Source organism: Micromonospora sp. NPDC023956 (assembly GCF_040639195.1).
In the GTDB taxonomy this organism is placed as follows: Bacteria; Actinomycetota; Actinomycetes; order Mycobacteriales; family Micromonosporaceae; genus Micromonospora.
This window is the reverse complement of record NZ_JBEZZN010000011.1, coordinates 1-57671: the sequence shown is the minus strand read 5'-3', so window position 1 is coordinate 57671 and position 57671 is coordinate 1. Positions and strand designations below refer to the sequence as shown.

At 74.0% G+C, this 57671-nt stretch carries 42 protein-coding genes (1 of these 42 running past the window's edge); 32 read left to right on the top strand and 10 right to left on the bottom strand.

Annotation, left to right across the window (positions count from 1 at the left end; translation table 11 throughout):
• From AB0F58_RS21090 to AB0F58_RS21030, 13 genes are all read left to right on the top strand, one after another.
• A protein-coding gene (locus tag AB0F58_RS21090) for a hypothetical protein (protein ID WP_357145348.1) crosses the window boundary here: on the top strand, nt 1-1019 show its 3' portion. Its footprint begins 2305 nt before the window's first position; the window shows 1019 of its 3324 coding nt (coding positions 2306-3324); its start codon lies off the left edge, out of view; the stop codon is at nt 1017-1019.
• Between the two features lie 29 nt (nt 1020-1048).
• Complete coding sequence (locus AB0F58_RS21085) at nt 1049-2311, top strand: Gfo/Idh/MocA family oxidoreductase (protein WP_357145345.1); 1263 nt, start codon at nt 1049-1051, stop codon at nt 2309-2311.
• A gap of 21 nt (nt 2312-2332) precedes the next feature.
• Entirely contained in the window at nt 2333-3571 is a 1239-nt protein-coding gene (locus AB0F58_RS21080) for a sugar ABC transporter substrate-binding protein (protein ID WP_357145342.1), read from the top strand.
• Between the two features lie 95 nt (nt 3572-3666).
• Entirely contained in the window at nt 3667-4569 is a 903-nt protein-coding gene (locus tag AB0F58_RS21075) for a sugar ABC transporter permease (RefSeq protein ID WP_357145339.1), read from the top strand.
• Nucleotides 4566-5465: a carbohydrate ABC transporter permease gene (locus tag AB0F58_RS21070; protein ID WP_357145336.1), complete on the top strand. Its 900-nt coding sequence runs from the start codon at nt 4566-4568 to the stop codon at nt 5463-5465. Before AB0F58_RS21075 ends, AB0F58_RS21070 begins: the two co-directional genes overlap by 4 nt.
• 5 nt (nt 5466-5470) lie before the next feature.
• On the top strand, nt 5471-6493 hold the full coding sequence (locus AB0F58_RS21065) for an NAD-dependent epimerase/dehydratase family protein (RefSeq protein WP_357145332.1): 1023 nt from the start codon (nt 5471-5473) through the stop codon (nt 6491-6493).
• Between the two features lies 1 nt (nt 6494).
• Nucleotides 6495-7502, top strand: a complete 1008-nt coding sequence (locus tag AB0F58_RS21060; RefSeq protein WP_357145329.1) for a dihydrodipicolinate synthase family protein — start codon at nt 6495-6497, stop codon at nt 7500-7502.
• Nucleotides 7486-8526: a hydroxyacid dehydrogenase gene (locus tag AB0F58_RS21055; protein ID WP_357145326.1), complete on the top strand. Its 1041-nt coding sequence runs from the start codon at nt 7486-7488 to the stop codon at nt 8524-8526. Before AB0F58_RS21060 ends, AB0F58_RS21055 begins: the two co-directional genes overlap by 17 nt.
• 23 nt (nt 8527-8549) lie before the next feature.
• On the top strand, nt 8550-9389 hold the full coding sequence (locus tag AB0F58_RS21050) for a fumarylacetoacetate hydrolase family protein (protein ID WP_357145322.1): 840 nt from the start codon (nt 8550-8552) through the stop codon (nt 9387-9389).
• Entirely contained in the window at nt 9386-10315 is a 930-nt protein-coding gene (locus AB0F58_RS21045; RefSeq protein WP_357145320.1) for a GNAT family N-acetyltransferase, read from the top strand. The genes AB0F58_RS21050 and AB0F58_RS21045 overlap by 4 nt, the downstream gene beginning before the upstream one ends.
• A complete protein-coding gene (locus tag AB0F58_RS21040) occupies nt 10312-11181 on the top strand; it encodes an SMP-30/gluconolactonase/LRE family protein (RefSeq protein WP_357145317.1) in 870 nt (289 codons plus the stop codon). The genes AB0F58_RS21045 and AB0F58_RS21040 overlap by 4 nt, the downstream gene beginning before the upstream one ends.
• Nucleotides 11182-11279: 98 nt before the next feature.
• Nucleotides 11280-12074, top strand: coding sequence for an alpha/beta hydrolase family protein (locus AB0F58_RS21035; protein ID WP_357145314.1), 795 nt, complete (start codon nt 11280-11282; stop codon nt 12072-12074).
• Between the two features lie 137 nt (nt 12075-12211).
• Complete coding sequence (locus tag AB0F58_RS21030; RefSeq protein ID WP_357145310.1) at nt 12212-13039, top strand: SAM-dependent methyltransferase; 828 nt, start codon at nt 12212-12214, stop codon at nt 13037-13039.
• Nucleotides 13040-13095: 56 nt separating this feature from the next.
• Here AB0F58_RS21030 and AB0F58_RS21025 read toward each other — a convergent pair whose 3' ends face one another.
• From AB0F58_RS21025 to AB0F58_RS20995, 7 genes are all read right to left on the bottom strand, one after another.
• Nucleotides 13096-13962 (bottom strand): MauE/DoxX family redox-associated membrane protein, encoded by an 867-nt coding sequence (locus AB0F58_RS21025; protein WP_357145307.1) that lies wholly within the window; start codon nt 13960-13962, stop codon nt 13096-13098.
• Nucleotides 13963-14029: 67 nt separating this feature from the next.
• Entirely contained in the window at nt 14030-14626 is a 597-nt protein-coding gene (locus tag AB0F58_RS21020; protein WP_357145304.1) for a cell wall protein, read from the bottom strand.
• Between the two features lie 13 nt (nt 14627-14639).
• On the bottom strand, nt 14640-15053 hold the full coding sequence (locus tag AB0F58_RS21015; RefSeq protein WP_357145301.1) for a hypothetical protein: 414 nt from the start codon (nt 15051-15053) through the stop codon (nt 14640-14642).
• Nucleotides 15054-15369: 316 nt separating this feature from the next.
• The gene (locus AB0F58_RS21010; protein ID WP_357145298.1) at nt 15370-16392 is read right to left on the bottom strand and encodes a LacI family DNA-binding transcriptional regulator; all 1023 of its coding nucleotides are present in this window, start codon (nt 16390-16392) and stop codon (nt 15370-15372) included.
• A gap of 62 nt (nt 16393-16454) precedes the next feature.
• Entirely contained in the window at nt 16455-17294 is an 840-nt protein-coding gene (locus AB0F58_RS21005) for a carbohydrate ABC transporter permease (protein ID WP_357145295.1), read from the bottom strand.
• Nucleotides 17291-18217, bottom strand: a complete 927-nt coding sequence (locus AB0F58_RS21000) for a sugar ABC transporter permease (RefSeq protein ID WP_357145292.1) — start codon at nt 18215-18217, stop codon at nt 17291-17293. The genes AB0F58_RS21005 and AB0F58_RS21000 overlap by 4 nt, the downstream gene beginning before the upstream one ends.
• Before the next feature lie 125 nt (nt 18218-18342).
• On the bottom strand, nt 18343-19635 hold the full coding sequence (locus tag AB0F58_RS20995) for an extracellular solute-binding protein (RefSeq protein ID WP_357145289.1): 1293 nt from the start codon (nt 19633-19635) through the stop codon (nt 18343-18345).
• Between the two features lie 251 nt (nt 19636-19886).
• Here AB0F58_RS20995 and AB0F58_RS20990 point away from each other — a divergent pair, with 251 nt between their 5' ends.
• The 3 genes from AB0F58_RS20990 (at nt 19887) to AB0F58_RS20980 (ending at nt 23651) form a co-directional block, all read left to right on the top strand.
• Nucleotides 19887-21512: a glycoside hydrolase family 43 protein gene (locus AB0F58_RS20990; RefSeq protein WP_357145286.1), complete on the top strand. Its 1626-nt coding sequence runs from the start codon at nt 19887-19889 to the stop codon at nt 21510-21512.
• Between the two features lie 68 nt (nt 21513-21580).
• Complete coding sequence (locus AB0F58_RS20985) at nt 21581-22282, top strand: polysaccharide deacetylase family protein (protein WP_357145283.1); 702 nt, start codon at nt 21581-21583, stop codon at nt 22280-22282.
• Between the two features lie 52 nt (nt 22283-22334).
• Entirely contained in the window at nt 22335-23651 is a 1317-nt protein-coding gene (locus AB0F58_RS20980; RefSeq protein WP_357145280.1) for a family 43 glycosylhydrolase, read from the top strand.
• A gap of 166 nt (nt 23652-23817) precedes the next feature.
• Here the strand turns inward: AB0F58_RS20980 and AB0F58_RS20975 are convergent, their stop codons facing one another.
• From AB0F58_RS20975 to AB0F58_RS20965, 3 genes are read right to left on the bottom strand one after another with little or no spacing between them, the layout of a single operon-like run.
• Nucleotides 23818-25500 (bottom strand): condensation domain-containing protein, encoded by a 1683-nt coding sequence (locus AB0F58_RS20975; protein ID WP_357145277.1) that lies wholly within the window; start codon nt 25498-25500, stop codon nt 23818-23820.
• Nucleotides 25497-39083: a MupA/Atu3671 family FMN-dependent luciferase-like monooxygenase gene (locus AB0F58_RS20970; protein ID WP_357145274.1), complete on the bottom strand. Its 13587-nt coding sequence runs from the start codon at nt 39081-39083 to the stop codon at nt 25497-25499. The genes AB0F58_RS20975 and AB0F58_RS20970 overlap by 4 nt, the downstream gene beginning before the upstream one ends.
• Nucleotides 39080-40420: an MFS transporter gene (locus AB0F58_RS20965; RefSeq protein WP_357145271.1), complete on the bottom strand. Its 1341-nt coding sequence runs from the start codon at nt 40418-40420 to the stop codon at nt 39080-39082. Before AB0F58_RS20965 ends, AB0F58_RS20970 begins: the two co-directional genes overlap by 4 nt.
• A 410-nt stretch (nt 40421-40830) precedes the next feature.
• Between AB0F58_RS20965 and AB0F58_RS20960 the strand changes: the two genes are divergently transcribed.
• The 16 genes from AB0F58_RS20960 (at nt 40831) to AB0F58_RS20885 (ending at nt 57562) form a co-directional block, all read left to right on the top strand.
• Nucleotides 40831-41178: a hypothetical protein gene (locus AB0F58_RS20960; protein WP_357145269.1), complete on the top strand. Its 348-nt coding sequence runs from the start codon at nt 40831-40833 to the stop codon at nt 41176-41178.
• Nucleotides 41179-41352: 174 nt separating this feature from the next.
• Complete coding sequence (locus tag AB0F58_RS20955; RefSeq protein ID WP_357145266.1) at nt 41353-42153, top strand: helix-turn-helix domain-containing protein; 801 nt, start codon at nt 41353-41355, stop codon at nt 42151-42153.
• 602 nt (nt 42154-42755) lie between these two features.
• Nucleotides 42756-43757 (top strand): glycosyltransferase family A protein, encoded by a 1002-nt coding sequence (locus AB0F58_RS20950; protein ID WP_357145263.1) that lies wholly within the window; start codon nt 42756-42758, stop codon nt 43755-43757.
• Nucleotides 43754-45013, top strand: coding sequence for a glycosyltransferase 87 family protein (locus tag AB0F58_RS20945; RefSeq protein WP_357145260.1), 1260 nt, complete (start codon nt 43754-43756; stop codon nt 45011-45013). The genes AB0F58_RS20950 and AB0F58_RS20945 overlap by 4 nt, the downstream gene beginning before the upstream one ends.
• Nucleotides 45013-46017, top strand: coding sequence for a glycosyltransferase (locus AB0F58_RS20940; RefSeq protein ID WP_357145258.1), 1005 nt, complete (start codon nt 45013-45015; stop codon nt 46015-46017). Before AB0F58_RS20945 ends, AB0F58_RS20940 begins: the two co-directional genes overlap by 1 nt.
• The gene (locus tag AB0F58_RS20935) at nt 46014-47072 is read left to right on the top strand and encodes a glycosyltransferase family A protein (protein WP_357145255.1); all 1059 of its coding nucleotides are present in this window, start codon (nt 46014-46016) and stop codon (nt 47070-47072) included. Before AB0F58_RS20940 ends, AB0F58_RS20935 begins: the two co-directional genes overlap by 4 nt.
• On the top strand, nt 47069-48127 hold the full coding sequence (locus AB0F58_RS20930; RefSeq protein ID WP_357145252.1) for a lysylphosphatidylglycerol synthase domain-containing protein: 1059 nt from the start codon (nt 47069-47071) through the stop codon (nt 48125-48127). Before AB0F58_RS20935 ends, AB0F58_RS20930 begins: the two co-directional genes overlap by 4 nt.
• Nucleotides 48128-48203: 76 nt before the next feature.
• Nucleotides 48204-49526 (top strand): aminotransferase class III-fold pyridoxal phosphate-dependent enzyme, encoded by a 1323-nt coding sequence (locus tag AB0F58_RS20925; RefSeq protein ID WP_357145776.1) that lies wholly within the window; start codon nt 48204-48206, stop codon nt 49524-49526.
• On the top strand, nt 49520-50560 hold the full coding sequence (locus AB0F58_RS20920) for an NAD-dependent epimerase/dehydratase family protein (protein ID WP_357145250.1): 1041 nt from the start codon (nt 49520-49522) through the stop codon (nt 50558-50560). Before AB0F58_RS20925 ends, AB0F58_RS20920 begins: the two co-directional genes overlap by 7 nt.
• Nucleotides 50560-51567 carry a UbiA prenyltransferase family protein gene (locus tag AB0F58_RS20915; RefSeq protein WP_357145247.1) on the top strand — a complete coding sequence of 336 codons (1008 nt, stop codon included), beginning with the start codon at nt 50560-50562 and terminating at the stop codon, nt 51565-51567. The genes AB0F58_RS20920 and AB0F58_RS20915 overlap by 1 nt, the downstream gene beginning before the upstream one ends.
• A complete protein-coding gene (locus AB0F58_RS20910) occupies nt 51564-52712 on the top strand; it encodes an endonuclease/exonuclease/phosphatase family protein (protein WP_357145244.1) in 1149 nt (382 codons plus the stop codon). Before AB0F58_RS20915 ends, AB0F58_RS20910 begins: the two co-directional genes overlap by 4 nt.
• A 35-nt stretch (nt 52713-52747) precedes the next feature.
• The gene (locus AB0F58_RS20905; RefSeq protein ID WP_357145243.1) at nt 52748-53896 is read left to right on the top strand and encodes a glycosyltransferase family 4 protein; all 1149 of its coding nucleotides are present in this window, start codon (nt 52748-52750) and stop codon (nt 53894-53896) included.
• A 104-nt stretch (nt 53897-54000) separates the two neighbouring features.
• Entirely contained in the window at nt 54001-54303 is a 303-nt protein-coding gene (locus AB0F58_RS20900; RefSeq protein WP_357145241.1) for a DUF6403 family protein, read from the top strand.
• Nucleotides 54296-55660, top strand: a complete 1365-nt coding sequence (locus tag AB0F58_RS20895) for a hypothetical protein (protein ID WP_357145238.1) — start codon at nt 54296-54298, stop codon at nt 55658-55660. The genes AB0F58_RS20900 and AB0F58_RS20895 overlap by 8 nt, the downstream gene beginning before the upstream one ends.
• Nucleotides 55657-56739, top strand: coding sequence for a hypothetical protein (locus AB0F58_RS20890; RefSeq protein WP_357145236.1), 1083 nt, complete (start codon nt 55657-55659; stop codon nt 56737-56739). Before AB0F58_RS20895 ends, AB0F58_RS20890 begins: the two co-directional genes overlap by 4 nt.
• A gap of 118 nt (nt 56740-56857) precedes the next feature.
• Nucleotides 56858-57562 (top strand): carbonic anhydrase, encoded by a 705-nt coding sequence (locus tag AB0F58_RS20885; RefSeq protein ID WP_357145233.1) that lies wholly within the window; start codon nt 56858-56860, stop codon nt 57560-57562.
• Nucleotides 57563-57671 lie beyond the last annotated feature (109 nt).

The following is a 57671-nucleotide window of genomic DNA, read 5'->3' as shown; positions in this document are numbered from 1 at the left end:
AGGACTGCCGCACCTCCAACGCCCGGCACCTCAACGACTGGACCGCCTCGGCGTACTGCTACGTCACCAACTGCCACGGCGACGGCGACGACCAGGGACCGTTCGTCACCCACGGCCAGTACGAGCACGACCTGGTCTACACCGGCAACTCCGGGCTGATGACCTTCGCCAACTCCGGCGCGGCCTGGGGCTCGGCGGCCAAGCGGATCACCGTCCGCAAGCACGTCTGCTCCTGGTTCGTGGCCCGGGTGAAGGTCACCGACCTGACCCTGGAGGACGTCCAGGTGATCCGCAAGGACGGCCTGGCCGGTTCCGGCATGATCTGGGTCAACGCCGACGGGATCCAGATGCGCGGCTGCTCCGCCGACGACACATTGATCATCTCGCAGGCGTCCAGCCGGTCCGGACGGCCCAACACCATCGAGGGCTGCACGTTCCGGCTCGCCGCCCGGGCCACCTCGGTGGTGCAGGCGAACGTCACCGTGCCCGTGCACCTGGTGCGGACCACGATCACCGGGCTGGACGGGCACACCTTCGACGGCACCGGCGCGCTGCACCTGACCGACGTGACCCTGACCGGCGCGGCCGGGGCCGCCCCGATCGTGGTCAAGGCCGCCGAGACGCGGGTCTCCGGCGGCACGCTGACCGACACCGGGATCCGACTGGCCGGCACTGCCGACCAGCGACTCACCGTCGGCGGCGGGGCGGTGCTACGCGGCACCAACGCCGCGAAGGCGCTGCTCAGCCGGGGTGCGGCCGGCGGTACGGTGCGCTGGGAGCTGGGCGGATACCTCAGCGTGGCCGCCGACGCGGACACCGCGCACGTGGTGGTCGAGTCCGGGCGGAACCGGTACTCGGCGGTCGGTACGCAGTTCAGCGGCGGGCGGCTGCGGCTGACCGACGCCGGCTTCGGTGAGGGTTCCCACCTGCACCACACCGGCTGCGTCGAGGAGGACGTCGACCGGACGCTGCCCGCCGCCGGGCCGCGGATCCGCGACGCCGGCAACCTGACCGTCTGACCAGCCGACCCGCAACGAGGAGAAGCGACGTGCCGCAGCAGGACCGACCGGTGACCATGGCGCTGGTGGGCGCCGGCAACCGGGGCCAGACGTACGCACACTGGGTGGCCGCCCACCCGGAGCGGGTGCGGCTGGTCGCGGTCGCCGACCCGCGTGCGCACCAGCGGTCCCTGGTCACCGCCGCGCACGCGGACGCCGTCGGGTTCACCGACTGGCGGGACCTGCTGGCGGCCGGGGTGGCCGCGGACGCGGTGATCGTCGCCACCCAGGACCGGGCACACGTGGAGCCGGCGGTCGCGTTCGCCGCCGCCGGCCACCACCTGCTGGTGGAGAAGCCCCTCGCCCCGACGGCCGACGAGTGCCGGCGGATCGTCGACGCGGTCCGCGCCACCGGGGTGCTCTTCGCGGTCTGCCACGTGCTGCGCTACACCCCCTACACCGACCTGGTGAAAAGGGTGGCCGACAGCGGGGTGCTCGGCGAGATCGTCAGCGTGCAGCACCTGGAGCCGGTCGGCTGGTGGCACTTCGCCCATTCGTACGTGCGCGGACCCTGGCGGCGGGAGGACCTGGCCACGCCGATGCTGCTGGCCAAGTCCAGCCACGACCTGGACTGGCTGAGCTACGTCACCGGCCGCCGGATCGAGCGGGTGTCCAGCTTCGGCGGCCTGCGGCACTTCCGCCCCGGCCGGCGCCCGGCCGGCGCCACCGACCGTTGTCTGACCTGCCCGGTGGAGCCGACCTGCCCGTACTCGGCACCGAAGCTCTACCTGCCGACGCTGCGCGAACGCGGGCCGATCTGGCCGGTCAGCGTGGTCACCGACGGCACCGACGAGCCGGCGCTGCTCGACGCGCTGCGCACCGGCCCGTACGGGCGGTGCGTCTACTCCTGCGACAACGACGTCGTCGACCACCAGGTGGTGGCGATGGAGCTGACCGGCGGGCTGACCGCCACCTTCACCGTCACCGCCTTCACCGAACAGACCCACCGGCAGACCCGGCTGTTCGGCACCCACGGCACGCTCACCGGCGACGGCGAGCGGGTCCGGGTGCACGACTTCCGCACCGACCGGATCGAGCAGCTCGACGCCGGCACGGTCGGCGGCGCCACCGCCGCCGACGATCACGGCGGCGGCGACAGCGGCGTGATGGACGCGTTCGTCCGCGCCGTCGCCACCGGCGACCGCCACCACATCCGGTCCGGACTGGACGAGTCCCTCGCCAGTCACCTCGCGGTCTTCGCCGCCGAGACGGCCCGGCACACCGGCACGGTCGTGACCGTGCCCGCGCACTGAACCACTGAGAGGACGAGACAGATGCGAGTACGCAGGTTCGCGCCGGTCGCGGTCGCCGCACTGCTGACCGGGCTGGTCGCCGCGTGCGGCGGCGGCGACGGCGCCGGGAGCGACGAGAAGCAGACCGTCACCATGTGGATCTACCCGGTCATCCCCGACGAGGCCACCCACCGGGGCTTCTGGGACCAGCAGGTCTCCGCATTCCGGGACAAGCATCCGAACGTCGACGTGAAGGTGGAGATCTTCCCGTGGGCGAAGCGGGAGGAGTCGCTGACCACGGCGATCGCGGGCGGCAAGGGGCCGGACGTGGTGTACCTGATCCCGGACCAACTCGGGAAGTTCCACAACGTGATCGAGCCGGTCGACGGGCACCTGCCCGACGACGCCAAGGCCGACTACCTGGACAACGTCCGCGCCGCCGTCACCCTCGACGGCAAGATGCTCGGCGCGCCGATCCTGACCAGCAGCAACCCGCTGATGTGCAACGCGAAGGTGTTCACCGCGGCCGGGGTCACCGCGTACCCGAAGACCTGGGCCGACCTGCTCGCCCTCGCGCCCACCTTCAAGGCCAAGGGCTTCGACGTCACCAACTACTACGCCGACCCGAGTGCCACCCTGAACCAGTCGTTCTACCCCCTGCTCTGGCAGGCCGGTGGGGACGTGTTCAGCGCCGACGGGAAGTCCGTGGCCTTCGACGGGCCGGAGGGGGTCCGGGCGCTGACCTTCCTCAAGCAGCTCGTCGACGGCGGGTACGTGCAGAAGGACCTGATCACCAGCATCCCGGCCTTCGAGCAGACCAACGTCGCCAAGAACAAGGTCGCCTGCACCTGGCAACACGTCCCGGCCGACGTCGAGCAGTTCTGGGGCAAGGAGAACATCAAGATCTTTCCGCCGCTGGCCGAGGCGAAGAGCGTCGGGTACGGCACCGTCGGCAGCCTGTCGATCCTCAGGGCCAGCAAGGCCAAGAAGGCCGCCGGCGAGTGGGTCGGCTTCGTCACCGACCCCACGGTGTCCACCGCCTACGACAAGCAGGCCAACTACTTCTCGGCGAAGAAGTCCGCCGGCCCGCTCTACGCCGACGACCCGGTGCGCAGCGCGATGGAGCAGACCCTGACCAGCACCACCGTCGGCACGCTGCACGAGTCCAGTCGTGAGGTGATGGGCGTGCTGGCCCCGGAGATCCAGGCCGCGCTGATCGGCAAGAAGACCCCCGAGCAGGCACTCACCGACGCGGCCAAGGCCGCCGACGCGCTGCTCTGACCCGTCGACACGGTCCGCCGCCGGTTCTCACCGGCGGCGGGCCACACGGCACCGGCCGGGCCGGTCGGTGCCGTACCCGAGACAAGGAGGACGAGATGGCCGTACCGGCACAGGTGGTGGCCCGACGGTCCCGGCGGGTGGTCGCGCGGCGCGAGGCCCGCTGGGGCCTGCTCTTCGTCCTGCCCGCGTTCCTGCTCTTTCTGGCCTTCCGCTTCGGCCCGGCCATCGCCGGCCTGGTACTCGGCTTCATGGAGTACACCATCGGCGGCGAGGCCGAGTGGACCGGCCTGGAGAACGCCCGCCGACTGGCCGACGACCCGGTGTTCTGGCAGTCGCTGCGGGTGACCGTCGTCTACACCCTGCTCTACGTACCGCTGACCATGGTCACCTCGGTCGGACTCGCGCTGCTGGTCCGTCGGGGCTTCCGGGGCGTGGGGTTCTTCCGGTCGGTGTTCTTCCTGCCGGTGGTCACGAGTCTGGTGCTGGTCGCGACGATCTTCGCCTGGGTGTTCTCCGCCGAGGGACCGTGGTCGCGGATCCTGGGCTGGCTGGGCCTGCCCGACGAGTCCTGGCTCGCCTCCAGCACGCTGGTGCTTCCGGCGCTGGCGCTGGTGGGGGTCTGGTCGCACTTCGGCTACGGCATGCTGATCGTGCTGGCGCGCCTCCAGGACCTGCCCCGCGAGCAGGAGGAGGCGGCGCTGACCGACGGCGCCGGTCCGTGGCAACGGTTTCGCTGGATCGTGCTGCCGCAGCTCAAGCCGGTGCTGTTCTTCCTGCTGGTGATCGAGACCACCGCCTCGTTCCAGGTCTTCGACCTGGTCTACGCGATGACCGGCGGCGGTCCCGCCCGGGGCAGCTACACCCTCGTCATGGCCCTCTACGACCAGGGCTTCAAGTACTTCGACCTCGGCTACGCCAGTGCGATCGGGGTGGCCCTGTTCGTGATGACCCTGGTCGTCGCGCTGATCCAACGGCTCGCCCTCGGGAGGGACAAGTGACCGCCACGACCACCACCCCCGCGCCGACCACCCCGACGCCCACCCCACCCGGTCGACGTCGCCGCGCCTACCGGGCGCTGGAGCCCGGACCCGCCGGCCGGGTGGTGCGGTACGCGCTGCTCGCCGTGGCCAGCGTGGTCACCCTCTTCCCGTTCTACGCGATGGTGGTGCTGAGCCTGAAGCCGGCCGCCGCGATCGAGTTCCCGGCCAGCCTGCTCCCCTGGCCGGTCGACGTCGGCGCGTACCAGGAGGTGCTGGCGTCGCGGAGCATCCTGCGCTGGCTGCTGAACACGACCATCTACTCGGTGGTCAGCGTGGTCGCGGTGCTGCTGCTCGCCGCGATGGCCGGGTACGCCTTCGCCAAGAAGCGGTTCCCCGGCCGGGAGACCATGTTCTGGTCGTTCCTGGCCATGGTGATGGTGCCCTACCACGTCACGCTGATCCCCACGTTCATCCTGATCGCGAAGGCCGGCGGGGTGGACACCTACTGGGGGCTGATCCTGCCCACCCTGGCCAACGCGCAGGCGGTGTTCCTGATGCGGCAGTTCATCGGGGGCCTGCCGGACGAACTGTTCGAGGCCGCCAAGATCGACGGTGCCTCGGAGTGGCGGACCTTCGTCCGGATCGTGCTGCCGCTGTGCAAGCCGATCCTGGCCACCCTCGGGGTGTTCGTCTTCCTGTGGCACTGGAACGACCTGCTCTGGCCGCTGATCATCGGGCAGAGCGGAGACATGCGCACGCTCACCGTCGGCATCGCCTCCCTCCAGCAGGAGCAGGTGCCGCTCAACGTCATGCTGGCCGGTTCGGTGGTCGCCTTCGTGCCCATCTTCGCCGCGTACCTGGTCGGTCAGCGCTACTTCACCGAGGGCGTCACGATGTCCGGAATCAAGGGTTGAGACGAGTGTTCACGAACGAGAGTGAGTTGGAGGAGCGGCTGGCCCGCCCGTCGACGGCCCTGGTCGCCGATCTGGCCGGTGGTCGTGGCGACCTGGTGGTGCTCGGTGCCGGCGGCAAGATGGGACCGTCGCTGTGCCGGCTGGCCCGCCGAGGGCTGGACGCCGCCGGTCGCACCGGCGACCGGGTGTACGCGGTGTCCCGCTGGACGGACCGGGCCGCCGCCGAGGCGCTGGCCGGCGACCGCGTCGAGCCGGTGCCGTTCGACCTGCTCGGCGACGCCGACCTGGGCGGGCTGCCGGACGCCACCGACGTGGTCTTCATGGTCGGTGCGAAGTTCGGCACCTCGGCCGCACCCTACCTGGCCTGGGTGGTCAACGCGGTGCTGCCGGCCGCCGTGGCCCGCCGCTACCCGGCCGCGCGGATCGCCGCGTTCTCCACCGGCAACGTCTACCCGATGGCGCCGGTCGGCTCCGGCGGCTCCGTGGAGACCGACCCGCCCGGCCCGGTCGGCGACTACGCGATGAGCTGCCTCGGCCGGGAGCAGGTCTTCGCGCACGCCGCCGCCACCCGGGGCACCCCGGTCGCGGTGCTCCGGCTCAACTACGCCGTCGACCTGCGCTACGGGGTGCTCGCCGACATCGGGCACGCGGTGCTGGCCGGCGAGCCGGTCGACGTGACCACCGGGCACGTCAACGTGGTCTGGCAGGGATACGCCAACGAGGTGGCGCTGCGGTCGCTGCGGCACGCCACGCCGGAGGTGTTCACCCTCAACCTGACCGGCCCGGAGACCGCGCCGGTGCGGCGGATCGCCGCCCGGATGGGCGAGCGGCTGGGCCGACCGGTCACCCTCACCGGCACCGAGGCGCCCACCGCGCTGCTCAACGACGCCACCCGCTGCCACGCGCTGTTCGGCTACCCGGACGTGCCGCTGGGCGCCCTGGTCGACTGGCAGGCCGACTGGCTCGCCGCCGGACTGCCCACCTCCGGCAAGCCGACGAGGTTCGCCGTCCGGGACGGGAGGTTCTGACATGTCCCTGGACCTGCTGCGCGACGGCACGGTGATCCCCGCCCACCCGCTGGCCCTGACCGCCGACCGCCGGCTCGACGAGCGCCGCCAGCGAGCGCTGACCCGCTACTACCTGACCGCCGGGGCGGGCGGGCTCGCCGTCGGGGTGCACACCACCCAGTTCGCCATCCGGTCGGCCGGGCTGCTGGAGCCGGTGCTCGCCCTGGCCGCCGAGGTGGTCGACGGCGAGGCCGGACGCCCGGTGGTCAAGGTCGCCGGGGCCTGCGGGGACACCGCGCAGGCGGTCGCCGAGGCGGAACTCGCCGCCGGACTGGGCTACCACGCGGTGCTGCTGTCCCCGGTGGTGCCCGGCGCGGACGAGGTCGCCCTGCTGGAGCGGGCGAAGGCGGTCGGCGAGGTGCTGCCGGTGATCGGCTTCTACCTCCAGCCGGCGATCGGCGGGCCCCGGCTGTCGACGGCGTTCTGGCGGGCCTTCGCCGACCTGCCCCCGGTGGTGGCGGTCAAGCTCGCCCCGTTCGACCGGTACCGGACCCTGGAGGCGGTGCGCGGCATCGCCGCCGCCGACCGGGGTGCCGAGGTGGCCCTCTACACCGGCAACGACGACCACATCGTCGGCGACCTGCTCGGCGAGTTCGCCGGCCGGCGGTTCGTCGGCGGGCTGCTCGGCCAGTGGGCGGTCTGGACCCGGGCGGCGGTGGAGCTGTTCGGGCAGGTGCGGGCGGCCCGCGCCGGGGACACGGCGGCGCTGGCGCTGCTCACCGACCGGGCGGCGGCGGTCACCGACGCCAACGCGGCCGTCTTCGACGCCGCGCACGACTTCCACGGCTGCATCGCCGGGGTGCACGAGGTGCTGCGCCGGCAGGGGCTGCTCGGCGGGGTGTGGTGCCTCGACCCGGCCGAGGGGCTCTCCCCCGGCCAGGCCGAGGAGCTGACCCGGGTCGCCGCCGCCCACCCGTGGCTGACCGACGACGAGTTCGTCGCCGCGCACCGCGATGACTGGCTCCGCTGACCGGCCGGGCGGCGCCACCCGCCGTCCGGTCGCCGTGGTGAGCGTGCCGCCGCCGCTGCGCGCCCAGTTCTTCCCGGACCGGGTCGGCGAGCGGCTGGCCGCCGTCGCCGAGTGCACGCTGCTCGACGGGCACACCGTGCTCACCCACCCCGGGCTCGCCCCGGTGCTGGCCCGGGCCGAGGTGCTGGTGACCTCCTGGGGCGTCCCCCGGCTCGACGCGAACCTGCTGGACCGGGCCCCGGCGCTGCGGCTGGTCGCGCACACCGGCGCGTCGGTCAAGCCGTTCGTCACCGACGAGGTCTTCGCCCGGGGCGTCGCGGTCACCCAGGCCGGGCAGGGCATGGCCCGCCCGGTGGCCGAGGTGGCGCTGGCGTTCACCCTGGCACTGCTGCACCGGCTGCCCCGCTTCGACCACGCCCTGCACACCGGCGCCGAATGGCACGCCGCCGAGGCCGCCCCGCCCCGGCACGAGCTGCTCGGCTGCCCGGTCGGGGTGGTCGGGGCGTCCCGCACCGGGCGGGCGTACCTGGAACTGGTGCGGCTGCTGGGCGCGGAGGTCACGGTGGCCGACCCGACCCTGACCTCGGCGGACGCCGCCGCCCTCGGTGCCCGACTGGTCGGGCTGGACGAACTGCTGGCCGGCAGCCGGATCGTGGCGCTGCACGCGCCGACCCTGCCGGAGACCCGGCACCTGATCGGGGCCCGGGAGCTGGCCCTGCTGCCCGACGGTGCGGGGCTGGTCAACACCGCCCGGTCCTGGCTGGTCGACGAGGCGGCGCTGGTCGACGAGCTGACCTCCGGCCGGATCGACGCGGCGCTGGACGTGTTCGACGACGAACCGCTGCCGGTCGGGCACCCGCTGCGTTCGCTGCCGAACGTGCTGCTCACCCCGCACCAGGCGGCCGGCACGGTGCAGGGCCGCCGCCGGCAGGGCGAGATCGTGGTGGACGAGATCGTCCGGTACGCCACGGGCCAGCCCCTCGCCCACGCGGTGACGCCCGACCTGCTCGCCCGGATGGGCTGAGAAACACGAGGAGGAACACCATCATGCGGTTCATGCGGATCGGGCCGGCCGGGGCCGAACGTCCGGTGCTCGTCGACGGCGCCGACCACTTCGACCTGAGCGGGGTCACCGCCGACATCGACGCGGCGTTCCTCGCCGCCGACCCGGTCGCCCGGGTGCGGGCGGCCGGGCCACTGCCCCGCGTCGACGTGACCGGTCAGCGGGTCGGCGCGCCGGTCGCCCGACCCGGGGCGGTGCTCTGCATCGGGCAGAACTACGCCGCGCACGCCGCCGAGAGCGGTGTCGCGCCACCGGCCGCGCCGATCCTGTTCCACAAGTCGCCGAACACCGTGGTCGGGCCGTACGACGAGGTCCGGGTCCCCCGCGGGTCGACGCGGACGGACTGGGAGGTCGAGCTGGCGGTGGTGATCGGTTCCCGGGTGCGCTACCTGGACTCGCCGGCCGAGGCGCTGGCCCACGTCGCCGGGTACGCGGTCACCAACGACGTGACGGAGCGGGAATACCAGTTCGCCGACCCGGGTGGGCAGTGGGCCAAGGGCAAGTCGTGCGAGACGTTCAACCCGCTCGGCCCGTGGCTGGTCACCCCGGACGAGGTGGGCGACCCGCAGGCGCTGCGACTGCGGTCCTGGGTCAACGGCGAGCCCCGGCAGGACTCCCGCACCGCCGACATGATCTTCGACGTGGCGTTCCTGATCTGGCACCTCTCCCAGTTCACCGTCCTCGAACCCGGGGACGTGCTGAACACCGGCACCCCGCAGGGCGTGGCGCTGTCCGGCCGGTTCCCGTACCTGTGCGCGGGGGACGTGATGGAGGTGGAGATCGAGGGACTGGGCCGGCAGCGCAACCTCCTCGTTGCGGCGTGAGCGCGCCGGTCGGCTACCGCACGGCCACCCCGGAGGACCTGCCGTCGCTGCGGTCGACCTGGGCGGAGGCGTTCCCCGCCACGGACGTCACCACGCTCTGGGCGACGGATCCGGGGCGGTTCGCGCGGACCTTCGTCGCGGTACGCGACGGCCGGGTGGTGGCCGCCGTGCACTACCTGCCGCGTCGGCTGCGCGCCGCCGACGGGACGGTCGACCGGGTGGGCGGGGTGGCCAACGTGGCCACCCGGTCGGCGGAACGGGGACAGGGGCACGTGCGACGGCTGCTGGAGCAGGCCCTCGCGGCGATGGACGTCGACGGGTGCGCCTGGGCACTGCTGTTCACCGGCACACCGGCCGTCTACCTCGGCAGCGGTTTCCGGACCTTCCGCCTCGGCTACCCCAGCGGCCGGCCGGCACCGCCGACCGTGCCGCCGCCAGGCTGGACGGTGCGGCCGGGTTCCTGGGCGGACTGGCCGGACCTCGCGCCGCTGCACCGGGCGTTCAACGCGCACCGCCCACTCAGCACCGTCCGCGACGACCACGACTGGCGGCACCGGGTACCGGCCTGGTACGCCCCGCCCGCCGAACTGCTGGTCGCGCACCGGCACGGCGAGCCGGTGGGGTACCTAGTGCGGGAACGTTCCGCCGGGCTGGTCCGGGTGGTCGAGGTGGCCGGCGGGGTGGACGCGCTGCGGGCGCTGTTCGGCACCGTCGCCACGACCGCGCACGCCGACCGGACGGTGCGGTGTGTGGCCCGGCTGCCCGCCGACCCGGTGGTCGGGGCGGCGTTGCCGTGGCTGCTGCGCGACCCGGTGCCCGAGGTCGACGAGACCGGCATGGTCCGCCCGGTGCGCGCCGACGCCGACCGGCTCGCCGCGACCACCGGCGCGCCGGGTGCGTTCCACTGGCCGGGGGACTACCTGTGAGGGCTCCCGGGCGGCTGGTCGCCGAGCAGGTCACCCCGGTGGTCGCCGACCACGGCGAGGGACCGGTGTGGTGCCCGGACGACGACCGGCTGCGGTGGGTGGATCTGCTGGCCGGGGACGTGCTGGCCCTCGACCCGGTGGCCGGCGTGGTCACCCGCCGGCACGTCGCCGGGGTGGTCGCCGCCATCCGGCCCCGGTCCGGCGGCGGTCTGGTCGCCGCCGTCGAACGGGGCTTCGCGCTGCTCACCGACGACACGGTGGAGCTGCTGCCGGAGATCTGGTCGGATCCGACGGTCCGGATGAACGACGGGGCCTGCGACCCGCTGGGCCGGTTCCACTGCGGGTCGATGGCGTACGACGCCGCGCCCGGTCGGGCCGCGCTGTACCGGCTCGACCCGGACGGCACGGTGACCACCGTGCTGACCGGGGTAACGGTCTCCAACGGGCTCGCCTGGACCGCCGACGGCGGCACCGCCTACTACGTCGACTCGGCCCTGGGACGGGTGGACGCGTTCGACGTCGACCGCGCCTCCGGGGAGCTCACCGGTCGGCGGCCGGTCGTGGCGGTGCCGCCGGAACAGGGGGTGCCCGACGGGATCTGCGTCGACGTGGCCGGTGGGATCTGGTTGGCGCTCTGGGACGGCGGGGCGGTGCGCCGCTACACCCCGGACGGCGAACTGTCCGCCGTGGTCGACGTGCCGACCCGCCGGCCGACCGCCTGCGCCTTCGGCGGCCCGGAGCACACCGACCTCTACGTCACCACGTCCCGCCAGGGGTCACCGCCGGGCGACCGGTCCCCGGCGGGGGCACTGTTCCGCCTCCGCCCACCGGTGCCCGGCTTCGCCGCCCACCCGTTCGCCGGGTGACCCCGCCCGGGAGGCCACGGGGGCGGAGGTCCCCGGCTGCGGCGGGGCGGAGTCCGGCCGCGGCGTCGCCGGCCGGGCGGGCACTATCGTTGCCGGTCATGGCCCTCATCCACTGCGACTTCCACTCCGAGACGCTCGGCATGGGCACCTCGATGACGGTGCTCCTGCCGCAGCGGACGACGTCCCAGATCGGGCTGGCCGGCACCGCACCGGCCGGTGACCCGCCGGTGCTGTACCTGCTGCACGGACTCAGCGACGACCACACCATCTGGCTGCGGCGTACCTCCATCGAGCGGTACGTCGCCCCGCTGGGCCTCGCGGTGGTCATGCCCCGGGTCGACCGCAGCTTCTACACCGACGAGGAGCACGGCAACCGGTACTGGACCTTCCTCAGCGAGGAACTCCCCGAGGTCTGCCGGTCGTTCTTCCGGCTGTCCGACCGGCCCGCCGACACCTTCGTGGCCGGGCTCTCCATGGGCGGGTACGGCGCAGTCAAGTGGGCGCTGCGCCACCCGGACCGGTTCGCGGCCGCGGCCAGCCTGTCCGGGGCACTGGACATCGCCCGCCGCTCCCCCGGCACCGACGGCCACCCGGTCGACGCCCGGCTCTGGCACACCCTCTTCGGTGACCGGCCGGTGGTCGGCTCCCCGGACGACGTGCTGCACCTGCTGGACGCCGCGGCGGACCGGGCACGGCCACTGCCCCGGCTCTACGTCGCCTGCGGCACCGAGGACTTCCTCCACGACGACAGCGTGCGCTTCGTCGAGGCGGCCCGGCGGCGGGACGTGCCGGTGACCGTCCGGTTCGGACCGGGCGGTCACGACTGGGCCTACTGGGACGAGTGGATCCGGGACGTCCTCGCCTGGCTGCCGTTGTCCCGACACGCCGGCTGACCACCGTCGGTGCCCGCAGGCGACCTGCCGGTTCACGGTCGCCCAACCGGACGTCCGTACGGTGGACACCGGCACGGTGATCACCGCCCGCTACCCTGTCGGTGGGGGAAACATCGACAGTGGACAGGAGTTCCCAGGTGCCGCAGACGGGTGACCACGTCGTACCGGAGCCGGCGGCGAGACCGCCACGGGTGGACCCGTCCGTGGCGCACAACGCCCGGGTGTGGAACTACTGGCTGGGCGGCAAGGACAACTTCGAGGCCGACCGCCGGGTCGGCGACCACGTCCGCCGGGCGTTCCCGGTGATCGGGGAGGTGGCGCGCGCCGACCGGCGGTTCCTCGCCCGAGCGGTCGGGTTCCTGGCCGGCACGGCCGGCGTCCGGCAGTTCCTCGACATCGGCACCGGGCTGCCGAGTGCCGACAACACCCACGACCTCGCCCAGGCCATCGCGCCCGAGTGCCGGATCGTCTACGTCGACAACGACCCGATGGTGCTGGTGCACGCGCGGGCGCTGCTGACCAGCCGGCCCGAGGGTGCGACCCGCTACGTCGAGGCCGACATCCACCGGCCGGAGGCGATCCGCACCGCCGCCGCCGAGACGCTCGACCTCGGTCAGCCGGTGGCGGTCATGATGCTGGGCATCCTCAACTTCGTCCTCGACACCGACGAGGCGTACGCGATAGTGCGCCGGCTGATGGACGCGTTGCCGTCGGGCAGCTACCTGGCCGTCACCCATCCCACCGTGGAGCTGGGCGGCGAGGCGAACGTGGCGGCGATGGCGTTCTGGAACGAGAACGCCGCCCCACCGATCCGGTCCCGCACCGGCGCGGAGATCGCCGGCTTCTTCACCGGGCTGGAGCTGGTCGCACCGGGTCTGGTCTCGTGTTCCCGCTGGCGGCCCGGGCCGGACGAGGCCGACGCCGCGCCGGTGCCGCAGTACGGCGGGGTGGCCCGCAAGCCCTGACCGGGCCCGGGTCGTGCGGTCGGGCGATACCGCCGACGTGCCGCCGCGGGCCGGCTTCAGGCCGGGACGACGGTGAGCCGGCCACCGGTGGCCGGGGGCGTGCCGGCCAGGCTCAGCAGGGTCTGTCCGGTGACGTCGTCGACCAGGGCGACGCGTACCGCAGCCGGTTCCGGGTCGGCCAGCGGGACGGCGAACACGGCGGTCGCCGGCCGGCCCTGGTAGCGCGCGGCGTGCGCGGCGAAGCGCCAGCCGGCCTCGTCCCAGTGCTCGCGGACGTCGGAGCGCAGCAGCGGGGCCACCCGCCGGTAGGCGTCGCTGAGCTGGAGCTGCTGCACGGTGGCGAGCAGTGGCACCCCGGAGCCGCCGCGCAGTGGATGGGTCAGCCGGGCGCGCAGCCGACGCAGCGGCAGCAGCCAGGTCGCGTCCAGCTCGGGCGAGAGCGCCACCACCGCCGCCGTCTCGACGAGCAGCACGACGGCACCGGCCGCCGGGCGGTCGGCGAGCGCGTCGAACCAGCCGGCGGTGCCGGTGACGGCCAGCGCGCCGGCGACCACGAGCAACCCGGCCCGGACCAGGCTCCGCCCGGAGACGGGCGTCGGCTGGGCGCTGAGGCAACCGCAGGAGGCCGTCGGCGCCACCCGGCGGGTGTAGCCGAGGTAGGCGAGGAAGCCGACGGCCAGCACGGTCGCGGCCACCGCCTCCAGCCGCGCCACCGGGGGCAGCAGGAGCAGCGCGCCGAGGGTCAGCTCGACGGCGCCGAGCAGCCGGTACGCGGGCAGTGCCCGACGTTCGCCGAGCAGCACGACGAGCGCCGACCGGTGGGCGGCGGCGGTGGCGTGCCGGCTGAACAGCTTGACGCGGGCGGACCAGACCAGTACCGCACCGACGACCAGCGGTTGCAGCGCCGCGGTCATGTCGATCATGGGTTCTCCCCTCAGGTGATCCGGCGGGTGGCGCCCCGGGTGGTGGGCCTCACCCGGGGCGGGGTGGTCAGGCCGCGGCGTAGACGGTGGCGATGTCGATCTCGTTGGTGCCCGGGTGCCAGGCGCCGAGCACCTGGACGTGGCGGCCGACCCGCAGCAGCGACAGGTCGCTGACCGCCGGGGTGCCGTTGTAGACCGCCGCGGAGCGGTCGGGCACCACGTGCGCGACGATCCGGCGGCCCTTGTGGTCCAGGTGCACGACGTTGCGGCCGACCGCGGCGATGTGCCCGTGCAGGTTGACGATGTTGACCCAGACGGAGTCGGCGGCGAGGGTGCCGTCGGGCAGCCGGACGCCACGGGCGTAGAGGCCGTCGCCGACCGCGACCCGGTCGAAGGTGGTCGGGTGCAGCTTCCAGATGCTCGTGCCGTCGGTGATCCGGATCGAGTGCAGCACGGTGTCCGAGCCGGTCACCAGGAGCATGCTGCCGGAGATCGAGCTGATCAGCCCCTCGGCGAAGTTCGGGTCGGGCGCGCCGGGCTCAACGCCGACGGCTTCGGCGGCGAAGGCGGCCTCGGGGGCGAGCGAGCCCAGTCCGGTCGCGCCGACGACGCCCCCGAGGGCGGCGGTGGCGAGCAGCCGACGACGGTTCACTGTCTGGTTCATCCTGACCCTCCCGTCAGACCGAGTCGACCGAGCAGGGCCGCAGCCCGGTGGAGAGACTGGCGATCACGCTGTACGCCGCGGGCGTCAGGTCGATGATCCGGTTGCTGCCGCAGGCCGACCCGCAACAGGTGCGCTCGCCGCACCACAGGTCGGTCTGCGGGCCGCAGTCGGCGATGGTGGTGCCGATCCGCGCGCCGTTGCAGAGGTTGGTGGTGTAGTGCCGGTAGCCGCAGCCGCGGCGGCTCATTCCGGTGATCCCGCAGACGTGCGGCCGGGTGATCGCCAGACACGCGTCCGAGGCGTTCGGCCACGCGTGCTGGTAGTTGCCGGAGCTGCACGTGCCGCAGGCCCCGAACCCGGTCGATCCGCACGGCCCCCAGGCGTTGCCGCAACAGAACCAGGACACCTCGCCGGTGAGTGCTGCCACGGGCGTCTCCCTCCTCGTCCGCGATCGACATCTATCGATCGCGCTCGATATTGAGGCAGATTTTTATGTCGAGATTCGTCGGAGTCAACGGTCAAGGGGAAGGTTTCCTACACGACGGGGAAACTCGACCGACGCGGCAGAACCCCGACCACCACCCCGCGCCACCGCATTTACATATTGACGCCCGACGATTACCATCGGCGGCGGACGCACCGCCGGGCGGCGCCCGGTGCCCACCGGGGCCCGGCGACGCCGGCCGCCGCCTCCGGGTTCGGGCTGTCCCGCCGAGCGATCCGGGGCCCCTGCGACGGACGCCCTACCGACCGGCCGGCGGGGCGGCGCTGTCCCGGACGACGAGTTCGGTGGCGAGTTCCACTCGCGGGCTCTCGATCTTCTCGCCGTTGGCCAGCCGCAGCACGGTCCGTGCGGCGAGCATGCCCATCTCGGCCAGCGGCTGACGGATGGTGGTCAACGGTGGCGAGCACCAGCGGACCTCGGGCAGGTCGTCGAAGCCGACCACGCTGACGTCGTCGGCCACCCGCAGCCCGCGTTTGCGCACCGCCTCGTAGACGCCGAGCGCCATCTGGTCGCTGGAGGCGAAGATGGCCGTCGGCGGATCGGGCAACGCCAGCAGCTGCGCGCCGCCGGCGTACCCGGCCTCGTGGTAGAAGTTGCCGGGACGCACGAGCGCGTCGTCGAAGGCGATGCCGGCGGCCTCGAGGGCGGCGCGGTAGCCGTCGAGCCGCGCCCGGCTGCACATCAGCTGCGGCGGACCGGCGATGAACCCGATCCGCCGGTGGCCGAGGCCGAGCAGGTACTGGTTGGCCCGCAGACTGCCGGTCCAGTTGGTGGCCCCGATCGTGGGCGCCTCCTGCGGGGCCACCCCGGCCGGGTCGACGATGACCACGGGGACGTTGAGGCGGCGCAGCTCGGCCTGCAACGGTGGGGCCACCATCGAGGTCACGAAGATGACCCCCTCGGTGGAGCGGGTCCGCATGTTGTCGAGCCACTGCTTGGCCGACGAGGTGCGCCGGTGGATCGCCGACACGACGGTGCCGACACCGCTGCCGTGCGCGACGTCCTCCACCCCACGGATGATCTCCACCGCCCACGGGCTGTCCAGGTCGTTGAAGACCAGGTCGACCAGGCCGGAACGGGGCCGGCGGCTCGGTGGACGGCGGCGGTAGCCGTGCTTGGTGAGCAGTCCCTCGACCCGTTCGCGGGTCTGCGGGGCGACGTCGGACCGGCCGTTGATGACCCGGGAGACGGTGGGCACGGAAACGCCGGCCAGGCGCGCGATCATCGCGATGGTGACGTTCCGGTCGTTGTCGGCGCCCACAATCCGCCCTTTCCTCGTGCCTGGAGCTTACGGTCGGTGAAGGCTACCGGAGCCGCCCCGGCTCAGCCCTTCACGCTGCCCGACAGCCCACCGATCAGCTGGCGTTCGGCCACGGCGTAGAAGCCCAGGGCCGGAAGCATGGAGAGCACCACGTAGGCGAGTACCCGGGCGGTGTCGTCGGCGTACTGCCCCTGGAAGGCCTGCACCCCGACCGGGAGGGTCCACCAGCTCTGGTCGGTGAAGACCACCAGCGGCAGCATGAAGTTGTTCCAGCTCGACACCACGGCCAGCACCGAGACGGTGGCCAGGGCGGGACGGGCCATCGGCAGCAGCACCCGCCAGAAGAATCCGAACGGGGTGCACCCGTCGAGGACGGCGGCCTCCTCGACCTCGCCCGGGATGGTGCGGAAGAACTGCCGCAGGATGATGATGGTGACCGGCAGCCCGAAGGCGGCCTGCGGCAGGATCACCCCGAGCGGGTTGTCCAGCAGGCCCATGCCGCGCAGGAGGACGAACAGCGGCAGGATGGCCACCGCGAACGGGAACATCAACCCGATCGCGAACAGGGTGACGAACAGCTCCCGGCCCCGGAAGGCGTAGCGGGCCAGGACGAACGCCGCCATCGCCGCCGCGCCGACCACGATCACCGTGCTGGCCACCGCGATGAGGACGCTGTTGCCGAGCTGACGCCAGAACACCTCGGAGGCGAGGATGCCGGTGTAGTTCTCGGTCACCCACGGGTCGGGCCAGCCGAGCGGGTTGGTGGAGAGCTGGCCGTTGTCCTTGAACCCGCCGAGCACCCCGAACAGGACCGGCACGACGATCAGCGCGCCGACCGCGACGGAGACGAGGTGCAGCACGAGCCGGCGGGCCCGGACCGGGGGGTTCGTCGTGGTGCTCATCGCTGGTCTCCCTGGGTGGTGAGCGCGCCCTCGGTGTCGCGGCGCATGACGATCCGCTGGTAGAACAGGGCGAAGACCATGCTCAGCAGGAACATCACGATGCTGATCGCGCTGGCGTAGCCGACCTCGAAGCGGCGGAACCCGTACTGGTACATGGTCACGGCCAGAGTCTCCGACGCGTGGACCGGACCGCCGCCGGTGAGCACCCACACCATGTCGAACAACTGGATGGTGCCGATGACCGACAGGAAGACGCTGATCCGGATGGTCGGGCCGAGCAACGGCAGGGTGACGTGCCGGAATGCCTGCCAGGAGCCGGCCCCGTCGACCGTGGCCGCCTCGTGGATCTCCTGAGGAATGCTCTGCCGGCCGGCCAGGAAGAGGATCATGTAGAAGCCGAAGTACTTCCAGGAGATCACCAGGAAGACGGCCATCAGCACGGTGTCCGGATCGGCGAAGATCGTGCCGGCGTCCGCGCCGAGCAGGCGGGTCAGTGTGTCACCCAGCCCCCGGTTGGGGGAGAACACCAGGGTGAACAGGACGGCGGTGGTGACCTCGGAGAGCACGTACGGGGCGAAGAAGATCAGCCGGTAGCCGCTCCGGCCCCGCAGCGGCTGGTTGAGCAGCATGGCCAGGCCGAGGGCGACCGGTAGCTGGACCAGCAGCGACAGGACGATCAGCACGAGCCCGCGCCACAGGTCCCCCCGGAAGGTGGGATCGCGGAAGGCGCGGGTGTAGTTGTCCAGCCCGACGAAGTTCTCCGGCAGGCCGAAGCCGTTCCACTTGTACAGGCTGGCGTAGCCCGCCACCACGATCGGGGTGATGACCAGCAGGAGGAACAGCACCAGCGCCGGGGCCAGGAAGACGGTGAGGGTGCCCAGTCGGCCCGGCCGGAACCGGCGGCCACGCGGTCGCGTGGCCACCGGTCGCGGTGTCGGCGGTCTGGCCACCGCACCGTCCCGCACACCCGACGTCGTCGGCGGCCTGGTCATGCCTGCTCCACTCGGTTGTTGTCGCGGACGGGTACGGGTCGGTGGTGGGCCATGGCCTACTGGCTCTTCGCCACCGCGGTGATGTCCTTGACGATCTGCTCGGCGCGCTTGTCACCGGCGACCAGCGCGGCGACGCTGTCGTTGACCTGCTGGCCGACGGCCGGCGGGTACGCCTGGTCCAGGTAGAGCTGGAAGCCGGTCGCGCTGGCCAGCGTCTGTGCCACCGCCTTGTTGTTCACGTCGGTGATCGCCGAGGTGGCGTCGGTGACCGTCGGCAGCACCGCGCCGGTCGCGGCGGACCTGCGCTGGCTGTCCGCGCTGAGCAGCGTCTTGAGGAAGTCGACGGTGGCAGCGGGGGCGTCCTTGCCGACGGCGAAACCGTTGCCGCCCCCGAACACCTCCGTGGCCGAGCCCTTGCCACCGTCGACGGCCGGGAACGGGAAGAAGCCGAGCTTGTCGCCGATGCCCTTCTTGCTGGTGGAGGAGGACGCCTGCACCGACGGCGCCCACTGGCCCATCAGCTCCAGGGCCGCGCCGCCGTTGCCCATCGTGGCGGCCTGCCCGTCCGGGGAGCCGTACTCGGCGCCGAGGAACCCCTTCTGGAAGGGCTGGAGGTCGACCAGCTCCTTGAACCGCTGGCCGGCGGCGACGAAGTCGGGGGTGTCGAAGTTCTTGTCCTTGGCGGCCTGCTGCAACGCGCCGAGACCACCGATCCGCATCGCCAGGTAGGCCCAGTAGAAGTGGGCCGGCCACTTGTCCTTGCCGGCCAGGGCCACCGGGACGACGCCGGTCGCCTTGATCTTGGTCACCGCGTCGAGGAGCTGGGCCCAGGTGGTGGGCGCGGCGGTGATCCCGGCCCTGGCGAAGTGGTCCTTGTTGTACCAGAAACCGACCATCCCGAGGTCGAACGGAACGCCGTAGATCCGGCCGTCGATGGTGTACGGCTCCAACGCGAGGGGCAGCAGGGTGCCGATCCAGGGCTTCACGTCGTCGGTGAGGTCCTTGACCAGGCCCGCGTCGACCTGCTGCCGGAGCACGCCGCCGCCCCAGGACTGGAAGAGGTCGGGCGGGGAGCCGGCCTGGGTGGCGGTGGTCAGCTTGGCCTTGAACGCCTCGTTCTCCAGGGGCTGGATCTTGACGGTGACGTCGGTGTGCGCGGTCTGGTACTCCTTCGCCATCGCCGCCCAGACCGGCAGCATCGGCTCGGTGTTCTGGATGTGCCACCAGTTGATCGTCTGCGGGCCGTCCGGGTCGCCGGAGTCCCCGCCGCCGCAGGCGCTGAGCAGGTAGGCGCCGGCGCCGGCGCCGGCGAGGCCGAACAGCGTTCTGCGGGAGAGGTGCGCTGCCATGGTCCATCCCTTCGGGGACTCACGAGGTGCTCGGATATCGATCTGACCGCCGAGAAGCGACTGTGGGTTTTCCGGAACTTTCGGCGCGCCACCGGTATTACCGAGTGTTTGCGGGGACGCTACGACGTGGTTGCACACCGGGTCAAGGGGTCTGTCCTATCACGATCGGACCCGCTACCGTGGTCGATAGTTCCAGAGCTTCCGGTGAGAGGTTCCGGAAGTTTGTCGAAAGCCGCACCAGAGGAGTCGAGATGTCGACCGAGACCGCTGACGTGGCGACCGCCGCCCGGTCGATCCGCAATCCCGTCCTGACGGGATTCCACCCGGACCCCTCGATCGTGCGGGTGGGCGCCGACTACTACCTGGCCACCTCGACCTTCGAGTGGTATCCGGGGGTGCGGCTGCACCACTCCCGCGACCTGGTGCACTGGCGGGCACTGGGCGGGGTCATCACCGAGCGCCGCCTGCTCGACCTGCGCGGTTGCGGAGACTCCAACGGCGTGTGGGCGCCGGACCTGTCCCACCATGACGGTGAGTTCCTGCTGGTGTACAGCGACGTGGCCAGCTTCGCCAGCGGCTACTGGGACCCGCAGAACTACCTGGTCACCGCACCCGACATCGACGGCCCCTGGTCGGATCCGGTGAAGCTGCACGGACGGGGTTTCGACGCCTCGCTGTTCCACGACGACGACGGCGACACCTGGTTGCTGAGCATGAGCGCCGACTGGCGGCCCGGCCGGGACCGCTTCGCCGGCATCGAGATCCAGCGCTACGACCGGAGGCGACGCCGGCTGGTCGGCCGCCCTCGGACGATCTTCACCGGTACCCCGGTCGGGCTCACCGAGGGCCCGCGCCTCTACCGCCACGACGGCTGGTACTGGCTGGTCACCGCGGAAGGGGGCACCAGCTGGGAGCACCAGGTCACCGTCGCGCGTTCGCGGGAGCTGTTCGGACCGTACGAGGTGGACCCGGCGGGGCCGACGCTGACCTCGGTCGGCCGACCGGACCTGCGGTTGCAGAAGGCCGGCCACGGCAGCCTGGTCCGCACCCCGGACGGCGACTGGTACCTGGCGCACCTGGTCGGGCGACCGTACACGCCGCGGGGCAACTGCGTGCTGGGCCGGGAGACCGCGATCCAGCGGGTCGAGTGGGCGCCGGGGGGCTGGCCGCGCGTTCCCGGGGGCGTACCGGCCGACGAGGTCACCGCGCCGGATCTGCCCCCGCACCCGTGGCCGGCGGAGCCGGCCACCGACCACTTCGACGACGACCGGCTCGGCCCGTGCTGGTCGACGCTCCGCCGGCCGGCCGGCCCGGACTGGATCGACCTGCGGTCCCGCCCGTCGCACCTGCGGATCCACGGGGGACAGTCCCCCGTGGGCCGGCAGACGCCCAGCCTGGTCGCGCGTCGAGTCGGAGCGACCCACTGTTCGCTGGAGACCGTGGTGGAGTTCGACCCGCGCGACCATCGGCACCTGGCCGGGATCACCGCGTACTACAACACCCTCAACTGGCACCACCTCTACCTCACCCGGGCCGACGACGGGCAGGTGGTGCTGGAACTGCTCAGCGCGGACAGCGGACGGCGGACGGCGTATCCGGACCTCACGGTCGAGGTCGGCGACGTCGGTCGGGTCGGGCTACGGGCGGTGTTCGACGGTCCGGTCGTCCGGTTCGGGTACGACCTCGGTGCCGGCTGGCGGGAGCTTCCGGTCAAGCTCGACGCGACCATCCTCTCCGACGAGCACGCCGCGCTGGTCATCGACGGGGAACCCGCGGCGTGGGGCTTCACCGGAGCGTTCCTCGGTCTGTGGGTGCAGGACCTGGGCAACGACGGCGTGCACGCCGACTTCGACCACGCCACCTACCTCGAACACTGACCACGACGGACGGGCCGCCTCGTCGGGCGGGATCCCCGGCGGCGGCCCCGGTACGGACAGGACAGCCGATGAGATCCTCCGCCGTGACCGGCCGGGCGCCCCGCCCGGCCGGCGTGACCGCCCCGGTCCGCCCGGTCAGCGCCGACGTCGTCGACACCGCCCGGGGCGGTGGCCGCACGCTCAGCCTCACCTTCGACGACGGCCCGAACCCCACCGACACCCCGCGGCTGCTGGGCGTCCTGCGCCGGCACCGGATCGCCGCCGTGTTCTGCCTCTGGGGCGAGCACGTCGACGACCACCCCGACGTGGTCCGGCGGATCGTCGCCGACGGGCACGCCCTGTGCAACCACGGCATGCGCCACGACGACATGGGCTCCTGGCCGCCCGCGCGGATCGCCGCGGACCTCCGGGAGACCAACGACGCCATCCGGCGGGCCGTCCCGGGTGCCCGGATCCGGTACTTCCGCGCCCCCTACGGCGCCTGGGGACAGACGCCGGCCGTGGCCGCGTCCCTGGGCATGCGACCGCTCGGCTGGCGGCTGGCCGTCGGCGACTGGGAACCGCCCGGCACCGACGAACTCGTCCGGCGACTGCTCGACGGGGTCACGCCCGGTGCCGTGGTGCTGATGCACGACGGCGGCGGCGACCGGCGCCAGACCGTCGACGCGGTCGACCGGGTCGTGCCCGTACTGCGGGCGTGGCGCTGGCGGTTCACGCTGCCCGCACGGGACCGCCCCCAACCGGCACGGCGGACCCACACCCCGAGGTAGCGGACGAGCCGAACCTCTATCTTTACATCGATGTACGTGGTTCCATTTCGTCATGCGCCGACTTCTCGCCTGCCTGGTCGCCGCCCTCGCGGCCAGCCCTCTCGTCCTCAGTGCAACGCCGGCCGCCGCCGCAACCGCGGCACCGGCGCTGGTCATCGGAAGCGACTTCCCCGATCCCGACATCCTGAAGGTCGGCGACACCTACCACGCCTACTCGACCAACAACGGCCACGGCAACGTCCCGGTGGCCACGGCGACCTCGCTGACCGGCCCCTGGACGCGGCGGCCCGACGTCCTGCCCACCCTCGGTGCCTGGGCCAGCGGCGGACGCACCTGGGCTCCCGAGGTGACCCGCCGCGCCGACGGCCGGTACGTGCTCTACTACACCGCGCTCAGCCGCAGCGTGGGCCGGCAGTGCATCGGCGCGGCCACGGCCACCTCGCCGCTGGGCCCGTTCGCCCCGGTCGGCACCGGGCCGCTGATCTGCAACGGCGGTGAGGGCGGCGACATCGACGCGTCCAGCTTCGTCGACAGCACCGGCCTGCGGTACCTGCTCTACAAGGACGACGGCAACGCGATCGGTCAGCCCACCAGTCTCTGGCTCCAGCAGGTCGCCGCCGACGGGGTGACGTTGCAGGGTTCCCGGGTGGAGCTGCTGCGCAGCGGTCGCCCGGAGGAGGCCGGGGTCATCGAGGCACCCGTGCTGACCAAGGTCGGCAGCCAGTACGTGCTGTTCTACTCGCTCGGCGGGTACGGCGGCGACGCCTACCAGACCAGCTACGCGACCTCGACGTCGCTGACCGGCCCGTACACCAAGGCGTACCGTTCCCTGCTCACCACGGCCTCGCTGGACAACGCCGTCCGGGGTCCGGGCGGCGCGGACGTCGTCCGGGAGGCCGGCGGCGACCGGATCGTCTTCCACGGCTGGATCAACAACAACACCGCCCGGGGCATGTACGTGGCCGACCTCGGCTGGTCCGGCGGGTACCCCGTCGTCCGGGGCAGCCGGGTGCGCTACGAGACCGAGCGGGGCCAGCTCCACAACTGCGGGGTGCGGAACACCACGACGGCCTCCCAGGGTCAGGCGGTGGCGTACATCGACCACGCCGACAGCTGGGTGGAGGTCACCGTCTTCGCTCCGCGGGCGGGCGGCTACACCGCGCACATCGCCTACGCCGCCGGCTACGGCGACGCCCAGCACACGTTGACCGTCAACGGCGGGGCGGCGCAGGCCGTCACCTACCCGAACACGGGTTGGGAGACCTGGCGGCAGGTCCGTGCCGACGTCACACTCAACGCCGGCTACAACACGCTCCGGCTGACCCACCGCAGCCGCTGGGCGGAACTGGACTTCGTCGAGATCTCCTAGCCTCCGGCCCACGCGCCGCACGGCACCCCGCCCCGGTCTGGCCTTCGGCCGGCCGGGGCGGCGGCCCGCCCGGACGGGCCGCCGCATCCGCTCCCGGGTCACCCGCACCCCGCTCGTCCGTGGCCCGGCGCCCAATGCGCTCAGGACGGAGCGGACCGCCCGCCGGTCACGCCACCCCGGCGGCCCCGTCCCGGGGCAACGGGGCGTCCGGTGCGGCCAGCAACCCGGACAGCAGCCGCTGGTACCGACCGAGCCAACCGGCGACCGTGTCGACGTCGAACAGGTTCGTCGCGTACTCGATGAGCAGCGCCATCCCACCCTCCGGCAGCGGGCGGAGCTGCCAGGTCAGGTCGCCCCGGGAGCCGGCCAGCACGACGTCCCGGGCCGGCGCCGGGGCCAGACCGGTCAGGTGCAGCACCGGATCGGCCATGTCGAGCAGGTCGAAGTAGACCCGGCAGGGAAAGTTCGTGAACGCCTCGCCGAGCGCCGCGATCTGCACCGACGAGGGCACCGACTGGCGCGCCAGGGCCTGCCAGGTCACCCGGGCGGTCCGCTGCACCAGCTCGTCGAAGGAGGCCACCCCGGCGACCGGGACGAGCAGCAGGGCCGCCTGGGCGAAGACCCCCACCACCCGGTCGTACCGGGGGTCGGTGCGGTTGGCCACCGAGGCGACCAGGTTCACGGTCGGCGCGCCGGTCAGGTCGTGCAGCAACCAGGTGAAGGCCGCCGCGAGCACCGCGTACGGGGTGGCGCCACGGCTCACGGCGTAGGACGTCACCGCCGCCACCAGGTCGGGCGGGAAGGTGTGGTGGAGCACCCCGCCCGGATCGGTGGTGAGGGGGACGCGCGGCCGGTCGGTGGGCAGCCGCAGCGGGACGGTCCCGGCGGGAAGCCCGTCGACCCACTCCCGGAGCATCTGCCGGGTCTCCGGTCGGGACAGGTACTCGGCCTCCCACCGGCAGAAGTCGACGAACTCCCCGGGCAGTGGCGGCAGCTCGGCGGGGCGGCCGGTGACCGCCGCCCGGTAGAACTCCGCCAGGTCGTCCAGGAGCGGCTGAACCGACCAGCCGTCGACGAACCCGTGGTGGATGGCGATGGTCAGCTCGTGCCGGTGGTCGTCCGGCCCGGCCGGGCCGTCCGGCTGGAACAGCGCCGCCCGGAACGCCGGCTCCCGCTCCAGGTCGAACGGGATCGAGGCCCACTCGTCGACCGCGCGGTCGAGGTCGTCCGCCGGGACCGTCCGCACCGGCAGCGGCACCGGCCGGGGCGCGAGCACCTGCTGCCACACCCCGTCCTCCCCTACCGCCAGCCGGGTCCGCAGGGCCGACTGCCGGACGGTCAGGTCGGTCAGCGCCCGGCGTAGCGCCGTCCGGTCGAGCGGGCCGTCCAGCGTCAGCCGGAAGGCCACGGTCAGCACCTGCGGGAAGGTGGTCTCCCGGGTGATCTGGTACTGCCGGGCCTGGCCGATGCTGGTCGGTCCGGTCGCCAGCACCCGCCAGTCCCCGCCGCCGTCCCCGTCCCCAGCGGTCACGGTGGCGGTGGGGGCGGGCGCGGCGGGCACGGTGGGGGCGGGCGCGGCGGGCACGGTGGGGGCGGGCGCGGCGGGCACGGTGGGGGCGGGCGCGGCGGGGGCGGGCGTCGCGCCGGGCGTCGCCGTCGGGCCGCCGGCTCGGCCGAGTCGGTCCAGCAGCGCCGGCTTGAGTCGACGCATGGTCGCGAGCAGCTCCGGGTCGAGCGCGTCGGCGGGCGCGTCGTAGTCGAGCTGACCTGCGCGTACGGTCAGCCGCACGTCCCGGCGGCGCAACTCGCCCAGCAGGTCGTCCAGCTCGGCCGACTCGGGTGCGGTCACAGCGTCCCCCTGACCCGGGTCGGCGCTCCGGCGGCGTCGGCCGGCTCCGGTCCCGTTCCGCGCAGCTGTCGCGCCATCGCCCGTACCGTGGGTTCCCGCAGGAAGTCCAGCACCCCGACGGTGCCGCCGGTTTCCGCGCGGACCCGGTTGAGCAGCCGCATCGCGGTCAGCGAGGTGCCGCCCAGCGCGAAGAAGGTGGTCTCCACCCCGACCGCGGGCAGCCCCAGTTCGGCACACCAGAGATCGTGCAGCCGGTGTTCCAGGTCGTCGGCGGGCGGAGTGCCGGTGCCGGCCCACCGGGGGGTGGTCCGGTCCGGCTCCGGCAGGGCCGCCCTGTCGATCTTGCCGCTCTCCGTGGCGGGCAGCTCGGACAGGATCGTCCACGCGGTCGGCACGAGGTACTCCGGCAGCCGGCTGGCGAGTTGGCGGGCCAGCTCCGCCGGGTCCACCCCGGGACGGTCGGGGACCACGTACCCGGCCAGGTAGTACCCGCCCTCGGGGTCGGTCCAGCCGCGCACCGCCGCGTCCCGCACCCCGTCGAGGCGGCGCAGGTGGTGCTCGGGCTCGCCCGGCTCCACCCGGAAGCCGCGGATCTGCACCTGGGCGTCGACGCGGTGCAGGAACTCCAGCTGCCCGTCGGATCGCCACCGGAGCACGTCACCGGTGCGGAAGAGCGGACCGTACTCGGGGTGGTGGAGGAAACGGGCGGCCGTCTCCTCCGGCAGGTCCAGGTAGCCCCGGCCCAGCTGCCGACCGCCGAGGTAGGCCTCCCCCGGCACGCCGACCGGGGTCGGCCGGCCCTCGTCGTCGAGCACCCGGACGACGGTGCCCGGCACCGGACGACCGATCGGCGGCGGCTCGGCGGCGACAGCGGTGGCGTCGAGGTGCACCCAGGTGGAGACGACGGTCGCCTCGGTGGGGCCGTACACGTTGGTGAGCCTGAACGGCAGGTCCGGCGTGGGTCCCCGGCGGAGCCGGTCCCCGCCGACGACGAGGTGCCGCAGCGCCGGCCGGGGCCCCGCGGACCAGTCCAGGTCGAGCAGCAGCTCCCCGACCGGGGTGGGCAGGAAGGCCACCGTGACGCCGGTGGCGACCAGCCAGTCGCGCAGCCGGACGGGGTCGAGTCGGGCCTCGTCGGGAACCACGTGCAGGGTGGCGCCCGCGCGCAGCGCCGGCCAGACCTCGATGCACGAGGCGTCGAAGCCGGGACTACAGAACCAGCTCAGCCGGTCCTCGGCGGTGATGCCGAGGTCGCGGGTGTACCAGGCGACGGTGTTGCTGATCGCCCGGTGCGGGATCACGCAGCCCTTGGGCCGGCCGGTGGAGCCGGAGGTGAACAGCACGTACGCCGGATCGTCCAGTCCGACCACCGGGTCGCCGTCACCGTGCTCACCACCGTCGGTCCGGGCGGCCCGGCCGGTGCCGTCGGGGTCGGCGTGATCGGCGTAGGTCAGCCGGTCCAGGTGCAGGGTGGCCGCCGCGCCGGGCAGCGGTGGCAGGGCCGAGCGGGACACCACCGCCCGCAGCCCGCCCTGGTCGACGACGTCGGCCAGCCGGGCGGTGGGCTGCTCGGGTGCCAGCGGCACGTAGGCCGCACCGGCGCGCAGCGCACCGAGCATCGCGGCGACCGCGTCGGCGCCGCGCGGCAGGTGGATCCCGACGAGGTCGCCCGGACCGACGCCCGCCGCACGCAACGCCTCGGTCACCACCTCCGCCCGGCGGCACAGTTGCGGGCCGGTCAGCCGCCCGTCCGGGCCGACCACGGTGGCCCGGTCGGGGTGCAGCAGGGCGGGCAGCGGCGCGTCGGCACCGGCTGCCGGCGGCCCGCCGTCCTGCCACGCCGGATCCGGCGGGGTCGCCCCGGGCGGGGCGACCGTCCCCGGGTGGGCCCGACCGTTCGAGGCGGCCGGGTCGGCGTCCGCCCGGTGCGCCCGACCGTTCGAGGCGGCGGCGTCGCTGCCGGGACGGACCAGTACGGCGACCGGTTCGTCCGGGCGCTGCGTGCCGGCCCGCAGCACCGCCACCAGCCGGTCCAGGACGCGCCGCGCGGTCCCGGGGTCGAACAGGTCGGTGGCGTAGTTGAGCTGGCAGCGCAGCGTGTCCCCGAGGTCGGTGACGAAGAGGGTGAGGTCGAACGGCGCCCGGCGGACGGCCGCGTCCAGCAGGGTGGCCCGGACGTCGGGCAGGTCGAACGCGAAGGCCGGCTGGTTGTCGTACTCGATGACCACGTCGAACAGCGGATGCCGGCCGACCTCGGGTTCGGTGCCCAGGGCCCGCGCGACCCGGCCCACCGGCACGTCGCGGTGATCGTGCGCGTCGAGCAGCGCGGTGCGGGCCGCCCGGACGACGTCGGCGAAACTCGCGTCGGGGGCCACCGACAGCCGCAGCGGCAGCGTGGTGACGAACAGCCCGACGGCCTCCTGCGCGGCGGCGGGGCGGTGCGCGACCGGGGTGCCGAGCAGCACGTCCGGCTGGCGACCGTCGTCGGCGAGGACCGCCGCGAACCCGGCCAGCAGCACCATGAAGGGGGTGGCCCGGTGCCGTCGGGCGGCGTCGCGCACCGCACGGGTGAGGTGCGCGTCGAGCTCGACCCCGGCGACCGCCCCCGCCCCGCTGGGAATCTCCGGACGCGGCCGGTCGGTCGGCAGGCCGAGCCCCGGCCGCGATCCGAGACGGTCCCGCCAGTAGGTCAGCTGGGCGTCGACCACCTCCGGCGCCGGCTGGTCGGTCGGGATCGGCCAGGGTGGCGGTGCCGGCAGCTCGGCCGGCCGGCCGAGCTGCGCCGCCCGGTAGCCGGCGGCCACCTCCCGGGCGAGCACCTGGGCCGAGAGGGTGTCGATCACGAGATGGTGCATGCGGAGCACGAGCAGGTGCAGCCGCTCGTGCACCCGGACCAGCCGGGGCGCGAACAGCGGGCCGGTGTCCAGGTCGAACCGGTGCCGGGTCTCCTCCTCGGCGATCTCGTCGGCGAGGGTGGCGACGTCCCGCCCGGCCGCGTCGTGTACCGGCAGCTCGACCGGGGCCGGTGGCCGCGCCACCTGCCACGGCTCGCCGTCGACCTCCCGGATGGTGGATCGCAGCGCCGGGTGCCGCCGTACGACGAGCGTCAGGGCGTCGCGCAGGGCGGTCACGTCGAGCGGCCCGTCCAGCCGGACGACCTGCGACTCGGTGTAGGTGGGTCGGCCGGGCAGCACCCGCTCGGCGAACCAGATCTCGCGTTGCGCCTCGGTCAGCGGGCTGGCGTCCTCCACCGGAACCCCGCCCCCGTCGGACGCCGCCGATCGGCCGGGCGTCGCCGGCCCGTCGGCCGGTCCAGGGGCCGGTTGCGCCGGCTGGTTGAGGAGCCTGTGCAGCCGGTCGATCCCGGGCAGGCCGGCCAGCATCCGGCTCGACGAGAGACCGAAGTCGACGAAGCAGCCGATCTCGTCCACGCCCAGCGCGGTGAGGTTCTCCACCAGGGGCCGGGCCTCCTCCGGGCTGCCGATCAACGCCCGGTCCGAGGTGTACCGGTCGTAGGCACGGCGGAGCAGGTAGTCGACGTCCTCCGGGGTGGTCGAGTCCAGGTCGATGGTGACCCCGAGACTGTTGGTCACCTGGCCGAAGAGGGCCAGCGACGACCGCAGGTAGTCGCAGAACGGGCCGAACGCCTCCTCGCGCGCCCGGTCGCCGTCCTCGCCGAGGTAGGTGTGCAGCAGCAGGACGATCCGACCGGCGTCCGGGTCCAGCCCGTGCTCGGCCCGGGTCTGCCGGTACAGGGTGATGTTGCGGGCCAGTTGCGTGACGTCCTGGGACATCAGGTTGGTGATCACGCCGAGCCCGGCCGCCGCCGCCCGGCGGTAGCTGTCCGGGTTGCCGACGACGGCGGTGAACAGCGGCGGCATCGACTGGACGGGGGGCGGGAAGAGCCGTACCTCGACGGGTTCGCCGTTGCCGGCGGTCCGGCTGACCGCCTCCCCGCGCCAGAGCCGGCGGATCTGGTCGAGGGACTCGTACATCGCCTCCCGGTGCCGGCCGTACGTCTGCGGGGCGAGGACGAAGTCACGGGCGTGCCAGCCGCTGGCGCAGCCGATGCCCACCCGGCCGCGCGAGAGGTTGTCCACCACCGACCACTCCTCGGCGACCCGGATCGGATCGTGCAGCGGCAGCACGGCGCAGCCGGCGTGGATGCGGACCCGGTCGGTGCGCGCGGCGACGGCGGCGGCCAGCACGGACGGGTTGGGGAAGATGCCGCCGAACGAGTCGAAGTGCCGTTCGGGCAGCCACACCGCGTACAGGCCGTGGGTGTCGGCGAAGGCCGCCGCGTCGAGCACCGCGTCGTAGCGGTCCTGGACGCTCTGCTGCGGGTAGTCGCCGAAGAAGTACAGGCTGACGTCGACCCGTCCCGCGGTGGCGGGCACCACCGCCGGCGTCCGTTCGCCGCCCGGAGGCGGCACGACCACCGGGGACGGCACGCTGACGGGCTCTCGACGCTCGGCGGCAACCGGCCCGGGGACGGACGGCGTGCCCGCAGCGGCGGCCGGACCGGGCAGGAACCCACCGGCCCGCAGGGCGAGCAGGCTGTCCCGGACGGCGTCGACGATCCGGTCGACGTCGGCGTCGGTGTGCGCGTCGGAGAGGAAGAAGTTGCGCCACTCCCAGACGTGCACCCCGGCCAGCACCAGGTGGTGGAAGAGCAGGTCGAGGTTGACGTCGGAGGCGAAGCGGAACAGCGACCCGAAGCGGTGCACCCGCAGCGGGAAGTCCTGCTCGGCGCAGAACGCGTTCACCGCCGTGGCGAGCCGCTCGGTGCGCCGGTTCAGCCCGTCCTGGAGCGCCGGTCCCCGGTCGCGCAGCTCGGTCAGCACCGCCCGCGCCGCCACCATGGAGAGCGGGTGCTGGATGTACGTGCCGCCGAAGAAGGTGGTGTCCTGCGGCGGGTAGCTGTCGTCGCCGTAGCGCCAGAAACCGCCGTCGACCCAGTCCATGATGTCCGCGCGACCGGCCACCGCGCCGACCGGGTACCCGCCGCCGATCACCTTGCCGTACGTGGCGAGGTCGGCGCGGACACCGAAGACGCCCTGCGCTCCCTGCGGGTGCGGGCGGAACCCGGTGAGCATCTCGTCGAAGAGCAGGACCATGCCGTGCCGGTCACAGGCGGCCCGCAGGGCGTGGAGGAACTCCGCCGGCTGCCGGTCCGGGTGCCGGCTCTGCACCGGTTCGACCACCACGGCGGCGATCCGGCCGGCGGACCGCTCGATCACGTCCAGGCTCTGCGGGTCGTCGTAGGGCAGCACCATGACGTCGGTGACCGCCGAGTCCGGGATGCCGGCGGAGACCGGCACGGTGCGCCAGGTGTCACCGTCGCGCACCCCGCTCCCGAGCACCGGGTCGATGTGACCGTGGTACGACCCGGTGAACATGACGATCAGCGGACGGCCGGTGTACGCGCGGGCCAGCCGGAAGGCCGCCGAGTTGGCCTCGGTGCCGGTGGTGGCGAAGGCTGCCCGGTCCATGCCGGTCAGGTCACAGAGCAGTTCGGCCGCCTCACCGGTCTCCGCGCCCCGGGGCCCGAGCCGCAGCCCGTCGCCGAGGTGTTCGGCGATCGCCCGGGTGAGGAAGTCCGGCTCGTGGCCGAAGAGCAGCGACCCGAAGCCCATGGTGATGTCGACGTAGGTGTTGCCGTCGACGTCCTCCAGGTAGGCGCCCCGGGCCCGTCGGGCGGCCAGCGGGTAGAGCAGTTCCTTGGTGGCACGGCGGAAGCCGACCACGGCCCGGCTGTCGGCCAGCCGCCGGCGGTGCCGTTGGGCGAGTTCCTTGGAGGTCGGGGTCCGCGCGGTGTAGCGGCGGACCAGGTCGGCGAAGTGCTCCTGCTGGCGGGGGTCGAGGCGGCCACCGCCCAGTCCGGTGCCGACCCGGGTGGGTCGGGGGCCGACCTGGGCCGGAACGGTCGCCGGATCGGTCCTCGCCGACGCGGCTGCCGGAAGCGTGGCCGACGGTGCACCGGAGGCTGCCGGTGCGACGGCTCCCGCCGGCGGTGCGGCACTCGCGGCCGGTGGTGGGGCGGCGGCCGGCGGCAGGGCGGTGACGACCGGCGGTGGGGCGACGACCGGCGGCGCAGGGGTGACGGTGGTCGCGGAGGGCGGGACGGCCGCCAGGGCGGAGAGCTGGCGGGCCATCAGGTCGGTGAACTGCCCCATCAGCGCGAGTTGCCCCCGGAGCAGCTCACCGGCGACGGAGTCGTCGGCCACCGGGGCACCCACCGGAAGCGGGAGCGGCTGGGCCGGCGCACCGGCCACCGTCGACGTCGGACCGGCGGTTGGTTCCCCGGTGGGCCCGGCCGGCACGGCGGCGAGAGCGGACGGGACGGTCGCCAGCGGCGCGGCACCACCGAGGGCCGGAACGGCGGCTGGGACGTCCGGCGTGGCCGGCTGGGCGCCCGCCGTCGCCGGAGATACGTCCGTTGTGGCCGACTGTGCGTCCGCTGTGGCCGGTCGGACGTCCATCGTGGCCGGTGCAGCGGCCGGTGTGGTGGGCGCGGCGTCGACCGGGGCGGGCGCGCCCAGCGCGGCGAGGCGCTCCGGTGCGGCCCGCTCGACGATCGCCGCCGTCAGCCGGCTCGGACTGTCGAGTTCCTCGAACAGTTCCCGCATCGGGACCCGGATCCCGAAGGTCGTCTCCAGTTCCCGCAAGAGGTTGATCATCAACAACGAGTCGGCGCCGAGATCGAAGAAGGGCGTCTCCTCGGGCACCCGGTCGACGTCGGTGCCGAGCTGGTGGGCGGTCAGTTCCCGCACCCGGCGCAGGACGAGCGGCGTGGCGGTGGGTGCCGGAGTGGCGGCCGGGGACATGACAGGACCTCCTGCGACCGGGGGGTCGGACGGGACGGGGGGCACCGGACGGGGCACGGTCGCCCAGTGCCGGGTCCGCTGGAACGGGTACGTGGGCAGGGGTACGCGGCGGCCGGTCGGCGTCAGCGCCGCCCAGTCGACCTCGACGCCCCGGCAGAACACCTCGGCCAGGGCGGCCAGCACCTCGGCGGCCCGGTCGGCGCGTCCCCGTTGCACGGGAATCCACCGGGTCTGCGGCCACTGCCGGCCGAGCATGGTGAGCAGCGCCTCCGGGCCCAGCTCCAGGAAGGTGGTGCAGCCGTCGGCGACCAGCCCGGCGACCCCGGCACCGAAGTCCGACCGTTCCCGGGTCTGGCGACGGACGTGCGTGGCGTCCGGCCGCGTTCCGGGCGCCAGGCGTACGCCACCGATTCCGGTGACCAGCGGAATCCGCAACGGTCGCCAGTCGAGGGTGGCGGCGTGGGCGGTGAGGTCGTCGAGGATCGGGTCCAGCAGCGCGGAGTGGAACGCCCGGTCGGTCGGCAGCGGCCGGTGCCGGAGGCCGGCGGCGTCGAACTGCCGCCCGAGGTGGCGTACCGCCGACGGGGGTCCGGCCACCACGTGCCGGCGCGGCCCGTTGGACACGGTCAGCTCGACCTCGGGTGCCCGGCGCAGCAGCGGCTCCAGTTCGGCCTCGTCGGCCAGGACGGCGAGCGCCGCGCCCGGGGGCGTACCGCGCTGCATCAGCTCGCCACGGACCGCGGCCAGGTGCAGGCCGTCCTCCACGGAGAGCGCACCGGCCAGGCAGAGCGCGGCGTACTCCCCCGCGCTCTGTCCGATGACGACGTCCGGGCGGACGCCGACCGACTCCAGCAGTCGGGCCTGCGCGACCTGGAGGGCGAACAGGGCCGGCTGCACGGTGGCGGTGCTCCACTCGTGCGCCGCGCCGCGCAGCGCTGCCAGCAGGTCGATGCCCCAGTCCTGCCGGTACCGGGCGGCGCAGGTCTCCAGCACCTCCCGGGCCGGCTCGTACGCCAGCAGGCCGACCGCCGCCGCGCGCAGGTTGACGCCCTGCCCGGTGCAGGCGAGGACGACCGGCCCGGGGCCCGCGTCGGCGACCGCGCCGGTGACCGAACCGGCCGGGTCGCCCGCCTCGTCCGGTCGGCCCCGGAGCACCGCCGCCGCCTCGGTGGGCCCGGCGGCCCAGGCCACCAGCCGGTGTCGTCGCCGCTGCCGGCCCGCGCCGAGGGTGACCAGCAGGTCCTCGGGGCGCGGCGGGTCGGTGGCGAGCCGGTCGGCCATCCGCTCGGCCAGCGCGGCCAACGCGGCGGGCGTCTGCGCGGTCAGCGGCACGACCGTGGGCGTGCCCGGGGTGGTCGACGACGCGGGGGCGGCCGGGGGTTCCTCCACGACCACGTGGGCGTTGGTGCCGCCGACGCCGAGGGACGAGACCCCGGCCCGGCGGGGACCGGTCACCGGCCACGGCTGGACCGACGTGGGCAGGTCGAACGGCCCGTCGGCCAGGCGGAGTTCCGGGTTGGGCCGGCGCAGGTTGGCCACCGGCGGGATCCGGCCGTGCCGGACCGCCAGCGCGGCCTTGATCAGCCCGGCCATCCCGGCGGCGGTGTCGAGGTGGCCGATGTTGGCCTTCACCGCGCCCAGCGGCAGCGGGGCGGGACGGTCGGCGAAGACCGTCCGCAGGGCGGCCATCTCGATCGGGTCGCCGACCCGGGTGCCGGTGCCGTGGGTCTCCAGGTAGCCGATCGACGCGGCGGGCACGCCCGCCACCGCCAGGGCGTCCCGGATCACGCCGGCATGGCCGTCGGCGGTGGGCGCGGTGTAGCCGCTCTTGGCGGCCCCGTCGTTGTTGACCGCCGAGCCGAGGATCACCGCGTGCACGGTGTCGCCGTCGGCGAGCGCGTCGTCGAGGCGTTTCAGCAGCACGGCCGCGACTCCGTTGCCGCCGACCGTGCCGTCGGCGTCGGCGTCGAAGGCCCGGCAGACGCCGGTGCGGGAGAGGATCGAGCCCTCCGCGTGCCGGTAGCCGGCCACCCGGGGCACGTGCAGCGCGGCGGCGCCGGCCAGCGCCAGGTCGGACTCCCCGGCCAGCAGCGACCGTACGGCCAGGTGCACCGCGACCAGCGAGGTGGAGCAGGCGGTCTGCACGCTCAACGCCGGTCCGGTCAGCCCCAGCCGGTACGCCACCCGGGTGGCCAGGAAGTCGGGCTGGTTGCCGATGGTCACCTGCAACGCGGTGAGGTGGTCGACCGGATCGGTACCGGCGAGCTGTTCCAGCAGGTAGGAGCGGAGCGAGTACAGGTGCATGCCGGAGCCGGCGAAGACCCCGACCCGTCGGCGGGTGCCGGCGTACCCGGCGTCCTCCAGCGCCTCCTGGCAGACCTCGAGGAAGAGCCGCTGCTGCGGATCGGTCAGCGTCGCCTCGCGCGGGGCGATGCCGAACGCCTCGGCGTCGAAGCTCTCGATGTCCTCGAGCGCGCCGCTGACCGGGACGAACGCCTCGTCGTCGACGAGCGTGGCGGGCCAGCCTGCGGCGAGCAGGTCGGCGCGGTCGAACCGGCGCACGTCGACCTGCCCGGCGAGCAGGTTGCGCCAGTACCGCGCGGCGGTGTCGGCGCCGGGCAGCCGCAACGCCATGCCGACGATCGCGATCCGCCCGTCGCCCGCCGCCCGGGTGCCGGCGGTGCCGGCGGTCCGGTCCGCCGGTCCGGCCAGCAGGTCCACCAGGTACGCCACCAGCGCGGCCGGTGTGCCGTGGGTGAACAGGGCGGTCTGCGGGAACCGCGCGTCCAGGGCCTGTTGCAGCAGGGTGTGCAGGCGGAGCAGGTGCACCGAGCCGAGACCGGCGTCGTGGAACGCGGTGCGGTCCTCGATCCCGGCGGGCAGGGCCCCGCGCAGCACCTCCCGGACGGTGCGCGCCACGGTCAGCGGATCCCGCAGCGGCGCGCCGGACGCGGTGGGTGGCCGGGGCACGGACCCGGACGGCGACGTCGGGGCGACGGTCGGTGCCGGCGGTACGGCGCGGACGACCGGGGCGGGCGGCGGCTCGTCCGGTACCGGTGACGCCCCCTGCCGTGCCGCCGGCGGGTCCGGGGACTCGTCCGGTGCCGCCGGCGGGTCCGGGGACTCGTCCGGTGCCGCCAGCGCGGCGGTGCCGAAGGCGTCCACCGGGTCCGGCCCGGCTCCGCCGACCGCCTCGAGCGGCCGGACCGGCCGCACCAGGTGCCGGACGCGCGCCGCGTCCGGGTCGACGCCGGCGAGGAGGTGCCCCGGGGGCAGGCGCAGCGCCGCCCGGGTCAGCGCGAGCCCCTCGGTGGCGGTGAGGGTACGCAGGTGGCGGCGGGTGGCCTCCTCGACGCCGTTGCGGTCGGCACTCATCCCGACGCCGCGCCACATCCCCCAGCTCACGCACTGCACGGGTCGGTCGGCGCCCAGGTGTGCGCAGAGCGCCTCCAGGAAGGCGTTGCCGGCCGCGTAGCCACCGGTGCCGACCACCGGCACCAGGGCAAGCAGGGACGAGAACGCCACCAGTCGGCTGCCCGGACGGCGCGACAGCAGCCGGGCCACCTGCACCGAGCCGTCCACCTTGGCCGCCGTCGCGGCCCGCCACCGTCGGGGATCGGTCTCGGTCAGCGGGGCCTGCCGGTAGTCGCCGGCGACGTGCAGGACCCCGTCCAGCGACGCCTGCCACTGCTGCTCGGCCGCGTCCACCGCGGCCCGGAGGGCGGCGCCGTCGGTGACGTCGGCGGCGGCGTACCGCACCCGTCCGGTGCCGCCGTCCAGCTCCGCCAGGGCGGCGGGGACCTGCGTGGCCGGCGTCCGACCGACCACGAGCAGGTGCAGGTCGAGGTCGACGGCGAGCCGGCCCAGCACGGCGCGGGACACGCCGCCGAGGCCGCCGGTGACCAGCCAGCGGGTGCCCGACGGGACCACCGGCCCCGCGCCGGTGGTGGCGTCGGGGGCACCGACCCGGTGCAGGGTGCGCACGAGCGCCCCGTCCCGCCAGGCCACCACGTTCTCCCGGTGTCGCCAGCCGGTCGCCGCCGCGAGGACGGTGGCGTCGGTGGCCGCGTCCGGGCCGGGCAGGTCGAGGTGCCAGGTGCGGACGTCGGGGTGCTCGACGCCGAAGGTCTCGCCGAGGCTGGCGGTGAGCGCGGCCGGGTAGCAGCCGGCTTCGTCGCCCCGGACCCGGTACAGGCCCCGGCTGACGGTCAGCAGGGTGCCGGTCCAGCCGACCTCGGCCAGCGTCCGGAGCAGGCGCAGGGCGTGGGTACCGCACGTCTCGACGGCCGCGTCGACGGCCGCCACGTCGTCCGGGTCGGGGGTCGGCAGGTAGCTGGGGGCGAAGACGACGAGCGCGGGCGTGCGGCCCGGTGCGGCGAGCGCGTCGCGCAGGGTGGGTCCGTCGACCGCCGGGTCCGCGCCGTCCCCGGCCACCGTGGGGTCGTCGACGAGCACGACGTCGGGTAGGGCGGCGCGCAGCGCGGTGGCGAGGCCGAGCCGGTCGGTGACCACGAGCACCGGCCCGGGTGGTGGGTCGCCGCTCATGGTCCGGGGTTCCCACCCGGGGCGGTAGAGACAGTCGGTGATGGTGTCCGGGCCCGCCTCCAGCAGGTCGGCGCGGCGTTCGGCGGCGGCGTACCCGCCGTCGAGCAGGCGGGCCCGCATGCCGCTGCGCTGGATCTTGCCACTGGTGGTCTTGTCGAACCGGTCCCGCTCCACCGGCACCAGGCGGACCGTGGCGACCTGGAGCCGGTCGGCGAGGCGGCGACGGATCCGGCTCAGCAGCGCGGCGTCCGGGTCGTGTTCGGCGACGAAGAGCACCACGATCTGCTCGGCGCCCTCCGCGTCCGGCGCGCCGACCGCGGCGACGAAGCTCGCCGCGACGCCGTCGACGTCGCCCACCACGTCCTCGATGTCGTGGCAGAAGTAGTGGACCCCGTTGACGATGATGACCTCTTTGCCGCGCCCGGTGATGGTGAGCCGGCCGTCGGTGAGCATTGCGAGGTCGCCGGTGTCGAACCAGTCGCCGTCGGGGAAGGCGGCCCGGTTGGCCTCGTCGTTGCCGAGGTAGCCCGGAGTGACCCGCACGGACCGCACCTGGAGCCGGCCGATGTGCCGGTCCGGCAGGGCGGTGGCGCCGTCCGGGGCGGTGATCCGGAACCGCGCGCCGGGGGCCGCCGGGCCCATGCTGAGGAAGTCGGTGACGCCGGGGCCCGGGGCGTCGCGCAGGGTCACCCGGGTGCCGTCGGCGGCGAGTTCCACGTGCTGCACCGCCGTGGCGTCGGCCGGCTGGTAGCTGATCGCCGTGCAGGTCTCGGCCATCCCCCAGGCCAGCAGCAGGGTCGCGGGCTCGATGCCGAAGCCGCGCACGTCCGCCAGGAACTGCCGCACCACCGGCACGGTGCACTGTTCCCCGGCGTTGACCAGGCTCCGGACGTGCCGCAGGTCCCACCGGCGGTCCGGCCGCTTCCGTACCGCCTCCGAGACGAGCTTGTAGCCGAAGTTCGGGGACCAGCTGTGCTGGATCCGGTGGCGCTCCAGCAGGTCGAGCCAGAGCAGCGGGTCGGCGAGCACCAGGGCGGTGGCGACGTGGGTGGTGCCGCAGCCGAGCACGACCGGGCCGATGTGCATCATGACGATCCCGGCCACGTGGTCCAGCGGCAGCCAGTTGAGCACCTCGTCCCCGGCCCGCATCCGGCCGACCTGCCGGGCGCCCCGGGCGTAGTCGACGATGCCCCGGTGGGTCATCGGGATCACCTTCGACCGGCTGGTGCTGCCGGACGAGAGCTGGAGCATCGCCACGTCCTGCGGATCCGGCCGGTGCAGGTCGGTGGCGGGCGGGTGGTCGCGGCAGTCGGCGACGTCGAGCACCCGCATCCCGTCCAGGCCGTGCCGGTCGGCGTACCCGGTCAGCGCGGCCACGGTGCCGTCGCCGGAGAGCACCGGGGGGCGGTCCAGGCCGCGCCAGGCGTGTTCCAGCTTGTCCAGGGTGGCGTTGGGGTCGGTGTAGCCGGGGGCCTGGGCGACCGCTACGGGGTGCAGGCCGCCGATCAGGCAGGCCCAGAGCGCGACGCAGTGGTCGAGCAGGGACGGCAGGTGCAGGATCACCGGGTCCCCGGCGGTCAGGCCGGCGGCGCGCAGGCCGGTCAGCGTCCGCCGGGCGGCGGCGAGCAGGTCGGGGTACGGCAGCAGTCGGGTGCCGTCCTCCTCCACGACCCGCAGACCCCGGGTGGGCCACCGTTCGGCGACGCGCAGCAGGGCCTCGGGCAGCGTCTCCGGGTCGTCCGGGTGGACGATCGTCGCGGGTCCCGCCGCGACGGCCGCCGGGCCGTCCGGCAGCGGGGTGTCCGGGGTGGTGGTCTGGGGCGCGGCGGGCGTCGCGGTCCAGCGGGCCGGAAGGTCGATCAGGTCGGCCAGGTGCCGGCGGTCCTCCGGCGGCGCGGGCGCCGGTCGGACCGGGGCCCCGACGCTGCCGGCGACGGGCAGCACCGCGAGCGCGGCCCGGTCGGGGGTGCCGTCGGCGGCGCGGGGGATACCGGAGACCACGGCCACGGTCACCGGCGGCCCGGACGACGCGCGCCGGGCCAGTGTGACCGCCTCGGCGGTCCGCCGCGCCCGGATCGGTGGCACCGTGGCGGCCGGCACCACGTAGGCGATCCGGTGGGTGCCTCCATCCCGGGCGGTGCGGTCGAGCACGGCGGCGTCGACGATCTCGGCGCGGCCGGTGAGCGCCCGGATCAGGTCGTCCACGGTCATCGTCCACTCTCCTCGACCGGGGTCCTCGCGGCGACCGCGCCCGCCGGTTCGCTGGCCGGGGGCACGGTGCCGCCGTTCGTGGTGGCGGGGCGGGATCGGCGGTGCCGCACGCCGGCCAGTGCGACGACGACGGCCAGTACGACCACCGTGCCGTGCATGGCCGCCGCCACCGGCAGCGGTCGCCACAGTTCGAGCAGACCGGCCGCGAGCAGCATGCCCACGCCCAGCCCGCCGTTCTCGGCCATCGCGGTCGCCCCGAAGAAGTGGCCGCGCTGCGGATCGGGTTCGGCCTGGAGCCGGGTGGTGTAGCTGATCTCGGTGAAGCCGTCGGCGGCCCCGGCGACCAGCGCCACCGCGAAGACCCAGTAGCCGGGCAGGTCCATGAAGGCCACCACGAAGGCCGCCGACATCACGCAGGTGCCGACGACGAAGGCCAGTTCGCTGCGGCGCGGGTCGTCCAACCCCGGTCCCCGCTGGTTCAGCCGCTTCACCAGCTGGTGAGCGGTGAGCAGACCCACCGCCCAGACGGCGAAGAAGTTGCCCACGAAGGCGGCCGGGTCCTCCGGGCGTGTCTGGGTGGCGTAGATCGGCAGGCCGACGTTGTGGGAGGCGGACCCGAGCGCGTCGGCGGCGCGGACCACCACGATGACCAGGACGGCCGGTGCGGCCAGCAGCGCGGCGAGCGCCAGCCGGCGTCGCCGCCGGGCGTCCGGGCGGTCGGGGGCCGGGACCGGTTCGGTCGGCCGGTTGCGGTGGTCCGGGAACGGCAACGGCAGGGCGGCCAGCAGAAGGCCGGAGAAGAGGAACGTCCCCGCGTCCACCAGGAACGCCGCCCGGTAGCCGAGCCAGCCGACCAGCAGGCCGCCGGCGGCGAAGCCGAGGGTCATCGCGACGGCCCGGCCGGTGACCAGCAAGCCGTTGGCGGTCACCCGGTCCGCTCCGGACACCAGGTCGGGGACGCTGCTGCGCAGCAGCACCGAGGAGGTGGTGCCGAGCAGCCCGCCGGCCACGGCGACGGCCGGGAGCAGGCCGAGGCGGATCGAGTCGGGGGCGACCGCCAGGGCGACGAGCGCGGCGGCCTGGGTCAGGTCACAGGCGACCATCACCGGGCGACGCGGCAGCCGGGCCGCGATGGTGCCCCCGGCCAGTCCGGCGAGGAAGCCGGCGGCCAGCCGCAGGGCCATGAAGGCGCCGGTCTGGAGGGCGCTGCCGGTCGCCTGGTAGACGAAGAGGTTGAGCGCCACCATGTTCAGGTAGCTGCCGAACGCCGAGACCGAGGTGCCGACGACGAGCAGCCGGAACAGCACCAGTTGTCGGGGGACGCGGGTCTCCGGCATCAGGCACACCGTCCGACGGATGCCGGTCGGCGCGCCGCTGCGCTGCGGCGGAGAGATGCCACGTGTTCCACCCCGTCTCGACGTTGGACACGGCCACTGACGACCGTCGATCATGCGGATCCGCAACAGTCTGCCGAAAAGGACCAGGCGTGGCCAGCGGAAGCCGGTGGGTAACTTTGCGTGACGCCGTCGCGGGCGGGACGGGCGCCGTGGCCGGCACCGGCCCGGGTGGACGGTTGCGGGTCGGGGGCGCTGTCTCCTGTCCGGGCACGCAACAGGAAACACCTGTCCCGGGCATCCGCGCAGGTCGATGCTGGGAACTACCACATCGGACGCCCGGTCCACCGGGCGCCGGCGACCCGGGTGGACACCCGCGTCGGAACTCCCCGCGAACGCAAGGAGACAGGCCCATGTCCGAGAACCGCACCTCCCGCCGCCTCGTCCGGACCGCCCTGGTGGCCGGGACCGCCGGTGCCCTTCTGCTCACCGGGACGCCCGCCTTCGCCGCGGGCCCCTACATCAGCTCCAACTCCGGCGGCGCGAACGTCCGCAGCTGCGCCAGCACCGGGTGCTCCTCGAACGGCTACTACGGCAACGGCACCGGGGTCACCATGGTCTGCTTCAAGGACAACCAGTGGGTGTACCCGCCGGAGTCGAACTACGCCTCGAACCGCTGGTTCCAGGTGAACAGCCCGACCGGCGGCTACATCCACTCCTCGCTGGTCGCGAACCAGGTCTCCACGCCCCGCTGCCCCTGACGGTGCACCCGGGCCCCGGACGTCCCCTGTGGACGTCCGGGGCCCTTCCCCGTCGTGTTGCCCGATGCCGCGCGCCGGACGCGTTGGTACGGTCGTGACCATGCGACGTCGCGCAGCCGGCCGGGGGACGGACGACGGCCGCCCCCGCTCGGACGCGGGCCGGCAGCCGTGCCGGTGACCGACCCGCCCCCTGCCGGGGCGGACCGCCCCGAGAGCCTCGGCGAGTGCCTGCGACGTCACCGGCAGGCCGCCGGGCTCTCCCTGGCCGGCCTGGCGCGACGGGTCAACTACAGCCGGGGGTACCTCAGCAAGGTGGAGACCGGCCGGGCGCCGGGAAACCTCGCGTTGGCCCTGCGGTGCGACCAGGCCCTGCCGACCGGCGGCGCACTGGCCGCACTCGCCCGGCGCGGGTCCCCGGCGGCGCCGTCCGGCAGCGGGGGCCGGGTGCCGCCGGTGCCGGACCAACCGGCGGACCCGGCGACGCGTCGGGCGGCCGTCGACCGGCCCGGCGTCGAGGCCGTCCTGCCGACCTCGGTCCCGCTCCCGCCGGGTCTGGCCAGCGGGGTCGCCTTCATGCTCGCCCTGGACGCCACGCACGGCGCGCTGCGCCGGGTCGCCGACGCGGACCTCTCCCCCGAGGACCGGTACGACGCGGCCAACCGGGCGGTCCACGACGGCGCGCTGTACGTCGCCCGGGAGCAGCTGCTCGTCTCGGCGACCGTGCCGGTGGTGGCGGCCGGCGAGGCCGCGTTCCTGCGGCTCATCGCGATCCGGGACGCGATCAGAACGGGCGCCGTCCTCGCCGGTCCGGGGTACCACGCCGCCTACCACCCCTTCGCCGAGTCGCTGTGGACGTTCCGGATGGCGCTGCGGCAGGAGTTCGGCCAGGAGCCGGTGACCCCGGCGCTGCTCGACCGGGCCGACTGGTCCGATCGGGAACGCTGCGCCGACTGCGGCGCGGTCGTTTTCCGTTGATCGATTCCTGCGGTTCTCGACCGAACCGGAAGCACCGCCGAAGATCGTGACGACAAGTGCCGTGATCTAGGATCCCGAAGGTAGGAAAACACCGCAGCGGCGCCGCCGGTCCACGCCCACCTTTCGGGCACCACCGGCGGATCGGAACAGGTCAGCACCACCGAGGCAACGCGCCCACTCAGCACCACCGACACATTGTGTCCACGATGGACCAAAGCGCCCGTCCGGGCGGACGCCCGATCCCAACGGGGCAAGGCCGACCTAATCGAGGTTTACCGAATAGCCGCCGTTCTTGGCCGAAAACCATTCGACATTCCGCACGTGGGTCCGGTGAACCGGAAACACGTGCCAGCGGCGATACTCAGCCCCTTGACCAGCCACCTGCAAACACCGCAACATATAGGCGGTCGTCATTTGGTAGACCCACCCATGGTCTCGCCATTTCTGACCCGGGAACCGTTCGGACAATCCACCGACGGACCCTTGTCGACGAATCCCACCCCGCACGGACTCCGGCTACACGGAACGTCGCCCGAACCGCCTCCCGTCGTGGGGACGCGCCGGTCGGGCCGGTCCGCCCTGGCGTGAGGAAGGCAGGCACCGTGGACCCGCTGGTCTCAGTCGTCATCCCCTGCTACAACCGGGCCCGCACGGTCGCGCTCTGCGTGCGATCGGTACGGCGGCAGACGTACCCGGCCATCGAGGTCGTCGTGGTCGACGACGCCAGCGCCGACGGATCGGGCGCGGTCGCCGAGGCGGCCGGGGCCACGGTGCTGCGGCTGGAGACCAACAGCGGGCCCGGGGCGGCCCGGAACCGGGGGGCCGCGCACGCCCGGGGCGAGATCCTGTTCTTCCTCGACGCCGACGTCGCGCTCGAACCGGGGAGCGTCGCCGCCGCCGTCGCGCACCTGCGGTCCGCCCCCGGACTGGGTGCGATCTGCGGGGTGCTCCGACCGGAGTCCCTGCTCTCCCGGAAGCTGGTCGCCGAGTACCGGGCGTTGCAGATGTACCACTGGTGGCTGGCCCGGGAGGGCCCGATGGAGGGCCTGCACACCGCCCTGTGCGCGATGCGTGCCGAGGTGTTCCGGGAGATCGGACCGTTCAACCCCGACCTGCGGCACACCGAGGCCCCGGAGTACGGACACCGGATCCGGCAGCGGTACGAGGTGCGCGGCACGGCGGCCATCGCCGGGGTGCACGACCACGACACCACCCTGCGGGTCCTGCTGCCGAAGGTGTTCCTGCGCGCCCGGGCCAGTGCGGCCGAGGTGCGTCCCGGCGAGGCGCTCGGTGGTGGCGCCGCCGCACGGGTGTTGGCCAGCGGGCTGGTGCTGGCCGCCGTGCTCGCCTCGCCGCTGCCGCTGGTCCTCGGGCCGGCGGCGGTCGCGGTGCCACTGCTCCTGCTCGCCGTGGCGACGGCCCTGGAGGCGGGCACCTACCGGCGGGTCGTGGTCGACCGGGGCCTCCGGTTCGGGCTGCGGTTCACCCCGCTCCACCTGCTCTACCAGCTCACCTCGGCGGCCGGCGCGGCCGTCGGCACCGGGCAACGGCTGTGGCACCGGCTCACCTGGCGGGCCGGCCCCCCGGTGGAGGTGTCCCGGTGAGGCTGGCCGGGCCGGAGCTGCCGGATCGCGCCGGCCGGACGGCCGACGGTGGCATCACCGGAGTGCTGCTGCTGACCGTGGGCGCGTCGGTCGCCGCGGTCGCACTCGTGCAGTGGGCCGCGGCGCGCACCGGGAGCAGCTGGGCCCCCGGCGGTGATCTCGCGGTCTACCGGGAGGCGGCCGGGGCCGTCCTCGACGGCGGATCGCCGTACCGGGTGTCCCGCGCCGGGTACGGCTTCGTCTACCCGCCGTTCGCGGCGCTGGTGCTGACGCCGCTGGCACTCCTCGGCCCCACGGTCGGCTTCTGGGCCTGGACGGTGCTGTCGACGCTCGCCGTGTCCGCCGTGGTGGGGCTGCTGGTCGCGCACCTCGCCCCGCACCGGTCCCGGCCGGGACCGCTGGCGGTCGGCACGGCGCTGGTCCTGCCGCTGTCGCCGGTGGCCGGCACCCTGCTGTTGGGCAACGTCAACCTCCTCCTGCTGGCGCTGGTCCTGGTCGACCTGTTGCGGGTCCCGCACCGGCACCGGGGCGTCCTGGTCGGCATCGCCGCCGGAATCAAGCTGACCCCGCTCATCGTGGTCGTGTACCTGCTGCTGACCGGCCGGCGCAGGGCCGGACTGACCGCGCTGGCGACGTTCCTCGGCACCGTCGGGGCCGGTTTCCTGTTCCTGCCGGGCGCCGCCGCGACCTTCTGGGGCGGGGCCGGGCTGGACGGCTCGCGGACCCGACCGCCGGGCGAGGAGGCGTTCGGCACCTCGGTGCGGGGCGCGGTGCTGAACCTGCTGCCGGACCCGGCGCACCCGGTGTGGCTGCCGTTGAGCGCCCTGGTCGGCGTGGTCGGCCTCATCCTGGCGGTGCGGGCGAGCCGCCGGCACGAGGAGTTGACCGGGCTCCTGGTGTGCGCGGTCACCGGCCTGCTGGTCTCGCCGGTCACCTGGTACACGCACTGGGTCTGGTGCGTACCGCTGCTGGCGCTGCTCGTCGCCCGCCCGCCCGGCCGTGGAGGGCGGTTGGCGGTCGGTGCGCTCTGGCTGGTCTTCGCCCTGCCCCTGCCCTGGTGGATCGTGCACGTCCTCGGCGGGGTGCCGCTGTCCGAGCGGGCCTGGGTACGGCCGGTCGAGCTGCTCTACACGCTGGTCGGCGCGGCACTGCTGGTCGGCGCGGCGACCCACCTGCGCCGTACCGGCCCGGCCCGGACGGCGGCCCCGGCGGCACGGCCGCGCCCGGCGACCCTCGACGTCGCGGGGAGGCGCTGATGTCGGCCGGCGACGCGGTGGCGGTGGTGGTGCCCACCTACAACAAGGCCCGCACCCTGCGCGCCTGCCTCGAATCCATCTACGCCCAGACCCACCGACCCACCGAAGTCGTCGTCGTCGACGACCACAGCACCGACCACTCACCCACCATCACCCACCACTTCCCCTGCACCCTCATCACCCACCCCACCAACAAAGGACCCGCCGCCGCCCGCAACACCGGCACCCGACACACCACCGCACCCCTGCTCTTCTTCGTCGACTCCGACACCGCCCTGCACCCCGACGCCATCGCCAACGCCCTCCACACCCTCCACACCACCCCCCACACCGGCATGGTCCAGGGCATCTACGCCCCCCACCCCCTCTACGACGACGGACCCGTCGAGCGCTACCGCGTCGCCTTCGAACACTTCTGGCGACGACGCAGCGTGGGCCGGCCGAGAGCGGCGACGCTGTTCGCCGCCGCCCTGATCCCCCGGGCGGTCTTCGAGGAGACCGGCGGATTCGACGAACGGCTGCGCACCGGCGAGGACACCGAGTTCGGCACCCGGCTGCCCGCCCGGTACCGGCTGGTCGTCACCGACACCGTGCTCACCCGGCACGACGACGTGGACCGCCTCCTGCCGATGCTGCGCGAACAGTTCGGCTTCGCCACGCAGACCCCGATGGTCATGCTGCACGCCTGGCGGCGACGCAACGCCGGCACCGGCATGCGGGTCAACGCGTTCTCGCCGACCGGGCTGGCGCTGTCCGGGCTCAGCCTGGCGACGCTGCCGTTCCTGCCGTTCCTGCCCTGGCTGGCACCGGTCTGGTTGGCGCTGCTCGCGGCGTCCACCGCGACCAGCCACGAGTTCCTCCGGTTCACCTACCGGTTGCGGGGCGCGGGCTTCGCCGCGTACGCCACCGGACTGCACACCGTGCTCTACGCCCTGGCCGTGCTCGGCACCGGGGTGGGGGCGCTGCGGGTGGCGTACACGCTGGCCCGGGGGTACCGGCGGTGAACGACGCGGTGGCGGTGGTGGTGCCCACCTACAACAAGGCCCGCACCCTGCGCGCCTGCCTCGAATCCATCTACGCCCAGACCCACCGACCCACCGAAGTCGTCGTCGTCGACGACCACAGCACCGACCACTCACCCACCATCACCCACCACTTCCCCTGCACCCTCATCACCCACCCCACCAACAAAGGACCCGCCGCCGCCCGCAACACCGGCACCCGACACACCACCGCACCCCTGCTCTTCTTCGTCGACTCCGACACCGCCCTGCACCCCGACGCCATCGCCAACGCCCTCCACACCCTCCACACCACCCCCCACACCGGCATGGTCCAGGGCATCTACGCCCCCCACCCCCTCTACGACGACGGACCCGTCGAGCGCTACCGCGTCGCCTTCGAACACTTCTGGCGGCGGGCGACGGTCGGCCGGGAGACCGGGGCGCTGTTCGCCGCCGCGCTGATCCCCCGGGCGGTCTTCGAGGAGGCGGGCGGATTCGACGAACGGCTGCGGGACGGGGAGGACGACGAGTTCGGCACCCGGCTGCCGGCGCGGTACCGGCTGGTGGCGACGGACACCGTGCTCACCCGGCACGACGACGTGGACCGCCTCCTGCCGATGCTGCGCGAACAGTTCGTGCGGGCGCGGGCCAAGCCACCGCTGATGGCACGGACGTGGCGGCGGCAACGCGGCGGGGCGGCGGGGGCCCGGGTGGCGATGATGTCCCCGGACCGGTTCCGGCATCTGGACCGGTCCGCCCGGGTGACCCTGGTCGCCTCGGCCCTGGCGCTGGCGGCCGGGCCGCTCGGCGTGGCGCTGCCGTCGCTGGCGTGGACCGGTCCGGCGTGCGCGGCGGTGGTGGTCGCCGCCAACCACCGGTTCCTGCGGTTCGCGTACCGGTTGCATGGCGGGCGGTTCGCGCTCGTCGCCGCCGGGATACACGTGTTGGCGCAGCTCACCCTGGTCGCGGGGTTGGTCGCGGGGGTGCCGCGCGCCGGCCACGCGCTGCTGCGGGAGCCCGCGCCCGCAGCCCGGCCGGCGCGGGTGCCGCGATGACGGCGCGCCCCGGTCCCGCGCCCGCCCGGCCGGCCGGAGCCACCGTCGCCGCCGGCACGGCGGACCGGTCGCGCCGGTGGCGCCTGGTCTGGCGGTGGCTCGGGGTGCTCTTCGCGGTGGCGGTGGCGGTGGCGGTGGTCCGGGCGCTGCGCGGGCAGGACTGGTCGGTCGTCGCGGTGCTGCTCGCCCGGCGTGACGGCGGCCAGGTCGGCCTGCTGCTGGCCGGGGCGCTGCCGGCCGCGGCGGTCGGACCGCTGGTGGGAATGCTCGCCTGGCGGGCGATCCTGCGGGAGCTGGGTCCGCCGGTGGCGACGCTGCGACTGCTCCGCGTCTACCTGGTCGGATTCCTCGCCAAGTACGTGCCGGGCAAGCTGCCCGGCCTGGTCGCCGCGGTGAAGGTGGCAGCCGCCAACGGAGTCAGCGTGCCCCGGATGCTGGTCTCCGGGACGGTGACCACGGTGCTGGTGCACCTGACCGGGCTGACCGTCGGGCTGCTCGCCGGGGTGCGGGTGCTCGGCGACCGGGTGGTCTGGCTGGCCCTGGCCGCGCTGCCGGTGCTGGTGGCGCTCTGCTGGCCGGGGCTGCTCGGCCGGCTGGTCGCGCTGGCCCTGCGGCTGACCCGCCGCCCCGGTCCGGCGCCGGCCGTGTCCGGCCGGGCGGTCCGTGCGGCGATCGGCTGGCAGACCCTGTCGTGGTTGGTCAGCGGGGTGCACCTGTGGTTGTTGGCGGTGGCCATGGGGGCCGACGCCGCCGCCGCGCTGCCGCTCTGCGTGGGGGCGTTCGCCCTGGCCACGGTGCTCGGCGTGGTGGCGGTGGTGGTGCCGGACGGGTTGGGGGTGCGGGAGGCGGTGCTGGTCGGGGCGTTGGCGTCGGTGCTGCCGGTGCCGTCGGCGGTGGCGGTGGCGGTGGCGAGCCGGTTGGTGACGACGGTGGGGGAGGTGGTGGTCGGTGGCGTGGCGTTGGCGGTGGTGGAGGTGATCCATCGAAGGTCGTCCGTAGTGGACACGGCAGTGCTCAGGGAGTGGAGTGGTGATGTCCCGGTTGATCGGTCTTGACGAGTGTGAGCAGCTCGATGTTCGGCAGGTGCACGACCTGTACCGGCGGTACGTGAGCAGGTCGCAGGTGTCGTTGATGACGACGTTCGGGTTCGGTCGGGAGTTGGTGGAACGGGCCGAGGGTGCCTGGGTGTACATGCGCGACGGTGCGCGGGTGCTGGACATCTCCGGTGGGGTGGGGGTGCTCAACCACGGACACAACCACCCGCGGATCCTGGCGGCGCGGGCCCGGTTCGCCGCCGAGCAGCGGTTGGAGGTACACAAGGCGTTCTTCTCGCCGTACGTGGCGGCGTTGAGTCACAACGTGGCGGAGTTGCTGCCGGGCGACCTGAACGTCTCGTACTTCCCGAACTCGGGGGCGGAGGCGAACGAGGGCGCCATCAAGATGGCGTACAAGTACCACGAGGGGCGGCGGCAGACGATCCTGCGGGCCGACATCAGTTTCCACGGCAAGACCCTGGGGGCGGGCAGCCTGACCGGCTCGGCGGAGAACCACTTCCGCTTCCCCGGCCTGCCGAACATCGTGGTGTACCCGTTCGGGGACGTGGCGGCGGTGCGGGCGGCGGTGGAGGCCACCCGCGGGCCGGACGGCCGGTGTGACGTGTACGCGCTGCTGGTGGAGCCGTACTCGGCGTCGAGCCTGCGCTGCTGGTCGGAGGCGGCGTTGCGGGAGCTGCGGCGGCTCTGCGACGACGAGGACATCGTGCTGATCTTCGACGAGGTCTACACCGGCTGGGGCAAGACCGGCAGCCTGTTCTACTTCATGCGCCACGACGGGCTGCTGCCGGACATCCTCACCTACTCCAAGTCCCTCGGCGGGGGAAAGGCGTCGATCTCCGGGTACACCGCGCGGGAACGGCTGTTCCGGCGGGCGTACGACCGGCTGGCGGACGTGATCCTGCACAGCACCACCTACTACGGGTTCGGTGAGGAGACCGCCACCGCCATCGAGGCGGTCAACGTGGTGGTGGAGGACGACTTCCCCGGCCGGGCCCGGCAGATCGAGGGGATCCTCGGCGCCGGCCTGGAACGGATCCGCGCCGCCCACCCGGACGCGGTGGACCGGGTCACCGGCGTGGGGGCCCTGCACGGGGTGTTCCTCACCAGTGGACCGAAGCTGCTCGACCTGGCCGGGAAGCTGATGCCCGGCTTCACCCGGGACCCCCACTTCGGCACGAAGCTGATCACCCTGTCGGTCATCGCGCACCTCTACCGGGAACACAAGGTCATGACCTACTACAGCCCGAACGTGGAGAACCCGCTGATGGTGGCCCCCACCCTCATGGTCGAACCCGCCGACCTGGAGTACTTCCTGTCGGCGTTGGACGCCACCCTCGCCCTGGGGCTACGTCGGCTGCTCACCAGCTTCGTGCGGGAGAAGGTGAGCGCGACGTGGTAGGCGACGGTCCGGTCGTGGTCACCGGCGCCAGCGGCATGCTCGGCGGCTTCGTCGTCCGTCGGCTGCGCGCCGAGGGGAGGTCCGTCCACGCCGTCGACCTCCGACCCCCCGCCGACCCCGCCGTCCCGGCGACCGTGGCCGACGTCCGCGACCAGACCGCCATGACCCGGGCCTGCGCCGGCGCGGCGGCGGTGGTGCACTGCGCCGCCGCCCTGCCCAGCTACCCGTCGAACGAGATCCACTCCGTCATCGTCGACGGCACCCGCACGGTGCTCACCGCCGCCCGTGCCAGCGGCGTCCCCCGCGTGGTGCACATCTCCACCACCGCCGTCTACGGCCTCCCCACCGTCGTGCCCACCCCCGAGACCCACCCCCGACAACCCGTCGACACCTACGGACACGCCAAGGCCGCCGCCGAGGAGGTCGCCGAGGACTTCCGCCAGCGCGGGCTCTGCGTGCCGGTGCTCCGCCCCAAGACGTTCCTCGGGCCCGGCCGCATGGGCCTGTTCGCCATGCTGTTCGAGTGGGCCCACGAGGGCCGGCACTTCCCCGTCCTCGGCCGGGGAGACGTCCGCATCCAGATGTGCGCGGTCGAGGACCTCACCGAGTGCGTCCGCACCGTCCTGCACGCCGACCCCCACCACGCCAACGACACCTTCAACGTCGCCGCCGAGGAGTTCGGCACCTTCCGCGACGACGTCCAGGCCGTCCTCGACGCCGCCGGCCACGGCAGACGGGCCATCTCCGTCCCCGCCCGGCCCGCCCTGCTCGCCCTCCAGGCGCTCCGGCGCGCCCGGCTCTCCCCCGTCTACGACCGGCTCCTGCACAAACTGCTCGCCGACTCGTACGTCAGCACGGAGAAGGCCCGGCGGGTGCTCGGCTTCGCCCCGCGCCACTCCAACTCCGACGCGCTGCTGCGGACCTTCGCGTGGTGGCGGGCGCACCGCAGCGCGGGCGAGGGCCACCAGTCCGGGCGGACCAGCCGGGACCCCTGGTCGCAGGGGGCCCTGCGCGTGGCGAAGGCGTTCTTCTGATGAACCCGGCCACCCACACCGGTCCGGTGGTCCGCGCCACCGGCCCGCATCCCACCGGCGCCCGGCCGCCCGAAGCCACCGGCGCCCGGCCGCCCGGAGCCACCGGCGGGTCCGTCCGACGCCTCCCCGGCCTGGTCGGCAGCCTGGTGCAGCTGGCCCGGCCCGGCCAGTGGCCGAAGAACGTCCTGGTCGTCTCGGTGCCCCTGCTCGACCCGCAGGCGTGGACCCGCTCGGCCCTGGGCGGCCTGGTCTGGGCGGTCAGCGCGTTCACCCTCGGCTCCGTGCTGGTCTACGTCCTCAACGACCTGGCCGACCGGCGGCGCGACGCGGACAACCCGGCGCGACGGCACCGGCCGATCGCCGCCGGCCTGCTCACCCCCCGCGCGGCGGTCCTCTTCGCCACCGGCGTGGCCACCCTGCTGGTCGCGGTGCTCACCCTGGCCACCGTCGCCACCGCCTGGCCGGTCGCCGCCTACCTGCTGCTCAACCTCGGCTACTCGCTCGGCCTGAAGCACGTGCCCCTGCTGGACGTCTTCCTGGTGGCCAGCGGCTTCGCGCTCCGGCTCGTCCAGGGCCACCTGGCCACCGGTACGGCCGTGCCGGGCTGGCTGCTCACCGCCGTGTTCACCCTGTGCCTGCTGCTCACCCTCGGCAAACGCCGGCAGGAACTGCGCGTCACCGGCGGCGACCACCGACCGGCGCTGCGCGGCTACACCGTCGCCCTCACCGACCAGCTCATGCAGCTCTCCGCGGCGCTCACCGCCGGCAGCTACCTGCTCTACCTGCGCGACGAGGCACCGTTGGGCGGGTACGCGTCCACCGCCACGGCGTTGCTCACCCCGTTGGCCATCTTCGGACTGTTCCGGTACCTGCAACTGGTGCTCGTCCGGGACGCGGGCGGCAACCCGGTCCGTACGCTGGTGCGGGATCCCGCGCTGGTCACCAACTCGGCGCTCTGGGCGGTGCTCTCCGGGGTGCTGCTGCTGGCCGCGCGGAGCCAGGGGTGAGGGCCGTCGACGTGGCCCCGCCGGCGACCCGCCGGTGGGGTCGGCAGCTGGTGTGGACGGCGGCCGGGTCCTGGCTGCTCTTCGTGGCCGTCCACCGGGTGCTCTCCGGGCGGGCCTGGTGGTGGACCCTGCCGGACCTGCTCCCACCGCTGCTCTTCGGCACCGTACCGGTGCTGCTGCTCGCGCTGGTGCCGCTGGTCCGCCGGGAGACGGCCACGGGTACCGGACGGGCCCGGACGGTGGGCGCGACGCTGGCCGTCGGGGCGCTGGTGCTGGGCTGGCCGTGCGCGGGGGTCAACGCCGCCGCCCTGTGGCACCGGCCCCCACCGGCCCCGCCGGACGCGCTGCGGGTCTTCTCCTGGAACACCTGGTACTGGGACCAACTGCTGGCGACCGGCCCGGACGGCGAGCGGATCACGGATCCGGACCGGTTCTACCGGTACCTGCACACCCGGGCCGCCGACGTCTACCTGCTCCAGGAGTACCTCTACATCGACCCGGTGGACTACGACCCGATCCGGCTGGACGACCTGGCCCGGATCCGCCGGGAGTTCCCCGACCACCACGTCGCGGTCGCCGGCGAGCTGGTGACGATCTCCCGCTACCCGATCGTCGGCGAGCACCCCCTGGACCTGCGGCCCTGGCTGGCACGCCGCTGGTCCGACCTGCCGCCCGCCGGCTCGTCGCTGCCGGCGTACCACACCGTCAAGACGCTCCGCACCGACCTGCTCGTCGGCGACCGGGTGCTCTCGGTCTACAACGCGCACCTGCACGTCCCGCCGGTCGGGCTGCCGGCCCGGCATCCGGACACCGCCGACGACGGGCTGGCCCGCCACGACCTGCGGCGCGCCGGCTACCGGGCGCTCGCCGCCGACGTCGCCGGCAACCCGCACCCGGTCCTGCTGGCCGGCGACCTGAACACGTCACCGGCGATGGGTCTGCTCCGCACGCTGCCCGACCGGCTGGTCGACGCCACCGGGGCGCTGGACTCGGCGTACCCCGTCTCGTGGGCCCGCCACGGCCTGCCGCTGTGGCGCCTCGACTGGGTCTTCACCAGCCCGGACGTCGCGGTGCACCGGTACCGGATGGTGGCCCCGGACGGCCTGTCGGACCACCACGGGCAGCACGTCGTCGTCTCCCTCTGACCCCGGCACGAAGCGCACCCGAGAGAGGAATGCCCATGTCGACCAGGGAACCGCAGTACGACCTCACCGTCGCGTTGACCTACTACACCCCGTACATGAGCGGGGTGACCCACACGGCGCAGACCGTCGCCGAGGGGATGGCCGCACGCGGCTGGCGGGTGGCGGTGGTGACCAGTCAGCACGACCGCTCCACCCCGCGCCGCGAGACCCTCAACGGCGTGGACGTCCACCGGGCCCCCGTCCTCGGCCAGATCACCCGGGCGCAGATCAGTCCGGCGTACCCGCTGCTGGCGGGACGACTCGCCCGCCGTTCCTCGGTACTGCACCTGAACCTGCCGATGGCCGAGGGGGCGCTGGTCGCCCGCCTCGCCGGGCGGACGCCGGTCGTGAGCATGGTGCACATCGACCTGTACCTGCCGCCCGGCCGGCTCAACCGGGTCGCGGTCGCCGCCTCCGACGTCACCTCCCGGTCGGCGATCCGCCGCTCGGCGGCGGTGCTCGCCTACAGCGACGACCAGGCCCACCACTCGACGTTCTGGCCGTTGATGCGGGAGCGGACCTACCGGCCGATCCCGTCGCCGTGCCTGGACCGGCGGGGCGGCCGGCCGCGCTACCGCAGCACCGGCGGACTGCACGTCGGCTTCCTCGGCCGGATCGTGGAGGACAAGGGGATCCCCTACCTCGTCCGGGCGTTCCGGCGGATCGCCGACCCCGACGCCCGGCTGCTGATCGGGGGGAACTACCAGACCGTGATGGGTGGGGACGACCTGGCCGCGATCCGGGCGGAGATCGGCGCGGACCACCGCATCCAGGTGCTCGGGGAGCTGCGCGGGCAGGAGATCGCCGACTTCTACGCCTCGATCGACGTGTTCGCGCTGCCGTCGGTGGCCGAGTCGTTCGGCATCGTGCAGGCCGAGGCGATGATGTGCGGCGTGCCGTCGGTCACCACCGACCTGCCCGGCGGGCGCTACCCGGTCCTGGCCACGCAGTTCGGTCGGGTGGTGCCGCCACGCGACCCGGAGGCGCTGCACCGGGCGATCCTGGAACTGGCCGACGCCCCCGGCGACTGGCGGGAGAGCAAGGCCCGCGAGGCCCGCAAGCTGTTCGGTGCCGAACGGAGCCTGGATGCCCACGAGGAGGTGTTCAACCTGGTCAGAGCGGGTGCCGTCCGTCCCGCACGGTGACCGTTGCGGGACGGTGCGTCCAGCGCGAATCTGTTTGCCTCGATCAGCCACACTCGTCCGGTGTACCCCTTCCCCCTGCGAGCTGATCCGGGAGTGGACTGGTCATGTGGCTGATCTGGCTGACCGGTGGCGTGCTGCTGGTCGCGGCGGGCGCCGCGGCCACGCTGGCGCCCCGCTGGCACACGTGGGAACAGGACCGGCGGACCGCCTGGTCCGCGGCCCGAGCGGCGATCGACAGCGCGACGGTCAGCCGGGACGCGGCACCGCGCCGGGTGGCCGAGGCGGAGCAGCTGATGAGCCGGGCCGAGCTGATCGCCGCCGGGCGCGGTGGGGCGGACGCGGCCCGGCTGGCGACCCGGTACGCCGAACAGGCCGACCGGTTGTGGCGGGCGGGTCACGATGGCTGAGCGGACGCCGCGACGTCACCTGGACCTGGCGCGGTGGGCCGTGCTCGGGTTGGCCGTGCTGGTGCTGGTGGTCTTCCTCATCGCCCAGCGGCAGAGCGTCGACGTCAGCTACGGCCGCTCCCCCGCGTCGGCGGCCGTGCCGGAGGGGTCGGCCGGGGAGTTGACCGACACCACGGTGCCGTCGGTCACCGAGATGGACGCCATGGTCGCCGCCGCGCCGGTGGTGCGGCTGCCCGGGTCGGTCGCCTCCTGGGACGAGCAGCGGGTCCGCGAGGTGATCGGCGACCGGGACGTCCGGATCCTCGTCGCGCCGCCCGGCCTGGACGAGGCCGAACGGGACCGGGTCCGGGAGGTGGAGGACGTCACCGTCCGGGTGCTGGGCCTCCAGGTCAGCGGGGGTATGTACCAGGCCAGCGCCGACACGCTGCCCGGCTGGCGGGCCCAGTTCGCCACCGGGGACGTGACGAACCCGCTGGTGGCGCTGATCGCCGCGCTCGGCGACGAACCGACCCCGCCGGACCGCGACGAGCTGCGGTGGCGCACCCCGGACGCGGCCGAACTCGCCCCGGTCACCGCCGACCTGCGCGCCACCGGCCGGCACGTGGCCGACGGCGCGACGCTGACCGCCGTGCCGGCCCGGACGGCGGCCAGCGCCTTCCCGGACGGCGACGCGCTGTACGTCGCGCTGCCCCGGCAACCGCGGGGCGAACCGGTCCCCCGGTACGGGCCCGCGCTGGCCAGGATCTTCCCGGACCGGCCGGTCGTGGTGCTCTACGGCGCCTGGATCGAGTACCACGGTCCGCACGGCGACGAGTTCGCCGAGGTGACCGGGGCGAGCTTCTACGGCCAGTTCGGCGACCGGCTCAGCCGCTACGAGTACCCGCAGGACAACGTGCTCCACGCGTACCTGGCCCGGGTGACCGACGTACGGTACGCGGGGTTGTTCGACCGGCCGCTGCCGTACCGGCCGGTGGATCCGCTGCGGGTGGCGCTGCCGGTGCTGCCCTGGTTCTTCGCCGCCTGCGTCGTGGGGTTCCTCGCCCTCTCCGCGCGGTCGCTCTGGCGCGGCGTCGGCCGCACCGGCACGGTGCGGGGACCGGGCACGACGGCGCGACTGGCCGGACTGACCGCGCTGGCCGTGGAGATGTCCCTGCTGACCGACCGGCGCAGCGACCCCGGGCTGACCCGGGGCGTGACGAAGCTCCAGGCGGCCCGAACCGCGCTGGACGAGGGGCTGCCCGACCGGCACGTCCGTAACCTGCTCACCGAGGCCGAGGCCGAACTGGACGACACCGCCCGCACCATGGGCGTCGCCGGCTACCGGCCGACGGTCTACCTGCGGGAGAGGCTGTCATGACCGACGCGGAGCAGACCCGCGATCCGAACCGCCCCGCGGGCACCGACCCGTCTCCGGCACCGGAGGCGGTGACCGAGCCGCTTCCCGCCCGTGCGGCACGCTTCCTCGGTACCCCGTTCGGTCTGGGCGTCCTGGCCTGCCTGCTGCTGGCCGGCTGGGCGCTGTGGAGCGGCGGCATCACCGACGGCCCGGTCGCCCGCGAGGTACGCGCCTCGTCCGTGTACGTCGCTCCCGGCGTCGACCTGGACGAGGCGGCGGCGGAACGGATCATCGGCAACCGCCGGCTGGTCGTGCTGCTGCTCGCCCCCGGGGCGGACCTGCGGGAGGGCTGCCAGGACGTCGAGCGGGCCGCCGACGGCACGGTGGTGCTGGTGCTCAGCCGCGAGGACGACGAGTACGACACCTACGGGTGCGCGCTGCTGCCCGAACGGGGCGACGAGAACTTCGGCCGGGCCTTCGTGGCGGAGATGACCATCAGCAACGGCATCGACGGCTTCGCCGACCGGCCGTTGGAGGCGTTGAAGGTGGTCACGGTCAACTACGACCGGCTGGTGAAGGCGGGCACCGTCCCCGACGGCACCCGGACCATCAGCCCGTCCCTGCCCCGCTACCTGGTCGCGGCGGCAGCCGTACTGGCCGTGCTCGTCGGCTCGGCGCTGGTCTACGCGACGGGTCTGCGCGCCGGTCGGCTCGCCGCCGACCGGCGGAACGTGCGGGACGCCCGAGCCGACCGGCGCAGCGCGTTGAGCGCGGCCACCGCCGTGCTGGCCCAGCAGATCATCGACCTCGACCAGCGGTACGCCCGGCTGAAACCGACGGCCGTCGCCGGCAACGCCGACCACAAGGCGTTCGTCCGCGACTACCCGGCGCTGGTCACCGACTACACCGATCTGCTCGACACCGTGGCGTCGGCGCCGGAGCGGGACGACGCCCACCTGGACGGGGTGGCTCACCGGGTGGAGTCGCTGAGCCGGCGGGCCGTCCAGGTGGCCCGGCTCGCCCAGTCGGCCAGACCCCGCACCCGGGCGTCTGCCGCCAGCCGGTCGAAGCCGGCCGGAAAGCGGTCGAAGGGGTCCTGACCGGGCTGCCGCCGGGCGGTCGGCCGTTGTGACGCACCGGACCGGGTCGGAAAAGGGACACAGTGGATCTCCTGCCGGTGGTAGAAAGCAGGCGAGTGCCTCATCTCAGGAGATCATCGTGAAGCGTAATTTCGTGTCCCGTCGGTCGCTGCTGGCCACCGGTGGAGCCACCGCCGTCGCGCTCGGCCTCGCCGCCTCCGGGCCGGCGGTGGCCGCCCCGCACCAGCCGCCCGTCGTCACCCCGGCCGAGGCGTGGCGTCGGCTGCGCCACGGCAACCACCGGTTCACCACCGGCCACGGCCGGCACCCGCACCAGGGCCTGGACGACCTGCGTCGACTGGCCGCCGGGCAGCACCCGTTCGCCATCACCCTCGGCTGCGCGGACTCCCGGGTCGCCCCGGAGGTGCTGTTCGACCAGGGTCTGGGCGACCTGTTCGACAACCGGGTGGCCGGGAACATCGTCGACGACCTGCTGCTGGGCAGCATCGAGTTCGCCGTGGAGGAGTTCCACAGCCCGTTGATCGTCGTGCTCGGCCACGAGCGGTGCGGGGCGATCACCGCCACCATCAACGCCATCCGCACCGGCGGTTCGGCGCCGGGCCACATCGGCACCATCGTGGAGAGCCTGCGGCCGGTGGTGGAGCCGGTGCTGGGGCAGCCCGGGGACGAGGTCGACAACGCCGTCCGCGCCAACGTCCGCGCCCAGGTCCAGGCGCTGACCGTGCGCAGTCCGATCATCGCCGAGCGGGTGCACGCGGGCGCGCTGAAGGTGATCGGCGCCCGGTACGACCTGGACAACGGCCAGGTCACTCAGGTGAGCTGACGGCAGAGGTTCCGGACGCGACGACGGGCCGGCCCCCGGTTGGGGGTCGGCCCGTCGTGGTGTGCGGGTGGGTCAGGCGGAGTAGCCGCGGGTGGCGGTCCAGTCGGCG

Bases quoted from the DNA above. Each gene is read 5' to 3' on its own strand.
- AB0F58_RS21080 (WP_357145342.1), top strand. From the start codon at position 2,333: ATGCGAGTACGCAGGTTCGCGCCGGTCGCGGTCGCCGCACTGCTGACC.
- AB0F58_RS21075 (WP_357145339.1), top strand. From the start codon at position 3,667: ATGGCCGTACCGGCACAGGTGGTGGCCCGACGGTCCCGGCGGGTGGTC.
- AB0F58_RS21060 (WP_357145329.1), top strand. From the start codon at position 6,495: ATGTCCCTGGACCTGCTGCGCGACGGCACGGTGATCCCCGCCCACCCG.
- AB0F58_RS21055 (WP_357145326.1), top strand. From the start codon at position 7,486: ATGACTGGCTCCGCTGACCGGCCGGGCGGCGCCACCCGCCGTCCGGTC.
- AB0F58_RS21050 (WP_357145322.1), top strand. From the start codon at position 8,550: ATGCGGTTCATGCGGATCGGGCCGGCCGGGGCCGAACGTCCGGTGCTC.
- AB0F58_RS21035 (WP_357145314.1), top strand. From the start codon at position 11,280: ATGGCCCTCATCCACTGCGACTTCCACTCCGAGACGCTCGGCATGGGC.
- AB0F58_RS21025 (WP_357145307.1), bottom strand. From the start codon at position 13,962: ATGATCGACATGACCGCGGCGCTGCAACCGCTGGTCGTCGGTGCGGTA.
- AB0F58_RS21020 (WP_357145304.1), bottom strand. From the start codon at position 14,626: ATGAACCAGACAGTGAACCGTCGTCGGCTGCTCGCCACCGCCGCCCTC.
- AB0F58_RS21005 (WP_357145295.1), bottom strand. From the start codon at position 17,294: ATGAGCACCACGACGAACCCCCCGGTCCGGGCCCGCCGGCTCGTGCTG.
- AB0F58_RS20995 (WP_357145289.1), bottom strand. From the start codon at position 19,635: ATGGCAGCGCACCTCTCCCGCAGAACGCTGTTCGGCCTCGCCGGCGCC.
- AB0F58_RS20990 (WP_357145286.1), top strand. From the start codon at position 19,887: ATGTCGACCGAGACCGCTGACGTGGCGACCGCCGCCCGGTCGATCCGC.
- AB0F58_RS20985 (WP_357145283.1), top strand. From the start codon at position 21,581: ATGAGATCCTCCGCCGTGACCGGCCGGGCGCCCCGCCCGGCCGGCGTG.
- AB0F58_RS20980 (WP_357145280.1), top strand. From the start codon at position 22,335: ATGCGCCGACTTCTCGCCTGCCTGGTCGCCGCCCTCGCGGCCAGCCCT.
- AB0F58_RS20970 (WP_357145274.1), bottom strand. From the start codon at position 39,083: ATGACCGTGGACGACCTGATCCGGGCGCTCACCGGCCGCGCCGAGATC.
- AB0F58_RS20965 (WP_357145271.1), bottom strand. From the start codon at position 40,420: ATGCCGGAGACCCGCGTCCCCCGACAACTGGTGCTGTTCCGGCTGCTC.
- AB0F58_RS20960 (WP_357145269.1), top strand. From the start codon at position 40,831: ATGTCCGAGAACCGCACCTCCCGCCGCCTCGTCCGGACCGCCCTGGTG.
- AB0F58_RS20940 (WP_357145258.1), top strand. From the start codon at position 45,013: ATGTCGGCCGGCGACGCGGTGGCGGTGGTGGTGCCCACCTACAACAAG.
- AB0F58_RS20930 (WP_357145252.1), top strand. From the start codon at position 47,069: ATGACGGCGCGCCCCGGTCCCGCGCCCGCCCGGCCGGCCGGAGCCACC.
- AB0F58_RS20925 (WP_357145776.1), top strand. From the start codon at position 48,204: ATGACGACGTTCGGGTTCGGTCGGGAGTTGGTGGAACGGGCCGAGGGT.
- AB0F58_RS20915 (WP_357145247.1), top strand. From the start codon at position 50,560: ATGAACCCGGCCACCCACACCGGTCCGGTGGTCCGCGCCACCGGCCCG.
- AB0F58_RS20905 (WP_357145243.1), top strand. From the start codon at position 52,748: ATGTCGACCAGGGAACCGCAGTACGACCTCACCGTCGCGTTGACCTAC.
- AB0F58_RS20900 (WP_357145241.1), top strand. From the start codon at position 54,001: ATGTGGCTGATCTGGCTGACCGGTGGCGTGCTGCTGGTCGCGGCGGGC.
- AB0F58_RS20895 (WP_357145238.1), top strand. From the start codon at position 54,296: ATGGCTGAGCGGACGCCGCGACGTCACCTGGACCTGGCGCGGTGGGCC.
- AB0F58_RS20890 (WP_357145236.1), top strand. From the start codon at position 55,657: ATGACCGACGCGGAGCAGACCCGCGATCCGAACCGCCCCGCGGGCACC.